Raw genomic sequence first — 57671 nt, 5'->3', positions numbered from 1 at the left:
AGGGCGACAATGTGGAAGCCGGCCAGGTGGTGGCAATCCTGGAATCCATGAAGATGGAGATCGAAGTCACCGCCCCGGAAGCCGGCCAGGTGCTGCATATAGCGCGCCAGGAAGGCCAGCAGATCAACGCCGGCCAGGCGATCATGGTGCTGGGCTAAAGCAGCCGGACCACGCAGCCGCTGTAAAAGCTTGCCTGCAAGCAAATACCCAACACCGGAAGGCCGGGATTCGCCAGCAGGCTGGCTCCCACAGTTTGGACTACGAAGCCGCTGTGGGAGCTTGCCTGCAAGCGAATCTCCCAACACCGGAGACCACATTCGCGTTGCTGGGCACCATAGAATCTCCGCCTACAGCGGCCTTGTAGCAATCTCTGGATTCAAAGCTTTCTCTGTCTGAACTAAAGCGTACACCCTCCGTCCACGGCGATAGCCTGGCCGGTGACGTGTTCGGCACAGGCCAGGTACACCGCCAGTTGCCCCATGTCTTCCGGGGTTTGCGCCACGCCCTGGGGCAGCAGGGTTTTCTGGTGACGGGCCCAGGATGCTTCCTCGCTCTCCCCTTCTTCCCGCCAGCGCCCGGCCAGGCCATCCTCGCCACGCCACATACCGGTGCCAACGATGCCCGGGCACAACGCGTTGACGGTGATGCCGTCCAGGGCCACTTCCTTGGCCACCGCGTTGGTGAAGCCGATCACCGCGAATTTGGACGCGGTGTAATGGGACAGATCCGGGAAGCCGATCTTGCCGGCGATGGAGGCCACGTTGATGATGCGCCCCCAGCGTCGCGGCCGCATCACCCGCACCGCGGCCTGGGTGCAGAGGAAAACCCCCTTGGCGTTCACCGCCATGATACGGTCGAAGTCCTCGGCAGTGAGTTCCTCGATGGACTGAATACTGATGATGCCGGCGTTATTGACGGCGATGTCCAGGCCGCCCAACTCCGCCTCCACCTTTTCCACCATGGCACGGACTGAATCCGGCTGCGCTACGTTGACGGAAATCGCCACGCTACGTCGCCCCGCGGCCTCCACCTTGGCGGCGGTTTCCTCGGCAATGGCCTGATCCAGATCCGCCACCGCCACGTCCGCGCCGGCACCGGCCAACGCCAGGGCAATCCCCTGTCCGATACCCCGGCCACCACCGGTGACCAGAGCGACTTTTCCTTTCAACTCCATGATCGCTGCTCCTGTTCAATGAATCCCGGGATTCAGCATAGGCGGGGCGGGCCCGCCCGCTGCTGACCCAGATCAATCAAGCCAGATGATGCACTTCCTGCTGGCCATACACCGGCGTGTCCAGGCCTTCCATCCGTGCTTTCAATTGCAGCGCCAGGAACTGCGAGTAGAACCGGGACTGGTGCAGATTGCCGCCATGGAACCAGAGCGCCTGCTGCCGGGTGGGCTTCCACATATTGCGCAATTCGCCTTCCCAGGGGCCCGGGTCCTTGGTGGTGTCCGAGCCCATGCCCCAACATTTACCCACCTTATCCGCCACTTCCTGGGAAATGATGCGCGCCGCCCAGCCGTTCATGGAGCCATACCCGGTGGCGTAGACGATCAGATCCGCCTGCAACTCGGAACCGTCGGTCAGCGTCACCGAATGCGCGTTGATACGCTCGATGCCGACACCACTTTTCAGCTTGATATCGCCGTTGGCCACCAGCTCGCAGGCGCCCACATCGATGTAATAGCCGGAGCCGCGGCGCAGGTATTTCATGAACAGACCGGAACCGTCATCGCCGAAGTCCAGCATGAAACCGGCATCGCGCAGACGGCGGTAGAAATCCACGTCCTTCTCCGCTACCTGTTCATAAACCGGAACGTGAAACTGCGGCATCACTTTGTAGGGAATGGAAGCGAAGGTCATGTCCGCCATTTCCGTGGTGATACCGTTATTCACCGCTTCTTCGGAGTACAGCGGCCCCAACACCAGATCCATCAGCGTTTCCGATTTGATCACGTGAGTGGAAGAGCGCTGCACCATGGTGACGTCGGCGCCGTGTTCCCACAGGGCCGCGCAAATGTCGTGGGCCGAATTATTGGCGCCCAGCACCACGCATTTTTTGCCGGCATAGGCTTCACCTCCGGGGTGCTTGCTGGAGTGATGCTGCTCGCCCTGGAAGTCTTCCATGCCCGGGATTTCCGGAATATTCGGCATGCCGGACATGCCAGTGGCCAGCACCAGCTGCTGCGGACGCAGCGTGACGCGCTCACCATCGCGATCCACGTCCACCACCCATTCACCGGCCTGCTCGTCATAGCGAGCACCGGTGCATTCAGTGGAACCCCAGTAATTGATCTCCATGATCCGGGTGTACATCTCCAGCCAGTCGCCGACCTTGTCCTTGGGCGAAAACACCGGCCAGTGATCGGGAAACGGCAGGTACGGCATGTGGTCGTACCAGACCGGATCGTGCAGACACAGGGATTTGTAGCGGTTGCGCCAGGAGTCGCCGGGGCGCGGGTTCTTTTCCACCACGATGGTGGGGACATTCAACTGCCGCAGACGCGCCGCCAGACCGATACCGCCCTGGCCGCCGCCAATGATCACGCAATAGGGCTGGCGGCTGTAACCCAGCTCCGCTTCCTCCTCGCGGCGTTCCTCCAGCCAGCTTTTACGGTTCTTGAACACGCCATGGCGGGCCCCCTTGGGCCGCAGGGCATTACGTTGCTCCGGATAATCCCGCAGTTCCTTTAGCGTGGTCAGCAGAGTCCAGGCCTTTCCCTCACGCAGACGCAGGTGGCCATGGCCTCGTCCCACCGCGGTCTGGAAAGTAATCCAGGCTTCCACCACGCCGTTTTCCTCCCGGGCGTCACCGGCCAGGTTCCAGCCGAAGGGTTTGGTGTTGGCGACGGTGGCGCCAATCATGTCGCGCAGAGCAGCGTGTCCCTCCACGGTTTTGATGTTCCAGGTGAAAGAGACCAGATCGCGCCAGTAACCGTTTTGCTCGAACAGTTCGGCGGCGGCGGTGGGGTCGTCACCGCTCAGGGTACGCTCCCATTCACGGAGCCAGTGTTCCACTTGATGGTTCGGCGTTTTTGCGTTGCTCATGATTTGCTCCTCGCATGCGTTGTTGTTGTTCGTGTTCCGCCACCGGCGTCGCGGTCGATGCGGACGCGGGGCAGATGCAGGGACAAGAGCAGGAGCCGTGCCAATCCCCCGACATGGCCGCCAATTCGCTTTTAGAGCTTTGATTCGGAAAAGAATTTTGATTGGAACCAGGTACAGGGCAACATCTTTTGGAGGGGCTTCATGGTCTTCTCAGGCGTAACGGCGTGCAACGCTTTACGTTACAGGTGTAACGTCCACGGGGTGTATTTAGTACTCAAGTCGGATGGAGCCGCCAGGGCCATGGGGCTAGTCTGAATTCCAGGCAAAAAACAGAACAACAATCCACCGCGGAGGCCCGGGCATGAGCAGCCTGCACGCGCAACAACGTCGCCATATCGACGACATTCTGCGATACGCGGACGGCGGCTATCGCCCCACCGTGTCCCCCGGCGACGCCATGATCGCCCGATCCTGGAAACGCTGTATCGAAGAGTACGGCCTGGATCCGGCGCGGCCTCGCCCGGCCCGTATCGTTACCCATCAGACCCTGCGGGAACATCAGGAAAGCGCCGACGAGTTTCTCAATGTGGCGCGGGCCGGCGTCGAGCAGCTGTATGGTCAGATCGCACGGCTCGGCTATGTGCTGCTGCTCACCGATCAGCGCGGCATTACCGTGCAATTCCTGGGTGACCGCCGGCACGACCAGCGGCTGCGCCAGGCGGGACTCTATCTCGGCGCCGACTGGAACGAACACCATGCCGGCACCTGCGCCGTGGGCACCTGCATCCGCGAAGTCGAGGCACTCACCTGCCATCGCCAGGATCACTTCGACGCCACCCACATCGGCCTGACCTGCACCTCGGCACCGATCACCGATCCCCAGGGACGCTTACTGGCGGTGCTGGACATTTCCGCCCTGGATTCCGCGCCGACCCGGGACAGCCAGAACTTCGCCCTGCATTTGATCCGCCTATACGCTCGCATGATCGAGGACGCTTACTTCCTGCGCCTTTACCGCCACCACACCGTGTTCCGTTGCGATACCTCGCGGGAGCTGGTGCAGGTCAACGGCCAGTATCTGTTCGCGCTCGACGGCGATGGCCGGGTCCTTGCCGCCAACGGCGTCGGCCGGCACCTGCTGGCCCGGGCTCGCACGGACGACGGCGATGTCGCCCTGCCGGAGCTGTTTGATTGTGATGCCCGGGATATCTGGTCCATCCCCTATGCCTGCGAGGACCAGGTGCGTGCCTTTCGGGTACAGGCCCTTGGCAGCACTCTGTTCGGCAGCCTGATCGAACCGCGCCGGCCGGCCCGGCCCGCCGCGCCGCAAGCGTTGATCCCGGAGGAGCCGGTACCGGAGCTGGACCGGCTGGCGGCCGACGATCCGGCCATGCGCCGCACCCTGAAGCTGGCCAAGCGTCTGCGGCAACGGGACGTGAGCCTGTTGATCCTGGGGGAAACCGGCACCGGCAAGGAGGTGCTGGCACGGGCCATTCACGACGCCGGGCCGCGCCGGCACAAACCGTTCGTAGCGGTGAACTGCGCCGCCATCCCCGAATCCCTGATCGAAAGCGAATTGTTCGGCTACAGCCCGGGCACCTTCACCGGCGCCCGCGCCAAGGGCATGCGCGGCCTGATCCAGCAAGCCCACGGCGGCACCTTGTTCCTGGACGAAATCGGCGACATGCCGTTGACGTTGCAGACCCGGCTGCTAAGGGTATTGGCGGAAGGGGAAGTGCTGCCGCTGGGCTCGGAACGGCCGGTGTCGGTGGACTGCCGGGTGATCGCCGCCACGCATCGGGATCCGGCCAGATTGATCGCCGACGGCGATTTTCGTGAGGATCTTTACTACCGGCTCAACGGCGCCACGCTGCGACTGCCGGCACTCAGAGAACGGGCGGACAAGCAACATGTGATCGTCTCGGTGATGAGCCAACTGGCCCGCGCCGTCGGGCAACCGAGGCTGCAGTTACGCGCGGACGCCATGAGCGCGTTGCTGGCCTGCCCCTGGCCCGGCAACATCCGCCAATTGGTGAACGCCCTGAATTTTGCCGAAGCCACCTGCGATGGCGAGCAAATCACGGTGAACGATCTGCCGGAAGAATGTCTGGCCCAGGTGATCGGCCCCGGCACCACATCAGTTATTGTGGATGATGCCGATGATGGTGACCCGCAACGCGCCGGCCTGCTGTCGATCCTGAAACGCCACCAATGGATGATCAGCGCGGTGGCCCGGGAATTGGGCGTATCCCGTCCCACCGTCTACCGTCGCATGCGCAAGCACGGGCTGACACCGCCGAATCAGCGAGACGGTTAGCCTGATGGTCCCCAAAATCAGGTTAATCAGGGTTCAGCGGGAAGTTTTTCCAGCAGGGGAGTGTCGCCGGTCAGAGTCTTTCAGGACACGCTACAAGTACATCCCTGTAAGCTCGGGTTTGGCCATCCCTGGCCAAACACGGTCCTGGAAGACTCTGACCGGCGACACTCTTCGAGCTCTGAAATACCCAGCTTCAGGGACGTATTCACGGCGGGTCATGGACACCTCGGGGGACAAGCAAGACCCGGCTACGAAGCACTAAAGCCTCTCAATCAAACTGCCGTTCGTCGGCGATCACCTTGCCGTCGTTGGGCAGGGAACCCGGCGCCACCAGCTCCACACCACCGCGCAGTTTGGTGACCACCTGCAGGGTTTCGGTGACTTTCTCGGCGAAGGCGCCATCGCTGCTCTCGCATTCCGCCGACAGCACCATGCGATCCTGCTCGTTTTCCCGCGTCACCACCAGACGGGCCCGCTGGATTTCCGGGTGCCGCTGCATCAGCTGGTTAATTTGCTCCGGCGCCACGAACATGCCCTTGATCTTGGTACGCTGATCAGCCCGGCCCATCCAGCCTTTGATACGTGGCGCGGTACGCCCGCACGGGCTGGCACCGGGCATAATCGCGGTCATATCACCGGTGGCGATGCGGATCATCGGGAAGCTGGCATTGCGCAGCACGGTCACCACCATCTCACCGACCTCGCCGTCCGGTAACGGGTCGCCACTACCCGGGCGCACCACTTCGATCAATACGTCCTCATCGGCGATAAGGCCTTCACGCGCCTCCGTTTCATAGGCCACCAGGCCCAACTCGGCGGTTCCGAAACTCTGCGACACCTTGACGCCCTGCGCTTCCACTTCCTGACGCAGGCTGCTGCTGAGCGGTTCGCCGCCCACCGAAGCCGCCACCAGAGAACTGGTGTCCTTGCCCAGTTCACGCCCCTTGTCCAGCAGCATTTTCAGAAACGACGGCGTGCCGCCGTAGTAGCTCGGACGCAGTTGCTGGATGGCATCGAGCTGAATCTCGGTGTTGCCGACGCCGGCGGGAAATACCGAACAGCCAATCGCCCGGGCACCGCTGTCCACCATCATGCCGGCGGGGGTGAGGTGATAAGAAAAGGTATTGTGCACCAAAGCGCCAGGGCGCATGCCCGACGCCCACATGGCGCGGCCAAAGCGCCAGAAATCCGTAATCGCCTCGCTGGCTTCGTAAATCGGTCCGGGCGACAGAAAAATCCGCGACAGCTCGCCCATCGGCGCCGCTTCCATGCCGCCCAATACCCCCTGTGCCTGGATCGTCGGGATATCGGACTTGCGTGTCAGCGGAATCCGGGCCAGGTCCGCCGGGCCTTGAATCGCCTCCGGGTCGATGTCGGCCAACACACCGGCCCAATAACGGGATTGCGCCTTGGCATGGGCCAGCGCCGCGCACAGCGCTTCCCATTGCCGTGCCGCCCGCTCGTCGGGTGAGCGGGTTTCACGGTCATCCAGATACGCGGAATGACTTGCCATTGTTGTTCCTCCTGAGGGCGGCCGGCGCGGGCCGCCAACAACGTCATTGAGTACCAGCCGGCGCGGGCGTCAGGACAGCCAGCGCTTGCGGCGGCGGTAATGCTTGGTATCGCGGAAGCTCTTGCGCCCTTCCCCGGATCCCACGCCAAGGTAGAATTCCTTGACGTCCGGGTTTTCGCGCAACTGGTCGGCATCGCCGTACATGACGATGCGGCCGTTTTCCAGAATGTAGCCGTAATCCGCGTGGCGCAGGGCCACGTTGGTATTCTGCTCAGCCACCAGGAAGGTCACGCCCTCCTCCTTACGCAGCGTGGAGACGATGTTGAAGATCTCCTCCACCAATTGCGGCGCCAGGCCCATGGACGGTTCGTCCAGCAGGATCATGCGCGGTTTCGCCATCATCGCCCGGCCCATGGCCAGCATTTGCTGCTCACCGCCGGAGGTATACCCAGCCACTGACCGACGGCGCTCTTTCAGACGGGGGAAATAGGTGTAAACCATCTCCATGTCGCGCTGCACCGCGGCGGCGCCGTCACGCCGGCCGTAGGCGCCGACCAGCAGGTTTTCTTCCACGCTCAGGTGTTCGAATACCCGGCGTCCTTCCATCACGTGCAGCACACCGCGACGCACGCGATCGGCGGCGCTCAGGGTGTCGATACGCTCGCCGTTGTAATGAATCGATCCACGGGTGATGTCACCGCGTTCCCCGGTCAGCAAACCGGAAATGGCTTTCAGGGTGGTGCTCTTACCGGCGCCGTTACCGCCCAGCAGGGCAACGATGGACCCCGGCCCCACATCCAGGGATACCCCTTTGAGCACCAGCACCACGTGGTTGTACACGACTTCGATGTTGTTAATGGAAAGCAGGGTCTGTTCGGCCTGTCGAGCCGTGGCTTGTTCCGCCATGTCGTTATTCCTCTGTTCGGTCAGCGGTGCCGGAGTGTCTACCACTCCGACACCGCGCCGTTAGTCACAGGACCATCAGTCGCAGGATTTGGGCGTGATGCCTTCCTGCTTGGCGTAGGCTTCCGCCGACGCTTTGTACATCGGGAACACCAGGTCCTTGTTCGGCTTGCGGAATTCGGTGACCTGTTCCCAGGCTTCGCCGTTCCACTGCTGGATCAGCGCCATGCCGGGGCCCTCATGGTCCAGACAGGTAATATGCACCGGTGGCATCAGGCCGCCCATGCCCAACTCCTTGGTCCGGGCCTCGGGGATGTCCAGGCTCTGCCACGCCTTCAGCGTTTCCTCGCGGGTGGAGGGCCGGCCTTTCTCTGACATTTCCTGAGCCTGGCGCCAGGCTTCAACGATATAACCGGCGTTGATCAGGCCCCGGTTATAGGCGATGGTGCCTTTGGCATCACCGGAACCGGCCGCCATGTCTTTGTCGTAGACGTGCTCTTTCAGTTCTTCGTAGATCGGATAGTCGGCGCCGGGACCGTGGAAGGTAACCGCCTTGTAGCCCTTGGCGTCTTCTCCCGCGGGTTTCACCGCATCGTCCTGGGCAGCGTAGATACCGCCAATCATGTGGCTGACATCAATGCCCATGGAAGAGGCGGTACGGATGGCGGTGGGGTTCATCACGCCCCAGCCGAACAGGGAAATCCAATCCGGCTTGATGCGGCGTACCTGAGTCCACACCGTGCGCTGCTCCACGCCCGGCGGAGAGATCGGCATTTCGTGCAGAGTGAAGCCGTACTTCTCAGCATAGTGGCGCAGCACGCCCAGCGGCTCCTTACCATAGGCGGAATCGTGATAGGCGTGGACAATATCCTTGCCTTTCAAGTTTTCCCAGCCGCCTTCCTGCTCGGCGATGTAGTCCATCACCACGGTGGTGCTGGACCAGTAGGTAGTGGGCACCATGAAGACGTTATCCAGCACCGGACCATAGGCGGCGTCAGCGCGGCCGTAGCCCATGGTGCTCATGGTGATGCCGTCCGCCCGGGTACGCGGAATCAGCGCGTAGGTGATCCCGGTGGACAACGGCGCCACCACGGTGGCGCCGCCGTGGCGGTCCTTGAGACGTTCATAACATTCCACGCCCCGGTCATTGGCATAACCGGTTTCGCACTCCTCAAGGCGGATTTTCACGCCGTTAATACCGCCGTCGCGCTGATTGATCAGCGTCACGTAATCCGCAAAGCCATCGGCGAAACCGATGCCGCTGGGCGCGAAGGGACCGGTGCGGTACACCAGACTGGGCAGGTACTGCTCTTTGGCCTGCTGAGCCTGCGCGGAGATCGCGCCGGTCAGGCCGATGCAGGCACTCAGCCCCATCAGCGCCGCTTTCTTCAACATTGTTGTTTTCATGATCGTCCTCCAAGGGGGCAAGCCCCCGACCCTTGATTGTTATTTCATTGTGCGCCCGACCGGGCGATTCTTCCTGTTACCCCCCTTTTCATCACCATCGTGATCAATAGGGGAACGGCCACAGCCGCAGTTTTTGTTTGGCGATGCTCCACAAACGGGCCATGCCATGGGGCTCCACGATCAGGAAGAAAATGATCAGAGAGCCGAAGATGAACACTTCAATATAGCTGATCATGGCGGTGCTCAATGGCAACCCCAGGGCGCTGGGAATGATATTGAGGAAAATCGGCACCAGCACCACGAAGGCGGCGCCAAGAAAGCAGCCCAGAATCGACCCCAGGCCGCCGATGATCACCATGAACAGCACATCAAAAGAGGTGTAGATATTGAACGCATCCGCCTCCAGTTGCCCCAGGTACAGGAAGGCCCAGAGCACCCCGGCGATGCCGATGAAGAACGAGCTCACCGCGAACGCCTTCAATTTGGTGGGCATGGGCCGAATACCGATGATCTCCGCCGCCACGTCCATATCGCGGATCGCCATCCATTTACGGCCGGTGGCACTGCGTACCAGATTCTTGGCCAGCAGTGCCATCACCACCAGGATGATCAGCGATAGATAGTAGCGGTCGGTAACGGTCTCGATGCTCCAGCCGAACATGTGGAAATCCGGTGCCGAGATCACCCCGGAGGCACTGTAGTTGTTGAACCAGGGACGTTGCAGCAGCCACACCAGGAAGAACTGCGCCGCCAGCGTCGTCACCGCCAGGTAGAACCCTTTGATGCGCAGTGCCGGCAGGCCGAACAGCACCCCGGCGCCGGAGGTGATCAACCCCGCCAGCACGAAGATCACCGGCATCGGCAATTCGGTACGGATCGCCAGGTTCCAGGCGGCGAACGCCCCCACCGCCATGAAGCCGCCGGTGCCCAGGGATATTTGCCCGCAATAGCCCACCAGGATGTTGAGCCCGATGGCCGCCAGTGAATAAATCAGAAACGGCAGCAGCAACGAGTTCATCACATAGTTGGACGCGGTGAACGGAACCACCAGGAACGCCACCAGCAATACCAGGATCAGAAAAATACGGTCCTGGCGCAGCGGCAGAATCGCCTGGTCGGCCTGATAGGTCTTTTTGAACTGTCCGGATTCGCGATAAATCATGCGGTCAGATCCTTTCGATAATTTTTTCGCCAAACAGGCCTTCCGGCCGCCATACCATGAACGCCATGGCAATGATGTACGCGAACCAGCTGTCGATGCCGCCGCCGATGATCGGTCCCAGATAGACCTCCGCCAGGGCTTCGCCGGCGCCGATGATGAGACCGGCGACGATGGCGCCCGGGATCGAGGTGAGCCCGCCCAGCAACAGCACCGGCAGCGCCTTGAACGCCACGTCCACCATCACGGGTTGCACCCCCAGGGCACCCCCCCAGACAATGCCGGCCACTACCGCCACCAGCCCGGCGATGGACCACACCACCACCCACACCGTGCTCAGCTTGATACCCACCGACTGCGCCGCCTGGTGATCATCCGCCACCGCCCTCAATACCCGCCCCATGCGGGTTTTTTGCGAGAAGAGCACCAGCCCCACCACCAACGTGGCGACGATGGCCGCGGTGATCAGGTCATAGCTCTGCAGCAGCATGTCACCGAGAAAGATCGGATCGGAGGGGATGCCCACGTCCAGCGTGCGTGAGCGGCTGCCCCAGAAAATCTCGGCGAAGCCGATCAGGGCGAAGAAGATACCGATGGTGGACATGAACAGGATGATCGGTTCCTGGTTCACCATCGGGCGCAACACCACCCTCTCGATGACCCAGGCCACGCCGACCATGATCACCAGGGTGAGCGGAATCGCCAACCAGTACGACAGGCCCCAGTCGTTGTGCATGCCGCCCATGAACATGGCCGCGAACAGCACCATCGCCGCCTGGGCGAAGTTAAAGATGCCGGAGGCCTTGAAAATCAGAACGAAGCCCAGCGCCACCAATGCGTACATCACCCCGGCCAGCAAGCCGCCGATGAGAACTTCCAGAAAAAACATCATGGCTATGCGCTCTCCTGTTCCTGAACACCCAGATAAGCCTCGATCACCTTGGGATCGTTGCTCACCTCCCTGGGCGTGCCCTCGCCGATCTTCTCACCGTGATCCAGCACCACGATGCGATCGGACAAGTCCATCACCACGCCGATATCGTGCTCGATCAGACAGATGGTGGTGCCGTATTCATCATTGACGTCGAGAATGAAACGGGCCATGTCCTGTTTTTCTTCCAGGTTCATGCCCGCCATGGGCTCGTCCAGCAGCAGCAGTTCCGGCTCCGCCGCCAGTGCCCGGCCCAGTTCCACCCGCTTTTGCAGGCCGTAGGGTAAGGTGCCCACCGGGGTCTTGCGCACATGCTGCAGATTGAGAAAGTCGATGATCTCCTCGCAGAAGCGCCGGTGTTCCAGCTCCTCGCGGCGGGCGCGGCCAAACCAGAAGGCGTTCTCCAGCAACGAGGCCTTGGTCTTCAGATGCCGGCCGGTCATGATGTTGTCCAGCGTCGACATGCCCTTGAACAACGCAATGTTCTGAAAGGTCCGGGCGATGCCCTGACTGGCGGTCACGTAGGGCCGCATATGCTTACGCGGCTGACCTTTGTAGGTCAGGGTCCCGGAAGTGGGATGATAAAAACCGTTGATGCAGTTGAGCATCGACGACTTGCCCGCTCCGTTGGGACCGATAATGGAAAAAATCTGCCCCTTGCGGATTTCAAAGCCCACGTCATGCAGGGCACGGACCCCGCCGAAACGCAGCTCCACATTTTCCACTTTGAGCAGTACTTCCGACGCCTGCTCGCGTGGCGTCAGATCGGAAACCGTTGCCACCATGGTTCACCCCGCCTTGCTGAGCTGCTGATAGGTACTGGCGTCACTGATCGACAGCGTGGAACGCAGTTGACCGGTGCTGCCATCCTCGTAAGTCACCCGGACATCAACGTCCACCCTCTCATCACCGCCGTAAAGCGCCGAAATCAGCGGCTCATAACGCTCGGCGATGATGCGCCGGCGCACCTTGCGGGTACGGGTGATTTCGCCGTCATCCGGGTCCAGCTCCTTGTGCAGGATGAGAAAACGGTGAATCTGGATCGATGCCATTTCCGGATCCTCGGACAGATCCCGGTTGACCGCTTCCACCTCTTCTCTGATCAGCTGGTACACCTCTTCGCGCCCGGCCAGGTCCATATAGCCGGTGAACGAGATGTTGCGCCGTTCCGCCCAGTTGCTCAGCGCTTCGAAGTCGATGTTGATGAACGCGGTGACATAATCCCGTTGATGACCAAACGCCACCGCTTCCTTGATGTGCGGGTGGAACTTCAGTTTGTTCTCGACGAACTTGGGACTGAACAGGGTGCCGCCATTGAGGCGCCCCACATCCTTGGCCCGGTCGATAATGCGCAGATGGCCATCCTCGGTGAACATACCGGCATCGCCGCTGTGCACCCAGCCATCCTCGGTCTTGGTGTCACGGGTGGCTTCTTCGTTCTTGTAATAGCCCATGAATACGCCGGGGCTGCGGAACAACACTTCACCGTTCTCGTCCAGCCGTATTTCCACGCCTTCCGCCGGCGGCCCGACGGTGTCCGGGCGCACGTCATTGTCCTTCTGCAGGCACAGGTATACGGAACACTCGGTCTGTCCGTACAGCTGTTTGAGATTGATGCCCAGGGCACGGAAGAAGTCGAAAATGTCCGGCCCCAGCGCTTCACCAGCGGTATAGGCCAGACGAATACGGCTGAAGCCGAGCACATTACGCAGCGGTCCGTAGACCAACACATTGCCCAAGGCGTAATGCAATCGCTCGAGCAACGATACCGGTTTGCCTTCCAGCAGACGCACGCCAACCTTGCGAGACACCTTCATGAAATGTTGGAACATGATCTGCTTGAGGCGGCTGGCGTTCTCCATTCTCACCATCACATTGGTGATCAGGTTTTCCCAGATCCGCGGCGGCGCGAAGAAATAAGTGGGGCCTATTTCGCGCAGATCGGTCATCACCGTTTCCGGAGATTCCGGGCAGTTGAAGCAGAAGCCGGAGATCAGGCTCTCGCCGTAGGTGATGAAGTGATCGCCCACCCACGCCATCGGCAGATAGGCCAGGGTTTCGTCTTTCTCCGTGATGTTGTCGAACTTCACCGCCAGCTTGCCGGTCTCGATCAGATTGTCATAGCTGAGCATGACGCCCTTGGGCCGGCCGGTGGTACCGGAAGTGTAGACGATGATGGACAGGTCCGGGCCTTGTCCGAGGGCCACTTCGCGAGCAAAGAAATCGGCGTTCTCACGGGCGTGGGCGCGGCCTTTTTCCTGCACCCCGGTCAGTTCGTGCAGAAACGGTTCCGGGTAGTTGCGCAGGCCCCGAGGGTCGTCATAGACCATCGTCTCCAGGCTCGGCACCTGACTTTTGATGTCCAGTACCTTGTCCACTTGCTCCTGGTTTTCCACCACCGCGAAGCGGACTTCCGCATGGTGCAGTACATACTGCATTTCGTCGCCGACCGAATCCTGATACAGCGGCACCGGGACGGCGCCCATGGCCTGTACCGCGGCCACCGACCAATACAGTTGCGGCCGATTGTCGCCGATCACCGCCACCCGGTCGCCACGCTGCAGCCCGAGTGCCTTCAGCCCACCGGCCAGGGCTTCCACCTCCTTGTACACTTGGCGCCAGGTCCAGGTTTGCCAGATACCCAGATCCTTTTCCCGCATGGCGTCCACATTCGGCCGATGCTCGGCGTTATGCATCAACAGTTTGGGGAATGTGTCCAGTTCATTGACCGACATGGCGGACACCTCCCTTTTTTCTCATACCAATCCGAAGGTTGGTCAAGGTGAAACAGGGGTTTACCACCGTGATTCCGGTGCGGCTCGGACAGGCTCGGGAAGCGGTGACGGAGCAGGGCCGGACAAGGGAATGACAGGAAATCGCGGCGCGCATGGCAGCCATGGTACTTTCACTGGTACTACCGGCAGTGGTACTGCCAGCGGTGGCAATACCGGTGCCAACAGTGCCGCCCGCCAAACGAGGGATACACGTCAAGGCTCTCACCTCCAGCTTTTGCGTGGCCGCTCGGACCACGACGTTATTGTTATTCACATTGGGAACACTGTAAGTACTTGTTCACAGGTTCCTTTTATACTTACTCTTTTCTGTTTCAGGCTACCCGCCTGACGGCCTTTTGCAAGCGGTCCGCACAACAGCGTCCGCGGGATCATCCAGGGCCGGCGCATCAGCGCATGACCATCTATATCATCGACTGGCTGCACCAAGCTGTCGTTTCCGCGACAATCTGGGAAAGAAGCTCTTTTTCAGACCGGAGTACGGGATTACAACACCATGTCCGTCAAAGATCATAGCGATGACATCATCACCTCCCACGGCGACGTGGAGAGCATGCTGCGCGACTCGATCTGGGCCCAGAACCTGGATTCCGTGGCACTGGATCACGTGCGCAGCCAGATCACCGAGCGGGAGGTGGGCCCGGGGGAGTACGTCTGTCATCAGGGCTACCCGGCGGACCATTGGATCGGCGTGATTCAGGGGCTGGTGAAACTCAGTGTGCTGTCCCCGGAGGGCAAGGCGATCACCCTTACCGGGGTCAATGCCGGCGGCTGGTTCGGCGAAGGCTCATTACTCAAGGACGAACCCCGCCGTTATGACGGTATAGCGGTGGGCCAGACCCGGGTGGCTCTGATGCCCCGCGTCACTTTCACCTGGTTACTGGACAACAGCATCGCCTTCAACCGCTTCCTGTTGCGGCAACTGAACGAACGCCTGGGCCTGTTCATCTCCATGGTCAGTTTCGATCGCATGCTGCGCCCCGAGGCCCGGGTGGCCCGCTGCCTGGCCACGCTGTTCAATTCCTACCTCTACCCCAACGGCTCTCTGAGCCTGAAAGTCTCCCAGGAGGACGTGGCGCAGCTGTGCGGCATGTCCCGCCAGCGCGCCAACCAGGCCCTGCGCGAACTGGAAGCCAACGGCCTGCTGAAAGTGGAATACGGCCGCATCAATATCCAGGACCTGGAGGCGCTGCGGGACTATGGGGAATAGGGAAAGCAGGTAATAGTTAATAGTTAATAGTGAACAGTTAACAGCGAAAACCCTGGAACGGCCCCGTAAGGGGTAATGTTTTGACCTTCGCTATTAACTGTTCACTACTCACTTTTCACTGATTTTTCCCGGTGGCTGGAAGCCGAATCCGGAGAAGGCGCGGGCCAGGCCGGGGTTGTCCGGCGCCGTGGCCCAGCTGAGGAAGGCGCCGGAGGACACCGTCGGCAGGGGCACCTCCCCCACCACCTGTACCACCCGCCGGGCAATGGCGTCGCCGGAGTCGATCCAGTGCACGGGGCCTGGCGCCACGGCGGCCAGGGATTCCCGCAGCAGCGGGAAATGCGTGCAGCCGAGCACCACCGTATCCAGCCTGGCAATCGCCGCCAGAGGCGCCAGACACTCGGCGAGCACCCGTGCGTCCAGCGGCTCCCCGGCCAGCCAGCGTTCCGCCTGGGCCACCAGCGGGTCGGCGGCGACGCGCGCCACGGTACAGTGGCCAGCGAATTCCTCGATCAGACGGTCGGTGTAGGGACGCGTCACGGTGGCGGTGGTAGCCAGCAAGGCAATGACTCCGGTGCGGCTCAGTTGCGCCGCCGGTTTGATCGCCGGCACCGTCCCCACCACCGGAATCGCCAGCCGTTCACGTAACGCCTCCAGCGCCAGAGTACTGGCGGTATTGCAGGCCACCACCAGCACCCGGGCGTCACTGGCCGCCACCGCCGCCACGCACACGTCGACGATCCGGCGCAGCAGCCAGGAGTCCGGCTTGGTACCGTAGGGCAAGGCGGCGTTGTCACAGACATAAGCCAGCGGCAGGCCCGGCACCTGTTGGCGCAGGGCGGTCACCACCGACAGACCGCCGACACCGGAATCGAACACCAACACCGGGCGGCTCACAGCACCACCCGCAGCCACAGCCACCACAGCCAGTGCTTTTGCCCGGCCAGGAAGCGCCTGGCGGCGGTGGCCGCCCGTTCCTGGCCGCGCAAGCGCCACCAGTGGCGACGCACCAGACGCAGACGTACCGCCGGATCGATCTCGTCACTGTCCAGCAGCCACTCCAGCGCGAAACCGAACAGCCCGCCGCGCCGCGGATCGCGGCGTAGCCGCTCCAGGTTAGCAAGCAGTTCATCGCCGGATACGCCGGCCAGCGCCTGGGCCCGGGCCCAGACGACCACCACGGCGTCGGGCATGTCGGGGTCGGCCAGCCAGTCCGGAACCGCCCGCCACAGCGCCTGGAGGGCATCGGCGCCGGCGGCCGCCACCCATGCCAGCGGCTCCAGCAGTAACCAGTTGTTATCGCGCCAGTCCCGGACCACGCTTTGATACAGCGGCCAGGCCGCGTCCAGCTCACCGGACTCCAGCGCCAGCCGCAACTGACGGGCGCGCACGAACACATTGCCCTCGTCGACCAGGATGCGGGTCATCAGTTCCCGCGCCCGTTCGGGATGCCCGCTGTCCATATAGTGGTCCAGCAGCGTCAGTTGGATATAGGTGTCGGAATAGTCCCGCGCCAGGGCCCGCTCCAGGTAATCGGACACTTCCTCCTCGATGGCCAACCGGGCGTCGCCCTCGGTCACCTCCAGCATCAGTTCGGCGGCTTCCACCAGGGCACCGGCATGCCCCGGCTGCAGTGCCACCAGCTGGCGGCTGGCGTGCAGACAGGGTTCCACTTCACCGGCGTCCTTGTACCAGGTGGCCAGCAGACGCCAGCCACGGGAGAATGCCGGATCATCCCGCAGTACCTGATCCCGCATCATGCTGATGGCGGTGTCGCGATCGCCCTGCTGATGACGCAGCCAGGCGGTGAAGCCCTGCACCTCGGTGGGCGGTGGCCCGCGCCAGTAGTCCCGTGACAGTAGCGGCTCGATCTCCTTTTCCCGGCCGATCCGGTGCAACACCTCGCATTGGTCGATCACCAGAGAGGGGTCGTGGGGGCGCAGAGCCCGTGCCCGCTCGATGAACGCCAGTTCCTGATCCTGCTCGTCGGTGAGCATATAGCAGTGGCGCCACAGATCAGCGTTGCTCTCCTGCTCGTTGGCGAGACGTTCCGCCAGCGCCAGTGCCTCACCACGGCGATCGGTTTCCCGCGCCCATTCACCCAGCTTGTCCCAGCCCCAGTGGTAATCCGGGGTCTCGGCCAGGGCACGGACCATGGTGTCGAAGGCCTCCTCGCGCTGCCCGCGCCGCCACAGCAGATCGGACTTGTAACCCAGCAGCATCCCTTCCCGGGGCAGGCGCCGCAAAGCGCGGTCGATGTGCCCTTCGGAGGCGTCGAAGTCGCCCCGCACTTCCAACACATCGGACAAGGAAATCACCGCCTGTACCCAGTCCGGCGATTGCCGCAGGCACTCGGTGAGATCCGCCTCCGCGCCCTCGGTATCGTCCGCCAGCAGACGCAGACGGCCGCTTTCCAGCCACAGGCGCGGAATCAGAGGAAAACGCCGGCAACCCTCCTGAATACACTCAAGCGCGCGGTCCAGACGGCGCACGTCGCGGTGGAAATGGGCTGCCGCCAACCAGCTCTGCCACAGGTCCGGGCGTTCGGCGATGACCTGGTCCACGAACGCCGCCACCTCATCATCCGGGAGGAACCGGCGGGCCAGCTCCACGAAGGCCTGCACACCATCTCCAAACGTCACCTGCTCCAGCAACTGCCGGTGAATGAAGCCCAGCGCCTCGCGCTTGGCGGCCACGTCCGGGTAACACTCCAGCAAGCCGTGAAAGGCGTCCGGCCGGTCCACGCTGGCCTGGATCGCGGCACGGAACGCCTGTGCCGCGGCGTCGTTGTCCTGGGCCAGCAGATGGGCTCGCGCGCTGATCACCAGTGCCTGGTGGTCGTCCGGGGCTTCCGCCAGCACCCTGCTGGCGAAACGCAGGGCCTGAGCGTAATCGCCGCGCTCCAGGGCACAATCGGCCATGGCCTGGGCCACCCGGCTGTCGTCCCCGGCCTGCGCCGCCAACGCCTCCAGTTGCGGCCAGCGTTGACTGGGCGGCAGTGCCTCGAGGAAGTCGAGCTTGACGCCGCGAATGCCGTAATCATGGGGATTCAGGCTACCCTGGCGATCGATGAACGCCAGTGCCGCCTCCAGGCTGTCGTCGCGCCGCAGTTGCCCGGCAACGAAGCGCAGCGCGCCGGTGTGGAACGGCCGCAGCGCCAGCAGCGCCCGGAAGTGAACGCTCGCCTGCTCCAGATCCCCGGCCTGGCGGGCGATATCCCCCTCGAACTCCAGCACCATCGCTTCCGGCAGATCGGCGCGGCGTTGGGCCAGTAACGCCCGGGCGCGTTCCAGATCGGAGCGGCTCTGATAGAAAATCAGCGCTTCATTGACCAGCCAGACATTGCGCGGATGCTCGTTCAGCGCCTGCTCGAACACCTCCGCGGCTTCGCGGCTCAAATCCAGTTGCTCCAGCATCAACGCCAGCGTCACCCGGGCGTCGGCGGACAACGGCCCGAGCCGGTCGGCGCGGCGGCGCAGCCAGTCCAGGGCCTGGTCGGTCTGGCGCAAGAAGCGGGCCGCCTTGAAATAGCTCTGGGCGTAGCGCTCCACCTTGTCTTCCAGGCAGGCGCACAGCCGATACAGTTCAAACGCCTGCTCGCGTTTGCCCTCGTCCCAGTTGAGCCCGGCCAGGGAATACAAGGCGGTGGCGCGAGTCGGCTCCAGGCGCAACAAGCGCTCCAGCCATTGATGGGTCTCCTCCGCCACCCGATAGTCGTGGCGCAGGGCATGGACCAGCGTCTGAATCAGCAGCGGATGACTGTGGCCGGCCTCCAGTTGCTCACGCAGATAGGCACGCTGCTCCTGGAACCGGCCCAGTTCGCCGAGCATATCCGCCCGCGAGGCGATCAGATTGAGGTCTTCCGGATAGCGTTCCAGCAGCGCGTCCAGGGTCTTCAACGAGGCCGGCGCGTCGTGGTCATAGGCGGCCAGGCTGCGCTCTCCCCACAACACCAGGCGATGTTGGGCGCCTTGCCGGCGCAACTGTTCCAGCGCCGTCACCGCCGCCGACCGATCGTGCCGCTCCAGCGCCAGTTGCAAATCATGGTAATGGTCGTACAGGCGTGCCGCCGGCAGTTCGATGCCATCCAGCCGCCCGGCCTGATCCGACGGCACCACCACCATGCAGCGCGGGCCGGTGGCGGCGTAGCGTTTGGCGGCGCCGTCCATCAGCATTTCGCTGATCAGCGGTGAAAACGGATCACGGATTTTGTACACGCCCTTGCGCAAGTCGTAACCGACAATGGCTTGCATATGGGCGCTGCCGGGCTCCACCGTGGACAGCGCCACCGGCACGCCCCGATCCAGCAGGGCGCGAATGATGTCGTGATCCATTTCAAATTCACGCACGTGCCAGCCCAGTTCGCTGATCCAGCGCCGCTCGGTGGAGGCGGGCGTGCCGTCGTAGCAAATCTGCTCCGCCACCTCCAGGTGGTCGAACTGGTGGCCCCAGTAGCGGGCCAGGGCCACGAACGTGGCGGGCGCGCAGGTCATGTGATGCTGGCGCACGAACGCCACCGGCAACAACGCCTCCGCCGGCTGGTCACGGCGTTCACGCAGGCTCTCGCGGACACTGATCACGAACGGATCCTTCAGTTCGTCGGCGGCCTGCAGCGCCTGATCCAGCTCACCGCGCTCATAGTGCAGCTCGAACTCCCGGTAGACCAGTTCCCGGTCCACGGTGCCCGGCAGTTCCGGCACCAGAGAGCGGGCTCTCTGTAGGGCTTCGGCAGCGGCGTCGCGCTCGCCATTTTCCAGCAGCAGATCATAGAGACGCAGACACAGTTCCACCGATTCCATCCGGGGTGCATGCTTGGCCAGCAACGCCACGGCGTCATCGCGGTGGTCCAGCAGCAACAGTAATTCGGCCCCGGCGGCCACCACCGGACGCGGCGGCGTGGGTGACGCCAGCCACGGCGCCAATACCGCCATGGCCTCCGGATAGCGGTCTTCCCGCTGCAGAATGACGGCGTGCTCGAGCGCCAGCCAGGAAGAATTCGGATGCAGGGCCAGGGCCCGTTCGAGGAATTCGTGACTGCGTTCCCAATCGCGGTAGATGCTGTAAAGCGTGGCGAAATGACCCAGCCACAGCCCTTGCAGATGGGGGTCGTCCTCGCACAGGATCTCGCCGTGCTGCTGGATGAAACGCAGCGCCGCCCAGGGCCCGCGTCGGCCAAGCAACTGAAAACCGCGATAATAGCGCTGGCGTGGCCGCTCCGGTGCGCCGCGCCAGGCGCGCTGCATCAGTGCCAGGGCGGTACGGGAGCGGCCCAGATGGTTCAGCGTGCGGCCGCCCAGCAATTGCAATTCCGGGTCTCGCCATTGAGCCGGTTCACCATGTTCGCGACGCAAAATATCGAAGGTCTGCCGGTACAGCCCCTGTTGGTACTTTTGGCGCGCTTGCCACAACGCATCCGTGGTTTCGGTGACTCCCTGCTGCACGCTCCCCTCCCCTTGCCTTTAAAAAAGAGGGACATGTTAGCCGTGCGAGACGAGAACCGCACCGTATGCGGCGGTTCGTTGTGGGAACGTGGTCTCAGATTTGGCGCGCGACCACCCCGGCGGGCCCTGCCTGGTCGGCTTCCAGCCACCGCGCCAGACGCGCCACCACCGCCACCGGCCGTCGCGCCCAGCGAAAATGGTCCGCTTTATCGTTCAGTTCCCCGGCGCTCAGCACCTGCTCTTCCGGGCGATGACGCTGAAAGCGCCTTAACACCGAATCCACCGCGATGGCGGAGGCGAAAGGGTCATTCTCCATGCGCAACATCAAGGCCGGGCCGGTGTAGTCCGCCAGCGCCTGATCCACCCGGCGGTCATCGGCACCGACCCGATAACGATTGGTCAGCGCCAGGTGACGCCAGTCGCTCATCACACCACGCGCTTCGCGTCCCCCGAAACCGAGGCGGTCACCGGGGTAATAGCCAAACAACAAGTGGCACAACGGAATCAGGCGAGTGAGCCGTTGCACCCGGCGACGGTCCGCTTCCTGATAAGCGGTGATCCAGGGGCTGCCGCAGGCGCACATGACGATGCCCTCGAAACGCCCCGGGTAGAGGCCGGCGCACATGGCCGCATAGTGGCCGCCGAGACTGTGACCGAACAGGTAAACCGGCCGCTGTGGCGCCTCTTTTGCGATCCAGTCCAGCACCGCCGGCACGTCGTCCTCGACGATGTCGCGGAAGCCCCAATTATGCCGTCGCGAAGGACGCAACCTGCTGCTGCCCAGGCCCCGCTGCTCCATCAGCGCCACCGACCAGCCCTGCGCGGCCAGTTCCGCCACCAGTTTGTCGTAGAAGGGCGCGGCCACACCGAGGGCGCCCATTATCAGAAAGACCGGGCCGCCACCGGACACCCAGGTGACCGGCACCGCATAGCCTTTCCCGTTATCGATGTGTACCGACTGTGCTTCGTTCATCCCCTTTCTCCCCACGCCGGGAGGGGGCCTCCTCAGCGCGCTTCGGTTTTCGTCTTACCGCAACGCTGGCACCGGTAAAGGGTGACCAGACGCCCCTGTTTGGAATCAAAGGTGGTGTCCTTCGCCACCACCCATTTATGAAAGCCGTGGCGGCAAAGGCTTTTGTTGGCGGCTTTCTTTTTCGCCGGTTTCTTGAAGGGCAGAATGTCGGCCATGGCCGGGCCTCGTATAAGAAGAGCCCTTCAGCATAGCCGTCCCGCTCACCACACGACAGCCGCCAGCATCGCCGCCATCACCAGTTCCAGCAGTAGAAACACCGCCACCGGTAACCATTGCTGTCCCACAATTCGCTGGCACGCCTACACGCAACACGCTGGTACGCCGATTCGCGAGCAAGCTCGCTTCCCACAGCGGCTGTGTAGTTCCCATTGCGGGAGCAATGGGATGGCCCTGCGCTCACGAGCCGCGATAGGCGTGTTAGCGTGCTGGCGTGTTGCGTGCAAGCGGGCTGTCCCCTTCCACGAAACAATGGGCGGTGGCGTTCGGCCACCGCCGCTCCCATCATGCGTGCGCCGTCTGCCGCAGGCCACGCCACTGGCACCACACGCAGAAGGCGGTGATCAGCACCAGGTCCGCCAGCAGCAATTGACCGATATTGGAGAGCCAGGGCGCCGCCACCAGCATCACCACCGGCATCGCCACGACAAAAGCGGCGTCCGCCAGGGTCAACAATCGCGCCAGCAGACGCGGAATCGGCCGGCGGGTGGCGACCCAGACCAGATCCACCGCCAGCACCAGCAGCACGGCACCGGCGGCGGTAGCCAGCCACACCGGGATAGCGCCGGCATGGGCGCCGGCCAGACCGGCGAAGAAGGCGCCGGCGGCGATCAGGGGAACGCCGAACACGGCGCAGACAATGGCATTGAACAGCAGTGCGGATTTCAAGGATTGCCAGGGCATGATCATTCTCCTTCGTGGTTTCTGATAGAGTCAGAATCCCCGCCAGGGGTAATCAAAACAATTACCTCGGAGGTAATCACATGCAGGCAGGCACGATACTGGCGGACTGGCGCCGCACCCGACGCATCAGCCAGCTGGAGCTGGCCAATAACGCCGGCGTTTCCAGCCGTCATCTCAGTTTTGTCGAAAATGGCCGCTCCCGCCCAAGCGCGGACATGCTCAAACGGCTGGCCGGGGCGCTGGATCTGAGCCTCAGGGAAACCAATTACCTGCTCACCGCCGCCGGTCACCCGCCGGCGTTTGGCGAAACCCGCCTGGACGAGCCTGCCATGGCCCCGGTGCGGCAGGCGCTGAATCTGATGCTGGAGAACCACCTGCCCTATCCGGCGGTGGTGCTGGACGCGCACTGGAACCTGCTGCTGGCCAATCCGGCTCAGCACCGTATCGTGGCGGCCATGGTGGCGGAGCGCGGCCCGCTGCCGGAAACCACCAATATCATGGAACTGGCGTTTCATCCCGACGGCTTCCGCCCGTTCATCGAGAACTGGCCGGTGGTGGCGTCGTTTCTGCTGCGTCATTTGCGCCGCGATCTGCATGCGCGACCGGATCCGGCGCTGCACCGCTTGCACCGGCGTCTGGCGACGCTGGCCGATCTCAGCCGGATTCCGGTGGACATGCCGGTGAGTACGGACCCAATGTTGACACTGGTGCTCAACATCGGCGGGCAACGTCTGAACGCCTTCTCCACCCTGGCCAGTTTCGGCACCGCGGTGGACGTGGTGATGGAAGAGTTGCGCATAGAACAATATTTCCCCGCCGATGAGGCGACAGCGCAGTGGTTCAGGACACAGGCCGGCGAGAACGGCGGTGGTTGATTCGTTTTTCACCGACACGCATCGAAGCCGGCGCCACAAACCCGTATAATCGCCCGCCCCCGCAACCATCCAGGCGATCGCATATCCATGACCGAATTTGTTCCCGGGCAACGCTGGCTAAGTGAATCCGAAACCGAGCTGGGTCTCGGCGTGATCAAGGAGGTGGACTACCGCCTGGTCACGGTGAACTACCCGGCGGTGGAGGAAGAGCGGACCTACGCCAAAAACAACGCGCCGCTGTCCCGGGTCACCTTCGATGTGGGCGAGACCCTGACCACTGGCGACGGCCTGGAGCTGACAGTTCAGGCGGTCAATGACCTCAACGGTCTGTTGGTCTATCACGCCCATCCGGTGGATCAGCCGGATAATGTGCAGCCGGTACCTGAGTCCCATCTCGGCCATCAGTTGGCCCTCAATGGCGCCCAGGAGCGGCTGTTGGCCAACCAGTTGTCCTCCAATCGCTGGTTCGAACTGCGCATCAAGGCGCTGCAGGCCAAGGCCCAGAGCGAACGCTCTCCCCTGCAGGGCCTGCGTGGCGCCCGTATCGATCTGATCGGCCATCAGTTGTATATCGCCGAGCAGGTGGCGCGCCGCTACGCACCGCGGGTGTTGCTGGCCGATGAAGTGGGGTTGGGTAAAACCATCGAGGCGGGCCTGATTCTGCATCAGCAACTTTATACCGGGCGCGCGCAGCGGGTGCTGGTGGTGGTGCCCGATGCCCTGGTGCATCAGTGGTTCGTGGAAATGGCACGGCGCTTCAATCTGCGCTTCAGCATTTTCGACGAAAGCCGTTTGCAAGCACTCGGCGCCTCCAGTGCCGCCAGTATCAAGAACATGCTGGCGGATATCATCGCCGAGGAAACCGGTCAGGAATCGACCACCCAGGACAATCCTTTTCTGTCCGAACAACTGGTTCTGTGCAGCACCACTTTCCTGGAAGGCTGCGACATCGACCTGCTGGCCGAGGCGGAATGGGACCTGCTGGTGGTGGACGAGGCCCATCATCTGGCCTGGAGCCCGGAACAGCCCTCCACGGCCTATAACCGGGTGGAACAGGTGTCACGCCAGGCTCGTGGTCTGCTGTTGCTCACCGCCACACCGGAACAGCTGGGGCTGGAAAGCCACTTTGCCCGCCTGCGCCTGCTGGACCCGGACCGCTACCCGAGCCTGGACGCGTTCATCGAGGAACAACAGCAGTATCGACAGGTGGCGGAACTGGCCGGTGCTCTGCACGATGAATCCAACTGGTCGGCGTCGCTGCGCGAAAGCGCCGCCCACTGGCTGCCCGGCGAAGACATCGACGAAAGCCGCCGCGATGCCATTCTTGGCGAATTGCTGGACCGCTTCGGCCCTGGCCGGGTGATGTTCCGCAACACCCGGCACAATGTGGCCGGCTTCCCCGCACGGCGGGTTCAGGGTTATCCGCTGCCCTTGCCGGAGGCCTATCGTCTCGACGAGGACGAGGATCTGGAACTGGCGCTGTATCCGGAGACCGCTTATCGGGACGACCGCTGGTGCGCCGAGGACCCGCGCACCGACTGGCTGGAGCAGTTCCTCAAGCAGCATCGTGGCGAAAAAGTGCTGGTGATCTGTGCGCATCGCAATACCGCCATCGATCTGCACGCTCACTGCGGCTATAAGCTGGGACTGAATCTGGCGGTGTTCCATGAGGACATGGATCTGATCGAGCGGGACCGCGCCGCCGCCTTTTTCGCTGACGAAGTGGACGGCGCCCAGGCTCTGATCTGCTCCGAGATCGGCTCCGAAGGCCGTAACTTCCAGTTCGCCCATCATCTGGTGCTGCTCGATCTGCCGCGCAATCCGGACTTGCTGGAACAGCGTATCGGCCGCCTGGACCGCATCGGCCAGACCGACACCATTCAGATCCATGTGCCGCACTTCCAGGCCCACGCCCAGCAAGTCCTGTTCCGCTGGTACCACGAAGGTATGGGCGCGTTCGAGCACACCAATCCCGCCGGTCACGAGATAGGCCAGCGCTGCGGGGAAGCACTGGAACAGGCCTTGCGCACCCCGGACGACGACGCCAAGGTCTCCGCGCTGCTGGCACAGACCCGGGACGTCACCGATGAACTGCGTCAGCGCCTGGAGGAAGGCCGGGACCGCCTGCTGGAGATGGCATCCTGCGATCGTGAACAGGCCGACGGCTTGCGCGATCAACTGGCCCAGGAAGATGAGCAAACGCCCATGGCGTTCCTCGGCGAGGTGTTCGAACACTACGGCGTCGATCAGGAAGACCACTCCGAACACGCCTGGGTACTGAAGCCGGCGCCGCATTTGCGCGAACCGTTCCCCGGTCTGCCGGAAGAAGGCATCACCGTCACCGACCAGCGCGGCACCGCCATCGCCCGGGACGACATGCAGTTCCTGACCTGGGAGCACCCGATGGTCACCGGCGTGCTGGACCGCTTGCTCACCGAACCCCGTGGCAAGGCCTCGGTGGCGCTGCTCAAGAATCCGAAAATCCCCGCCGGCACTCTGCTGGTGGAAACCATCTATACGGTGTCGTGCAGCGCTCCCCGGCATCTGCAGCTGGACCGCTTCCTGCCGACGGTGACGATCCGCCATCTGCTTGATCCCAAGGGGCGCGATCTGTCCCAGGCCATCGACTTCCCGGGCCTGTGCCGGCAATGCCACAAGCTGGAAAAGCCGCTGGCCCGCAAAGTGGTCGGCAGCCAGAAGGCGTTACTGGAAAAACTGCTGCGCGCCAATGAATCACGAGCCAGGGAAGCGGCGGAAGAACATATCGACAGCGCCCGCGAAGCGATGAACCGTCATCAGCAAGCGGAGCTGGCCCGGCTCAAGGCACTGCGCGAGAAGAACCCGGCGGTGCGCGACGAAGAGATCGAGTTCCTGGAAGCGCAGACCCGGGCCCTGGCCGCTTATCTGGACCAGGCGCGGGTGCAATTGGAAGCGGTCCGTGTGATCGTTGCCGGAAACTGAGTTAAGGAGTGCCGAAATGAGCTATCTGCCCTGCGTGGAAATCGAACCGCCGCAACCCGCCGAAACCAGCGTCATCTGGCTTCATGGCCTGGGCGCCAGCGGTAATGATTTCGAACCGGTGGTGCCGGAGCTGGCACGCAAGAGCACCCGTTTCGTGTTTCCGCACGCGCCGCAGATTCCGGTGACCGTCAACGGCGGCATGGTCATGCCGGCCTGGTACGACATCATCAGTCTGGGCGGCGGCGGGCCGATCGACGAGGACGGTATCCGTCGCTCGGCGGCGCAAATCGACGCCCTGATCGCGCGTGAAATCGAGCGCGGCATTCCCGCCGAACGCATTGTTGTCGCCGGCTTTTCCCAGGGCGGCGCGGTGGCCTATGAGGTGGCTCTGCGCCATCCGGCACGGCTGGCCGGCCTGATGACCTTGTCCACCTACTTCGCCACCGCCGACAGCATCCAGTTCAGCGATGCCAATCAGGCTCTGCCGATCTTCATCGCCCACGGTACTTTCGACCCCATGGTGCCCGAGGAAGGGGGCCGCCGGGCGGCGGAAACGCTGAGTGCCAAAGGCTACTCCACGGAATACAAAACCTACCCCATGGAGCACGCGGTGTGTCTGGAGGAAATCCAGGACATCGCCGCGTTCCTGCATAGCGTGCTCGACTGACCCCGCGGATCAGTCGGCGAACACCTCGTCGAACAGATCGTCCATGGCGGCAAACGCCCGCCGCGCCACCTTGGCGTTGTATTCGCTGGTACCCGGGTTGCTGGCGTTGGGATCGGTGAAGGAGTGCACCGCTCCCCCGTAGTTGATAAAGGTCCAGTCGGCGCCGGCGTTGTCCATCTCCACCTTGAAGGCGGCGATCGCTTCGGCGCTGACCATGGGATCGTCGGCGCCGTTCATCACCAGCACCGGCCCCTGAATCGGGCCACTTTGCTCCGGCTCCGGCGTCTCCAGCAGGCCGTGGAACGAAGCCGCCGCCCGAATGCGGGCACCGTCGCGGGCCAACTCCAAAGCACAGGCACCGCCGAAACAAAAGCCGAACACCGCCAACCGATCATCGGCCACGCCCAGTTTGCCCGCCTCCTCGCGCAACACCGTCAGCGCCGCCCGCAACCGGGCGCGCAGAGCGGCATTGTCGTTGCGGATCGCGCCCATGGCCTCCGCCGCTTCTCCGGCGTTGCCGGGACGCACGTCCACACCGTAGGGATCCAGGACCAGAATGACATTACGCTCTCCGACCCGTTCCCGGGCCAGCTTCTCGGCGGCGTCGCTGACACCGTAAAAGTTCGGCGCCATCAGCAGGGCCCGGTCAGGCTTACCCACCGCCGGATACAGCAGCCCCCCCTCGAAGGGAGCTCCGTTCACCTCATAGGACACGGTCCGCACTTCAACTTCCGACATATTCCTCTCCCGTCATATCAAACGGCGCGATAACACCGTGGCAAAGATAAAATCTCGTAATCCCGGGTTCTGGCACACTTTCTCAAACGCCATCCGGCTCTATATTGGAGAAACAAACATTGCACAGAATCCATAAGGAGGACGCAACCATGGGCCGCAAACTGATTACAACACTGGCTGTGGGCGCCCTGCTGGCCACCGGCGCAGCGCAGGCGGATCCGCCCCCCTGGGCCGGAAACGGCAACAAGCACAACGGCAAACCCCATAAAGTGGAAAAACGGATCGAGTACCATAACGACCGTGATTGGCGCGACTACCGCTTCTCCCGGGATGAGCGGGATCGGCTTGGCCGCTTTTATCAGCGCTACCCCACCCGTTCGGATCTGCCACCGGGACTGCGCAAGAAGCTGGCCCGCACTGGCGAGCTGCCGCCGGGATGGCGCAAGAAACTGCAATCCGGCCATCGCCTGTCCGATGACCTCCGCCGGTTCGGCTACCGCCTGCCCAACAGCTACTACGGTGACGGCTATCGTGGCGGCTACGGCTATTCCGACTATGTCATCGACAATGAGGTGGTTCGTATCCTGGATGCCACCCAAACCATCATCGACATCTTCCAGTTGGCCCGCTAACGAAACGACAGAGGGAACCCCTGCTCTTCTCCGGCGTCACATTGAAAGTGCAATTTCGGAACCACCGACACGAAAAATCAGGAGTTCCCATGCCCAGACTGGCAATTCAAGGCTTGCTGGCGATCACCGCCACGCTCTGGCTGTCCCAACCCACCCTGGCCCGGGTGGAGAGCAGCGATATCGACTCACCGACGGTGGAAACCCTGGAACCGGGCGCCACCTCGGCCACCGAAACACCGTCCAGAGAAAGCGAAGAGGAAAAATTCTGAATTTGAACGCTTTACCGGGAACTTGCCGCCAACGGCACTGACTAATCTTGTGCAGTTTCTCCCTTGTAGATAATCAGGCAACCCTCGGGGCGCTTGGCGGTACGAACCGCCGGCGCCTTTTTTTTGTGTCCACCATCCGAGGCGGATCCGCTATTTCTTGCCGCCAGGCCCGAAAGGCATGGGGAAGGAGGTCACATTGGAGCCGGTGGCCTCGGTAATTTTACCTACCCCTTCCTTCTCCACCTCATCCACCCGGATGATGGCATGCATGGGAATGAACGAGCGCTGGACACCGGCGAATTCGCTCTTCAGCCGTTCCTCGGACGGATCCACCACCATTTGCGATCGTTCGCCAAATAAAAATTCCTCTACTTCGATGAAACCGTAGAGTTCGCTTTGATAGATCTGGGCGGCGTAGATCTCATAGATCTGCCCCTGATTGAGGAAAATAACCCTATAAATCTGACGGCTTTTGGACATTCCTGAATCCCTGCGCAGGGGTCGAAACGGGGGGCGCAGTCTAGCATAAATCGGCCCGGGCACACCCTCCCCAAGCCACGTGATATGCGGCATTCCGGCTGGACTTTACCCCCTTGAATGTCTAGAGTTACCCGCCGTATGCCGTGGGGCATTTTGCCGCACCCTGGAAATTCGAACCAAACCACTCATATTCAGGTAATTTGTTGATTTGGTTGGAATTTCCCCCTTCGCGAGACGTTTGGGCAGCCGCTTTTTTGGTCTGCCCCGTCCCGTTTTGGGCCTGGAATCCGGCAACGGCTCCACAGCATCCTCATGTAAAAGCCTGGGCCCGGTTCCAGGTGCCGGTGACGGCTAAGAAGGCGAAGAATGGGCTTGGACTCCTTACTGGGGGGTACCATGCCGGGGAAAACAGGGAGCAAACGCATGCAGTCAACTCTGTTCCACCGCATGGCGGTCGGCTTGACCTCGCTGATGATCAGCGGGTTGGCCACGGCCAGCGACTGGGCTGAACGTTCCGACCACAACCTGCGACCCGGGGTGACCGCCGTCGCCCAGGAAGTCCACGGCTTGCACAATACCGTGTTGTGGATCGTATCCATTATCGGCCTGCTGGTTTTCGGGCTGATCCTGATCTCGATGATTCGACATCGCCGATCCAAACACCCAACTCCAGCCACCTTCCATGAAAATATTTTCCTGGAAGTTCTGTGGACGATCATTCCTTTTATCATCTTGATCGCCATGGCTGTACCCGCCACCCGGGTGCTGATTGAACTGGACGATACCGCCGATTCCGAATTGACCGTCAAAGTGACCGGTTATCGCTGGAGATGGGGTTACGAATACCTCACCTACCAGGACGACAACGACGTCGGCGTTTCCTTTATCTCCTCCCTGGCCACGCCGCCTGAACAGTACGAGAACCCGGTGCTCTCCGGCGGCCTGTTCCCTTACGGCACCGCCAAGGACCGCGTCGGCACGCCGCCCCAAGACAAGGATCACAACTACATGCTCGAAGTGGATAACCCGCTGGTTATTCCCTCCGGCCAGAAGGTTCGTTTCCTGGTCACTTCCGATGACGTGATTCACTCGTTCTGGATCCCCGATTTTGGCGGCAAGAAGGACGCCATCCCGGGCTTCGTCAACGAAACCTGGGCACTGGTTCCCGAGGGCGAGGAAGGCACTTACTATGGTCAGTGCGCCGAGCTGTGCGGCAAGAATCATGCGTTCATGCCAATCATGGTCAACGTGGTGACTCAGGACGAATTCCAGGACTGGCTGGCGCAGAAGAAAGAGGAAGCCGCCGCCGCGCCTGACCTGACGCCGTTCGAAAGCCTGGATGCCGCCATGGAAGTGGGCGAAAAGGTGTACGCTTCCAATTGCGCGCTGTGCCACGGGCAAAACGGCGAAGGCGGCATTGGGCTGCCGTTCGCCGGCGATGATTTCGCTATCAAACCGGAGCACCGCGAAGAGCATATTCATGTCGTGCTTGAAGGCCGCAATGCCATGCCGGCTTTCAAAGGTCAATTGACGCCCAAGGACATCGCGGCGGTGATTACCTATGAGCGGAACGCCTGGGGCAATGACTCCGGCGATCTGATCCAACCCGAAGATGTCCACGAAGAAGAGTAAGGGAGGGGACCGCGATGAGTACTGTTGCCGCAGCACACGATGATCACGACCATCACCACGCCCCGACCGGCCTGAAGCGCTGGCTGTTCAGCACCAACCACAAAGACATCGGTACGCTGTACCTGTGGTTCAGCTTTGCCATGTTCCTGGCCGGCGGTTTCATGGCGATGATCATTCGGGCCGAATTGATCGAGCCCGGGATGCAATTCGTTGATCCGGAGTTTTTTAACCAGATGACCACCGTCCATGGTCTGACCATGGTCTTCGGGGCGGTCATGCCCGGTTTCGTGGGTCTGGCCAACTGGCTGATTCCGTTGATGATCGGCGCGCCGGACATGGCGTTGCCGCGTATGAATAACTGGTCGTTCTGGATTCTGCCGTTCGCGTTCACCATTCTGCTGAGCTCGGTGCTGTTGAGCGCCTTCGGCCATGGCAACCCGAGCGCTCCGAACTTCGGCTGGACCTTCTACGCGCCGCTGTCCACCAAGTACGGCCCGGCCTCCACCGATCTGTTCATCCTCTCGGTCCACATGATGGGGATCTCTTCCATCATGGGCGCCATCAACGTGATCGTGACGGTGTTCAACCTGCGGGCACCGGGCATGACCCTGATGAAAATGCCGCTGTTCGTATGGACCTGGCTGATCACCGCCTTCCTGCTGATCGCGGTGATGCCGGTACTGGCCGGCGCCGTTACCATGATGCTCACCGACCGCCACTTCGGCACCAGCTTCTTTGATGCCGCCGGCGGTGGCGACCCGGTTCTGTTCCAGCACGTGTTCTGGTTCTTCGGGCACCCCGAGGTGTACATCATGATTCTGCCGGCGTTCGGTATCGTGTCGGCGATCATTCCCACTTTCGCGCGCAAGCAGCTGTTCGGCTACGCCTCCATGGTGTACGCCACCGCTTCCATCGCGCTGTTGAGCTTCGTGGTCTGGGCCCACCATATGTTCACGGTGGGCATGCCGCTGGCCGGCACTCTGTTCTTCATGTACATGACCATGCTGATCTCGGTGCCCACCGGGGTGAAGGTATTCAACTGGGTGGCCACCATGTGGCGCGGTTCCATGACCTTCGAGCTGCCGATGAAGTGGGCCATCACCTTCGTCATCCTGTTCACCTGCGGCGGCTTGTCCGGTCTGATGCTGGCGATCACTCCGGTGGACTTCCAGTACCACGACACCTACTTCGTGGTGGCGCACTTCCACTACGTATTGGTCTCCGGCGCCGTGTTCACCATGTTCGCCGCCGCCTACTACTGGCTGCCGAAGTGGTCCGGCATGATGCCGAACAAGGTGCTGGGTGAACTGCATTTCTGGAACTCTCTGATTTCCGTGAATCTGCTGTTCTTCCCGATGCACTTCGTGGGCCTGGCCGGCATGCCGCGCCGCTACGCCGACTACGCTCTGCAATTCGCCGATTACAACTTCTGGATCTCCATCGGCGGGTTCTGGTTCGGTCTTTCCCAGCTGTTCTTCCTGGCTGTGTGTCTGCAGTGTGCCCTGAAGAAAGGCGAGAAGGCGGAAGCCAAGCCCTGGGACGGCGCCGAAGGTCTGGAATGGGAAGTGCCGTCTCCGGCCCCCTTCCACACCTTTGACACCCCCCCGGTGGTGAAGTAACGGATCCGACGGAAAGAGGGAGGCACCATGAGCAACGACGATCTGCAGGCCCGCAACGCCCGCACTTTGAAGAAGCTCCTTATCTGGGCGGTGGCGATGTTCGGCTTCGCCTTCGCCATGGTGCCTTTTTATAACGTCATCTGTGACATCACCGGCCTGAACGGCAAAACATCCAACACCGCGGCGACCCAATCGCCGGAAACCGTGGTGGAGGACCGGGTCGTGACAGTGGAATTCATTACCCAGAACGGGGCCGGCGTGAACGGCAGCTTCTACGCTAAAACCCACCGGGTGCGCGTGCATCCGGGCGAGATCACGCTGGTGAATTTCTACGCGAGCAATCCCAAGGACCACGACATCATCACCCAGAGCATCCCCTCCATTACCCCCGGGCAGGCGGCGCGCTACCTGCACAAAACCCAGTGCTTCTGTTTTGATCAGCAGACACTGACGGCGGGGGAGATGAAGGAAATGCCGATGATTTTTTACCTGGATCCGGAGTTGCCCAAGCACATCACCACCCTGACCCTGTCCTACACCATGTTCGATGTGACCGAACGTGTAACCGGGACTGATAACAAAAGCGACACCGTGGTGCGCTAAAACCCGGTGGTAGAGGAGACCAATTCAATGGCAACCGATAAGTACTATGTACCCGAGAGCAGCCCCTGGCCCCTGGTGGCCTCGGTGGGGCTGTTCATGACCGCCTTCGGCGGTGCGCACTTCATTCAACAGGCCACCGACCCGGACACCTTTTCCGGTTCCTGGGGCCGGCCGCTGTTCTTCTTCGGCCTGGCCTGGCTGTGGCTGACCATCGCGCTGTGGTGGCGTGACACCATCAAGGAATCCCGTGGCGGGCTGCACAGCCATCAACTGGGCATTTCCTATCGCCAGGGCATGCTCTGGTTCATTTTTTCCGAGGTGATGTTCTTCGGTGCTTTCTTCGGCGCTCTGTTCTACACCCGCTGGCTGATCGTGCCGTGGCTGGGTGGCGCTGGCAGTAACGCCATGACTCACGAGTTGCTGTGGCCGGACTTCCAGGCCATGTGGCCTCTGGTGAAAACGCCGGGCGGCACCACCACCCAGGCGATGGGCGCCTGGGGCCTGCCGGCGATCAACACCGCCATCCTGTTGACCAGCTCCATCACTCTGACCATCGCCCACCACGCCTTGCTGGCTGGCAAACGCGGCAAATTGATCGGCTTCCAGGCCATCACCGTGCTGCTGGGCGCAATCTTCCTTGGTCTGCAGGTGGAAGAGTACATCCATGCCTATACTGAAATGGGCCTGACCCTGGACGCCGGCATCTACGGCAGCCTGTTCTTCCTGCTCACCGGTTTCCACGGTGCTCACGTGACCATTGGCACCATTTTCCTCGCGGTGACGCTGATCCGGGTGATCAAGGGCCATTTCGACGCCGAGAACAACTTCGCCTGGGAAGCGGGGGCCTGGTACTGGCACTTCGTGGACGTGGTGTGGCTGTTCCTGTTCGTGGTGGTGTACTGGCTATAACCGCCGCCGCCATCCCGAACACCAAAAGCCCCGGCAATGCCGGGGCTTTTTTTATGGTTCATGGGCTGCTTTGAGAGGAACGGGATTACTCTCCATCAAGGACGCTGATCTGTGTTACGCCTTTGCGGGAACGCCGTGAATACGTCCATGTAGGCTCCCGGTCGAACGTCCCTGTTCGACAGGGTCCCGCAAAGGCGTAACACAGATCAGCTTCGAGGTAATCGCAGGCGTGGGTGTTCTTCCAACCGCTCCCAGGGAACCACGGTGGGATGGACAACGAGATGCCCCCTTTCCCGAAAGGTTCACCGCTATTGGAGCCCGGAACCTTGCAGTTTTCTCGAAGCGGGTCTGTACGAAGGTCTTGCGGACTCCAACAACATTGTGGGCCAGCCTGTTAACACGTCGACCGCTGGCACAGAAGGGGCTACGGAGCTGCTGTGGGAGCTTGCCTGCAAGCGAATCTTGGGGGTCCGAAAGCCCAATTCGCTTGCAGCGGCCCGCCGCCCGGACAAGCTCCCACAGCAGCGTTGTAGCGGCCTCCGAATTTATGTCTCCAAGGCCCGATGGAGGGCAATGCCGCTTCCTACTAGACGCTGGCGATCTCCGCCGCCGTCAGCGCCCGATATTGGCCCGGCGCCAGGTTCGGATCGAGGTGAATCTCCCCCATTTGCTCGCGATGCAGAGCGACGACACGGTTACGGAAGTGGCCGAACATGCGTTTGACCTGATGGTAGCGCCCCTCGAACAGGGTCAGCCGGGCACGATGACTGCCGAGCAGTTCGAGCCGGGCCGGCAAGGTGGTGAGGTCTTCATAGGCGAAATACAGGCCACGGGCGAACACCTCGGCGTAGTCGGCGCTGATCGGTTGCTCGGTGTCGACCAGATAAACCTTGGGTTTGCGCTGCTCCGGCAGGGTGATGCGCCGCGACCAGTGCCCGTCGTTGCTGAGCAGCAGCAGGCCACTGGTGTTCAGATCCAGCCGTCCGGCCAGATGCAGCTCGTGTTTGTCCGCCTCGTCGAGTAAATCCAGCACGGTGCGGTGGCTGTCATGCCGGGTTGCGCTGACCACGCCTACCGGCTTGTGCAACATCCAGTAACGGGCGCTGCGCCCGGCTTGCAACAGGGCATCGTCCAGTTCCACGCGTTGGAAGGTGCTCACCTCGTGGCGAGGGTCACGCACCACTTCACCGTCCACCCGCAGGCGCCCGGCACTGATAAGCAGCCGGCTTCGTCGGCGGCTATAAAGTGGCGAGTGGCTTAGCAAACGATCCAGGCGCATGGCTCGGTCCTGCTCACGATATGGCGTCCCTCACTCTTCTTGTTGCTGCACCGGCTCGCCATACAAGGTGGTCGGATTGACATCGTGGGGCTGGATCCAGCCCATCATCATGCTCAGCAGAATAAAAATGAACACCGCCGCCGAGAAGCCCACCCGCCAGGCCAGCGCGCGCATGGTTTTACCTTCCTTGCCTTCATTACGGACCAGGGCCATCAAGGCCCGCCCCAGGGAGACCACGGCCGCGGCCAGCAGCACGATGACGATCAGTTTCACCCACCACATACAGGCACCTTCCACACTCGCTGTTCATGTACAATGTGCGCCCATTGTAGCCCCCCGGCGGTGAAGTGCACGCTCCGCCGGCCGCCGTTACCCGGAGATCGCCCATGGCCGGAAAACCCCGCCTGTTTTCCCCTCTTGCCACCGCACTCACGCTGGTGGTGGTTGCCGTGTGCCTGGGCTTGTCCTGGTGGCAATGGCAGCGCGCGGACGAGAAGAGAGAATGGCTTGCGGACCAGGCCGACAAAGCCGCCGGCGCGCCGCTGTCGTTGTCCGGGGCGTTGAGCCGTCACGACCGCCAGCATCTGCCCATCACCGTCAGCGGCGAACTCGACAACACCCACCCGGTTCTGCTGGACAACCGTATGAATCAGGGCATCGCCGGCTATTACCTGCTTTCGCCGCTGCGCACCGACGACGGCCGCTGGGTGCTGATCAATCGTGGCTGGCTGCCCCGTGGCAACGACCGCGCTGTGCTGCCCGCGGTACCGCCGGTGATCGGCCCGCTCACCGTGAACGGCACGATATACGAGCCTTCCAGCCGCGCGCTGGTGCTCAAGGACACCCCCCTGCCGGACAATCAATGGCCTTTACGGGTACAAAAGGTGGATTTTGCAGCCATCGGCGCCCGACTTGGGGTAGAATTGGCGCCCTTTGAAATTCGCCTTGCCGCGGATCAAGGCCTGGGCGATCAGGCGCCATTGCCGAAACCCTGGCAAGACGCGGAAACCATCATCAGCCCGCAACGCCACGAGGCTTACGCGCTGCAGTGGCTGGGGCTGGCCGTGGCGGCCCTGGTGGTCTTTCTGGTAGCGAGTCGGCGGCAGGCACGCCGACAGGATCAACTGGACCTATAAACCGATGTCCCCTCGCAGCAAAAACAGACTCACTCTGCTGGCCATTCTCAGCCCCTTCGTGCTGTTTTTTCTGGCCGGTCGTTACCTGATCGACCCCTGGGAACTGCCGCGCCAGAACAAGGGCCAGTTGCTGATTCCGCATATTCCGGTGTCGGATCTGGGCCTGGTGGAAAGCACCGACGATCCCTACCGGGCCGATGACATGAGCGGCCGCTGGACAATGATGTACGTCGCCGGCGACGGCTGTGACAGCCGCTGCAAGAACGGCCTCTACTATCAGATGCGCCAGGTTCGCCTGGCACTCACCGAGGATGCGCAGCGCGTACGCCGGGTCGTGGTGCTTACCCGGCAACCGGATGCGGACTTCCGTGCTTTCCTGGACGACAATGTCGCCGGCATGGAGGAGGTCCAGGGTGACCTGGAGACCCTGAAAACCACGCTCGAAGCCGCTTACGGCGAGAGTCAGTCTTCACCGGTGGGGGATATTTATCTGGTCAGTCCCGACGGCCAGATTTTCATGCGTTACCCCACCCACGAGGACATGGACGCCACTCTGGAAGAGGCGGAGAACATCCGCCTGGATTTGAAACGGACACTCAAGGGCTCCCTGATCGGTTAGCGCCTATCCGGCGCCACTGTTTGGGCGGCCCGTGCTTTTATCCCGCGCGGCCAACCCGCACGTTGATCGGATGAACACCAGCAGGTCCCGAAATCATGCAAACCCTGACGTTTTCCCAAATCTGGCTGCGTCGCATGACGATTGTAGCCATTGTCCTCGCCGCCGGCGTGATCGCACTGGGCGCCTGGACCCGCCTCAGTGACGCCGGTCTGGGCTGCCCGGACTGGCCCGGCTGCTACGGCCACCTGGATGTACGGAAAGCCGTGGCACACGTGTCCGATGTCAATTCGACGGCTCCCGGCGCTTTGCGCGAGGCCCACAAAACCATCCCGGAGATGGTCCATCGCTACTTTGCCTCCGTGCTGGGCCTGACCATCCTGATCATCGCGGCGCTCAGCTGGATCAATCGCAAGCGCGCCAAACAACCGCTGAAGCTGCCGCTGTTCCTGGTAGTGCTGGTGATCTTCCAGGGCCTGCTGGGCATGTGGACGGTGACCATGGGGCTGCAACCCACCATCGTCATGCTGCATTTGCTCGGCGGCTTCACCACCCTCACTTTGCTGTCGCTGCTGGCCGCCCGTCTCTACCGCTGGCCGGAATTTCTCAACGACTGCGATGTCCGCACCCTCAAGCCACTGGCCGGCCTGGCCCTGGCGGCGGTGATTCTGCAGATCGCCCTGGGCGGCTGGACCACCGCCAACTACGCGGCGGTGGTCTGTACCGAACTGCCGGTGTGTGAGTCCGGCTGGACCGACCACCTCAATTTCGCCGATGCCTTTATTTTCTGGGGCCACGAGCATGACCTGCCCGACTACGAATTCGGTGTGCTGGAAAACGACGCCCGGACCACCATCCATGTGATGCATCGTTTCGGTGCCTTGCTGGTCTCGCTGCTGGTGCTGACCCTGGTGGCCCGTATCCTGCGCCGTGCCCACAGTACCTTTTTTCGCAATTTCGCCGGTGTGATCCTGCTGTTACTGCTGGTGCAAGTGGGTCTTGGCATCGGTAATGTGGTATTTTCCGTGCCACTGAAGATAGCGGTGGCGCACAACTTCGGCGCGGTGGTTCTGCTGATCACCCTGGTTCTGTTCATCCGCGCCATCAACGTCAAATGCACCAGCGCCCGACCGGGCCCCAACGGGGAATAGCGTTCATGAGCACCACCACCTGGCGAGACTATCTGGCCCTGACCAAGCCTGGCGTGGTCATGCTGCTGATGGTGACCGCCGTGGCCGGCATGTTCCTGGCCACGGATCCGCCGGGCATGGTTCCGCTGCACATCTTTATCCCGGCGTTCGTCGGACTGTCTCTGGCGATGATGGCCTCCGCCGCCATCAATCAGATCATGGACCAGAAGATCGATGCGATCATGAAACGCACCGAGCAGCGGCCACTGGTGGCGGGCAAGCTGTCACCGCGAGCGGCGGTGGCATTCGCCGTGGCACTGGCGATGCTGTCGATGGCCATGCTGTACTTCCTGGTCAATCCGATGACCGCCTGGCTGACCCTGTTCGGTTTTGTCGGCTACGCTTTTGTCTATACCCTGTATCTGAAGCGCGCCACGCCACAGAACATCGTTATCGGCGGCGTCGCCGGCGCCATCCCGCCGCTGCTGGGCTGGGTGGCGGTGACCAACGAACTCCACCCCCACGCCTGGCTGTTGGTGTTGATCATCTTCGTGTGGACGCCGCCGCACTTCTGGGCGCTGGCGATTCATCGGGCCGATGAGTACGCCAAGGCCGATATCCCGATGCTGCCAGTGACCCACGGCATTCCCTTCACTCGCGAATCGGTGCTCTATTACACCATTCTGCTGTTCGTGTGCTCGCTGTTGCCGTACCTCACCGGTATGAGCGGGCTGATCTATCTGATCGCCGCGGTCATTCTCGGCGCCATCTTCCTGGTGCACGCGGTGCGCCTGCGCTTCTCGGAAGACCCCAAACTGCCGATGAAGACCTTTGGCTACTCCATCACCTACCTGTTCGTGTTGTTCACCGCGCTGCTGGTCGACCACTACATCCCGCTTTATCCCTTCATCGTCTGAGCGCCGCTTACGCGCCAATCGCAGTTCGTGGACCACTGGCGTCCCACAACTCGCAGGCACACTGACACGCAACACGCAAGCACGCCAAACCCTTGGCCCGCTTGCGTGGCCCTGCGGACATGAATTCGTACTGTATTCGCGAGCAAGCTCGCTTCCCACATCGACTTCGTAGCCCCTGTGGGAAGCGAGCTTGCTCGCGAATAAGGCGTGTTGCGTGTAAGCGTGCCGGCCCAAAACCATGGAACACCAGAGGTCCACAGACCGCGATTGTTCTCCGGGGCCACGTGACAAATGTTAATTCGGTCACGCCGGCCCGCCGCCCTACTTGGTTGTACGGCGGCATTACAGTAACTTAACCGGTGGGGATGAAGGCCCGCCGGATGCGAGGTCGGCATTCACCAATAATATGACGTCCCGTGACCGGCCCCGTCTGCTCCTGACCGCCGCCGCTCGCGAGGAACGACAATCCGGGGAACCACGTTACTATCATTCTGGGGGGATAGTATGGGGGAGTGGCTATTCGCCGGCGTTATCGCCGCGCTGCTGTTGTATCTGATCGCCGTCTACAACCGGCTGATCCGTCTGCGTAATCAGTATCGCAATGCTTTCGCTCAGATCGATGTGCAGTTGCAACGCCGCCACGACCTGATTCCCAATCTGGTGAGCGCCACCCGCGCTTATCTGCGCCACGAACAAGACACTCTGACCCGGGTCACCGAAGCCCGCCGGGACGCCGCCAAAGCCCGCACCGATGCCGCCCGCCAACCAGGCGAAAGCGATGCCATGGCACGTCTGTCACAGGCTGAGAATCTGCTTTCCGGCAGCCTTGCCCAGTTTCGGGCCGTGGCCGAGAGCCATCCGGAACTGCGGGCGGACGCCACCGTGTCCGAGCTGATGGAAGCCCTCACCAGCACCGAGAATCGCATCGGTTTCGCCCGCCAGGCCTTCAACGACACCGTGATGGGCTACAACACCTACCGCGAGCAGTTCCCGAATAACCTGATCGGCGGTCTGTTCGGACCATTCCGCGCCGCCGACCTGCTGTCACTGGAAACCGCGACGGCACGTCAAGCGGTCACGGTCAGACTCTGAGGCCACGGCGGCGATGGACTTCTTCCAGCATCAGACCCAGGCCCGGCGCCGCACCCTGCTGCTGGCGCTGTACTTCCTGCTGGCCCTCGCCGGAGTCACCGCGGCGGTCAATCTGGTGACCGTGGTGCTGGTCCGCCTGTTGCTGCCCGGCCTGGCGTCCGCGCCCTGGCTCGGCAGCAGTCCGTTCTGGTGGGTCAGCCTGTCGACGCTGTCGATCATGGCTTACGGCTCGCTACGCAAGGCCTGGCAATTGCGCGGCGGCGCCACCGCGCTCACCGCGCTGCTGTCGGCACGGGAAGTGGACGCCGACGCCGGCGACCAGCCACTGCGCCGGTTGCGCAACGTGACGGAGGAAATGGCGATCGCCAGTGGTCTGCCGGTGCCACGCCTGTTCGTGCTGGACGACGAAGCCGGCATCAATGCCTTCGTCGCCGGCGCCCGCCCGGATCAAGCTCTGCTGGTGGTCACCCGCGGCGCCCTGGAGCAACTGAGCCGGGAGGAACTGCAGGGCGTGGTGGCCCATGAATTCAGCCATATCCTCAACGGCGACATGCGCCTCAATCTGCAACTGATGACCGCGCTCTCCGGCATTCTGGCAGTGGGAAAAGTGGGCGAATTCCTGTTGCAGCCGATCTCCCGGCGGCATCGCTATCAGCCACTTTTTTTCACCGGCGGCGTCCTGATGATGACGGTGGGCTACGCCGGGCTGTTCTTTGGCCGTCTGATCAAGGCCGCCATCTCGCGGCAGCGCGAGCATCTGGCGGACGCCTGCGCGGTACAGTTCACCCGGCAAAGTGAAGGCCTGGCTGGCGCCCTGATCAAGATTCGCAACGGCGGCGGTTCCTTGTTGCATTCCCTGTATGCCGAGGACATCAGTCACATGGGCTTTGCCGAAACCGTGTCCATTCATCTGCGCGCCCTGCTCTCTTCTCACCCGCCACTGGAACAACGCCTGCGGGCGCTCGGCCCGGATTGGAATGCGCGCGCCCGGGTGCGGGCGCGCCGCGACCCGCGCGCTTCCCAACATATCGGTTTTCTTGACGATGCCAATCTGGGTTACGCCCGTTCCCTGGTGGCCAGTATTCCGGAGCCCCTGCGGCAAGCCCTGGCCGGCAACGAAGGCGCCGAAACCATTCTGTACGCGCTGGCGCTGGGGCCCCGCCCAATACCATCGGCGCTGGCCGGCGGCAAACGCGGCGAGTGGATCCAGCAAGTACGACAGCTGGGTACCCGCCTGCGCCTGCCGTTGCTGGATCTGGCACTGCCAACCCTGGCGCGCCAGCCCTTGGCGCGGCGTCAGGCCATCGTCGATCAGCTACTGGGAATCGCCCGTCAGAGAGGCAACCGCGACCTGCTCTGCTGGGCGCTGTGCGCACTGGCCCGGACCCGCTTACTGCCCACCAAACGACTGCCGGAACCGGCCCTGCATCGCTTCGCCGCGGTGGCGGCGGATCTGCAGGTGGTGTTTTCCGCTCTGGCCTGGGCCGCCGACAGCGCCCGTCACACGGCCGTGACGCTGTTTCAACAAGCCACCCGGGGACTGCTGCCGGCGGGCCGCCAGCTGTTACCTCCGGACCGCTGCACACCGGAGCGAATGAATCATTCAGTGGCGCGTCTGAATCGGCTGACACCCCCGCTCAAATCGGCGGTGATCGATACCGCCGCCGACCTGATACTCGCCGACGGCCAGATTCAGGTGGCGGAAACAGAACTGTTAAGGGCGCTCTGCGCCCTCCTCGACAGCCCCATGCCACCTTTGTTTCGTCGGACCCGCTGATTTTCCGTCAATGCGGATGCCATGGAAAAAACAATGCATTTGGAAAAAATAAGCCACCGCGTCACCCGTGACGCGGTTCATCAAGCCACCCGCGAAGTACGCCAGGGCCTGCTCGATCCGGCGTTGAATCAATGGTTCTCGAACCAGGGACTGGACCTGGGCCGCACCCTATTCGCCAGTCTCTGCCCCTTCGATCAGCACACCTACACCGGCACACTGGTGGATCCCCAGGGCCGCGTCCTGGAGTTCCTGGTGGATCTGGATGAGCCGGACAACAGCAGCCTGGAGGACGTCAGCGACGAGCTGGGCCCCAAGCACCCGGAACACCCGGAGGCGGATCCCTGCGATCGCATCACCATGGCATTGCTGATGCAGCAGCAGGGCGACGTGGGGAACTCATGAAAGATCCGACCGGAACGGCAACAGCGTCAGCGCTTCTTCCCGGTAGCCGCTGACATGCCGGGCTTCCCGGGCACAGAAATCCGCCACCGCGTGTTGAAACTCCGGTTCCGCCAGCCAGTGCAGAGAATAGGTAATGACCGGTTCAAATCCGCGCAACAGTTTATGCTCGCCCTGCACGCCGGGATCGAACTCCGCCAGCCCCTGCTCGATGGCGAATTCAATGCCCTGGTAGTAGCAAAGTTCGAAGTGCAGAGCATCGAATTCGCGCAGGCAGCCCCAATAACGGCCGTACAGAGCCTGATCGTCGAACAGGTATAAAGCCGCGGCCACGGTGTCGTCCTGATGGCGGGCCAGCGCCACCATCATCTGATCTCCCTGGGCGGCGGCCAAATCGGTGAAGAAGGATTCGGTAAGATAAGGCCACTGCCCTCGTTTCAGATAGGTGCTGGCGTAACACTGGTAAAAGTGCGCCCACTCCGCCGTGCTCAGCGTCGAACCCAGCCGTCGCTCCACCTGGATGTGCTGTGCCGTGACTTTGTCCCGTTCGCGCCTCAGGTTCTTACGTTTGCGTGACTGGAAGCGCGCCAGGAAATCGCCAAAGTCGGCATAGCCATGATTGAACCAGCGGAAATGACAGGCCTGCCGTTCGATCAACGGCAGCTCCGCCAGCGCCACGCGGCTGGCCCGGTCCGGAAACAACAGATGCCAGCCGGAAGCACCGGTTTCCGCCACCCGCTCGCGCACCGCCGTCCACATTCGGTCGGCGTCGATGTCCCCCCGCCAACGCGGTCCCACCACCGGGGTATAGGGAATGGCGCTGACCAGCTTCGGATAATAGCGGTAGCCGTAACGCTCGTAGGCGTCCGCCCAGGCGTAATCAAACACGTACTCACCACGGGAGTCCCGGCGCTCGAATAACGGCAAAAAACCGCCATCAAGTTGCACATGACGAGGCAGCCAACCGGCATCTTCACCGGTGGCGCCGCTGCGCGCCAAGGCCTGAAAGAAACTGTCGGATAAAAACGGATACCGCAAAGTAACGCCTCTACTGCCCATTTCGGCCCTGGCGGGTGTGAGATTATCCGCCGCCTTGGTTACAATGACCCGGCGGCGATCATAATGATAACGCAGGCCGATCTACTCCGGGGCTCGTCCTTTATCCCCTCTTTGCCCGCGGAGGCGACGCTCCCCCACGAGAGGAGGCGCGCGGAAACGACCATCGGCCCTGGCCGCCCGCCGGTAGCACCGGCGTGACGTTCCTCTCCGCTTTTCGGGGAGGGTCCCGAGCCCAATGAGCATAAGGTAACGTCCATTCCATGAAAGTTTCCAAACCTTTGGCCGCCTTTTATATGCTGGCAGCCTTGTTACTGGCCCTGTGCGGCGCCTGGCTTATTTTCGCGCCGCAATCCCTGATCCTCTCCGTGCATGACATTGAGCTGATGGTCTCCCCGGTATTGTCCCAACAGGCCGGCCTGGGTCTGCTGCTGGCCGCCGCGGTAAATCTGGTGTGTCCGCTTGGCGGGCCCGGCCGTCTGCCCCTGCATCTGGCGGTGTTCTTCTACCTGGTAGGGCTGGTACTGGCCCACGGGCAGGTGGCCTTCGGCGTCGCCGCCTGGCTGTGGATTCCGGTGCTGATTTACCTGCTGCCGTTGCTGCCCTGGCAAAAATTGCGACTCAGCGGCGGCGGCACCATGCGCCACGGCGAGGTGAAATGGTTCAATCCCAATAAAGGCTTCGGTTTCATCCTTACCGACGATGAGGAGGAAATTTTCGTCCACTTCAAGGCGGTCCAGAACGGAGGGCGCCGCAGCCTGCGGACCGGCACCCGGGTACGCTTCACCACACGGCAATCCGATCGGGGCGAACAGGCCGATCAGGTGTACATCGAACAATAACCGGATCTTCACGCCATGAATCTGGCCTTCGCCGATTGGGCCGTGATGGCCCTGTACCTGCTGGTGGTACTGGTCATCGCGCTGTATTGCTCGCGACGCAATACCAGCACCGAAGAGTACTTCGTCGGCGGGCGCCGGTTTCGCGGCTGGGTCATCGGCCTGTCCCTGGTCGGCACCTCGATCAGTTCGGTGACCTTTCTCGCCTACCCGGCCGATGCCTTCAAGACTGGCTGGCTGCGCTATCTACCCAATCTGGCGTTGCCCTTCGCCATCGCCATGGCGGCCTGGTTCTTCCTGCCGTTTTTTCGCCGTGGCAATCTGACCAGCGCCTATGAATATCTGGAACAGCGCTTCGGACCGAGCCTGCGGGTGTACGGTGCGACGGCGTTCATCATCGCCCAGTTGGTACGGGTGTCGATGATCCTGTGGCTGTTGTCGCTGCTGATTCAGCAGTTGGTTTCGATCCCGCCGGCCACCGCCATCGTGCTCAGCGGCCTGTTCGTCGGGCTGTACACCGTGGTCGGCGGCATCGACGCGGTAATCTGGACCGATGTGCTGCAAACCGTGGTGCTGATCCTGGGTGGCGTGCTGTGCCTGTGGATCGTGGTGGACACCCTGCCCGGCGGGCTGGCCCAGTTGTTCAGCGAAGCCGGCCAGGCCGGTAAATTCGCCCTGGCGGAATGGGGTGAGGACGGCCCGCGAACCACGCGCTGGACACTGTCGCTGAGTGAAAAAACCGCCACCATGATGTTGTTCATCGGCCTCACCAACTGGCTCACCGAATACGCCAGCAATCAGAACACAGTGCAACGTTACTGTGCCGCCCGCTCCCTCGGCGAAGCGCGTCGCGCCTTGTGGGTCTATCTGTTCACGGCATTGCCGCTGTGGGCCTTCTATATGCTGCTGGGGACCGGGCTCTGGGTGTTCTTCCAGCACTTCCCCGATCAGCAGTCACAGGAGGTACTGGCCGGCACGGCCCGGGCGGAAACCATCCTGCCCTGGTTCATTACCGAATATCTGCCGGCCGGCATCGCCGGGCTGGTGGTAGCGGCGGCGCTGGCGGCGGCGATGAGTTCGCTGGATTCCAGCATCAACGCCGTGGCCACGGTTTCCGTTGTCGACCTCTACCGTCGCCACTGGCGGCCGGATCGGGAGGATCGCCACTATCTGGCGGTGGCACGCGGTGCCGCGGCGCTGACCATGGTCCTGATGATCGTGGGCGCCCTCTGGCTCAACGGCGCCACCACTCGCACCCTGCAGGACACCTCCACCATTCTGGTATCGCTGTTGGGCGGCGGTATGCTCGGACTGTACCTGCTGGGGTTCTTCACGCGCACCGGCAACACCTTCTCTGCCTGGTGCGGCCTGATCTGCACCCTGCTCTTCACCGGCTGGACACTGCTGTCGGAGCAGGGCTGGTGGCCGGCAGCGCTACGCGCGCCCTTTGATCTGTACTACACCGGCCTGATCGGCAATGTATTGATGTTTTTGGTGGGTTATGGGGTGGCTCATCTCAGTGGCCGGCGGCTGGCCAGCCGTTACGGTTGACGGCAGGCTGGCGCGCCACACGCCGGCACGCCAAACCCTTGGCCCTCTTGCAGGCCTGGGGACAGTGGACTGTAGGAGCTTGCCTGCAAGCGAATGGGGGCCTCTCAGGCCTTCGGGATATTCGCTTGCAGGCAAGCTCCTACAGCGGCTTCGTGGGAGCGTGCCTGTTCGCCTGCTTGTACCCGCTGCTCTACTCAGGATTCGGTACGGACCGGCGCGGCCGATGCCGCCTCCGGCTGACTCACCGCCAGACGCTGACGGGCCCGGCGCGCCAGCAGGCGATCACGGATCAGCCAGCCGCTGGCCCAGAACACCAGCCAGGGGTCGATCAGATAGTCCCAGAGGTTATCGGACGGCAGCAGCCGCCAGGCGTAGGACAGTTGCGCCACCACCAGAATGATGCAACTGGCATAGGCGCGGCTCAGCCAGGCCACCACACCCAATAGCAGCAGCATGCAGCTGAATATGAGATCGCCGAAACCCCAGGCGTACGGGTCCTCGTAGCTGGAACCCAGACTCATTGGATAGAACCACAGAGCCAGAAACACCAGCAGCAGGCAGGCCATGCGGGTCTGTCCCATGGAGAGGAACTGATGGCCGCGCAGACGATGCAGGATGGCCAGCAGCGCCAGCATGCCGGAGGTCAGACTGAAGTCCCCCAGGTAACTGAGTACCCAGGGCGCCAAGCCATACGGAAACGGCAGTAGCGCCAACACCAGTACCGTCATCGCCACCAGCGCACGGCGGCGCACCGGCCAGTGGCTGGACAGGCGCAGCGACACCGCCACCAGAATAAAAGCACAAACCACCACGGACACCAGCATCACCCTCTCCCCCCTTTGTCCGGCTGCCTGGCCGGCAACCAGGCATGGCGAATGGCGGATTTATTCCAGGTATAGAGCACGTGGAGATCTCCGTTACTGGCTTGAATGACGTAGGGGTAGTCGTACTGGAATTCGCAGCCACGCGGGAAACACTTGTTGTGTTCCACCCGTTGCAGGTAGGGCTGATTGCGGATAACGCCGAAAGTGCCTTCCAGTTCCTCGCCGATCATATTGAGGAAACGGTTTTCTTCCAGGTCGCCGCCGCGCCAGGAAGCGCGGTTGTGAAAGTAGATGCGATCGGTCCAAGTACGGCCGCTGTCCCGGGTTTCGCGCATGCACAGATCATCCCGTTCCACCGAATTACAGTTGGCCACCAGCAACCAGTGCCCTTCGCTCAACGCCACCCCGCCAACGGCGGCGCTGGGGTTGGGTAATCCCGAGGAAACCAGTGGCGTCCATTCGACGCCGCCGTCATATGTATCACTGCGGTAGAGCATGCCCGGGTGGTCGTCGCTCTCGTTGCGGAGGAAAGCGGTGGCCCGGTGCGGACTGTCCACCAGCACCAATGGCTGAATCGCCTTGCGGCCATGGCCGATGCGGGACTTGTCCCGAATCCGGTTATCCTCATCCAGACGCAGCATTTCACCGAATTTGCCGATCATCTCATGGTAAACCGGCAGCCCCACCGAACCATCGGCGAACCGCAACGGCGGCGTCTTCACCAGCGTGCTGATGTTGAGGAAGGGTGAAGTGGTCAAGGCCCGGTCAAATTTCCAGGACGCGCCCTGATCCCAGGATTCCAGCACCACCATACGGCTGGCGGCCCAGCCGCCGAAGCTCACCGCCACCACGAACAAGCGCATGCGGCCATTATCGTCGAGGACCGGCACCGCATTGCCCAACTTGCGCACATGGCGGCCCCAGCCCCGGCTGATCTGATCCCGGCTGACCACGGTGGTTTCTTCACTCCAGACACCAGCGCCGGGATCGAAAACGGAGGAGTGGATACCCACATCCTGCGCCCCCTCCCGGCTGCCGGCGAACCAGAAGGCGCGCAGACGGCCATCCGGCAGCTCCACCATGGAAGCAGCGTGGACCAGAGCGGTTTCCGCATCGGAGGCGAAACGCATCTGCCACTGCCCATCGACCACATCATGAGAGGGAACGTGTTCGGCTATAAAAGGAGGATCGGATTGCAGCGCATGCCCCGGCAAACCCACCAGGAAAGCCACCACCAACAAGGCGCCCATCCCCCAATGCATCCATTTGTTCAAGGCCATGTAGATCGGCTTCTTCTATATCGTACGAAAAGCGAAGGTTAACACTGGTTACAATTTATCCTCTAGCGTTCTTCGCTCCAAATGCGACGCGGGATACTCATTTACTTGCACTTGAGCCGCTATTTTTACCATTGAGGTGCATTGTTAGCGGAAATTCCATCGCAAAACGTCGACCGCGGCGACACTTTGACAAAAGCGCAACAATTCCAAAATCCACCTGTCATATTCGGCCACGCGATCAACGCCCGACCCAACTCCCGCTGATCGACATCAGGGCCCACCGCCGCTGGCGGCGGAGCCAGTCCCCCGTTGGCAATTGGCCCGTTATGCATGATCGATGCCGGTACACTCCGCTCCACGTAGTCATGGGAATTTCCAACATGAAAAGTTTCAAGGACAAGGTCGCGGTGATCACCGGCGCCGGCTCCGGCATCGGTCGCGCATTGGCCGGACAACTGGCTGCCCAGGGCGCCAAACTGGCACTCTCCGACGTTAACGAGGCAGGCCTGCGGGAGACCGTCGAAGCACTTGGCCTGGATTCGGAACGAGTCATATCCAAGGTGTTCGACGTCGCTGACCGGAACGCGGTTTATACCTTCGCCGACGAAGTGATGGCCCACTTTGACGCCGCCCATCTGGTCATCAATAATGCGGGCGTCGCTCTGGGCGCGTCCGTGGAAGAGATGAGCTACGAGGATTTCGAGTGGCTCATGGGCATCAATTTCTGGGGCGTGGTGTATGGCACCAAGGCCTTCCTGCCGCACCTGAAAGCCGCGGGCGAAGGGCACATCGTCAACGTCTCCAGTGTCTTCGGGCTGATTGGCGTACCGACCCAGTCCGCCTACAACGCCGCCAAGTTCGCGGTTCGGGGCTTCACCGAATCCCTGCGCCAGGAACTGGAGATCGAGAACGGCGGGGTTTCCTGCACCACCGTGCATCCCGGCGGCATCAAGACCAATATCGCCCGTAATGCCCGTATGGGCAGCGGCATGGAAAAAATCACCGGCACCGATGCCGACAAGGCCCGCCGGGATTTCGAGAAACTGTTCCGCACCACCCCCGAGGAAGCGGCCCGGACCATCCTCAAGGGCGTGCGGGCCAATAAACGTCGAGTACTGATCGGCTCCGACGCCCTGGCCATCGACGGCATGCAGCGGCTGCTGCCGACCAGCTACCAGCGTCTGATGGTGGCCGGCCAGAAACTGATGCGGCGCTAGCGCCGCACCGGTCGTGGCGGCGACAGCCCGAAGACGGGGACGATCCCACCACGACCGGACACCCTATGCAAAGACCGTTTTCCCAAGCCGCCGAGAACAACAAGGGGCCCATCGCCGAGGTGCTGGCCCGCTATCTGGATCACGGCGACCTGCTGGAGATCGGCTCCGGCACCGGTCAGCACGCCATCTGGATGGCGCCCCGGTTCCCGGATGTTCGCTGGTACCCCAGTGAGCAGCCGGAGAACATGACCGGCCTGAACCGCTGGCTGGAGGCTCATCCCTCCCCCTCCCTGCAAGCGGCCACCATGCTGCGGGTACAAGGCCGCTGGCCGGAGCATCGTTTCCGTCATGTCTACACCGCCAACACCTTCCACATCCTGTCCCGACCGCTGGTGGAGCGGTGCGTGCAACACCTCTGCGAGCACCTGACCCCACAAGCCCGTGCCTACATTTATGGCCCGTTCAATTACCAGGGACATTACACCGGCGATGGCAACCGCCGCTTCGATCTGCACCTCAAGAGCCAGTCCCTGAGCATGGGAATTCGCGACCAGGAGTGGGTAGTGGCCTTGTTTGCACGCCACGGACGTGTTTTATTGGCTGACCACGCTATGCCCGCCAACAATCGCCTGCTGGTATTCCACTGACGATTGTTCCCCGGGGGGCCCTTTCACTACTATGAATGACTGCATGGGCACAGGCCGACGTTTCCCTGATCCGGCCATTTATTCCGTGATGGCCCGTGCTTTCCACCCGACGGCGAGAGCAATCCGAGCAACGTGATGCGACAAGACAAAACAAGCGATTGGGATCTGGACCAGTTCCAGGTACCGGAGAAAGAGGGCGAGGTCCGTTTTCATGACTTCGATCTGGAACTGCCTTTGATGCGCGGCATTGCCGAAACAGGCTTCCAGTATTGCACGCCGATCCAGGCGGAGGTCCTGCGCCACACTCTGGCCGGCGCGGATGCCATCGGGCGAGCCCAGACCGGCACCGGCAAAACCGCCGCGTTCCTGATCACGGTCATCAACGACTTGTTGCGTCACCCTCTGACGGTGCCCCGCTACGCCGGTGAACCGCGCGCTCTGATCGTCGCGCCGACGCGGGAACTGGCGATGCAGATCGAAAAAGATGCGCTGCAACTGGCCCGCTATACCGACCTGCAGGTGATGAGTGTGGTTGGCGGCATGAACTTCAACCGTCAGCAGGAGCGCCTGCAAACCCGTCTGATCGACATCCTTGTGGCCACCCCCGGCCGCCTGCTGGATTTCGCCAAACGCCGCGACCTGTGGCTGGACCGGGTGGAATCACTGGTCCTGGACGAAGCCGACCGGATGTTGGACATGGGCTTCATTCCGGACGTCAAACGCATCGTGCGGATGACGCCGTCAAACCGCCACCGGCAAACCCTGCTGTTTTCCGCCACCTTCAATGAGGACGTCATGGCGCTGGCCCAGCGCTGGACCGAGGACCCGGTGACGGTGGAAATCGAGCCGGCCCAGGTGACCACGGAGACCGTGGAGCAAAAGGTCTATATCACCGCTACGGAAGACAAATTCAATCTGCTGTATAACCTGATCATCAGTGAAAACATGGAAAAGGTGATCGTGTTCGCCAACCGCCGGGACATTACCCGTCGGCTCAACGACCGGCTGGTGAAAAAGGGCCTGAAAGTGTCGCTGATTTCCGGTGACGTGCCGCAGAATCAGCGCATGAAGACCCTGGAGCGCTTCCGCGCCGGCGACCTTCGGGTATTGATCGCCACCGACGTGGCCGGGCGGGGCATCCACATCGACGGTGTCTCCCATGTGGTGAACTTCAATCTGCCGGAAGATCCCGAGGACTACGTCCATCGCATCGGCCGTACCGGCCGCGCCGGAGCCAGCGGCGTGTCGATCAGTTTCGCCTGCGAGGACGATGCCTTCCTGCTGCCGCAGCTGGAAGAAGCCATCGGCATGAAACTGCCCTGCGAGCATCCGCCGGCACCGCTACTGGAAGACCGGCGTCAGGCCTGAAACATTCCTGGTAAGCGGAAAGACCAGCAAACGCAGCTCAACTCAACGCAACTCAACGAGGAAGGCGTCATGGCCCAGCGAATCTCACCGGAACAAGGCCGGGAAACTCTGGACAGCGGAGAAGCGTTGTTCATTGATGTGCGGGACCCGGGCAGCCATGCCATGGCGCGTATTCCCGGCGCCATGCCACTGACCCAGGCCAGCTTGGACGATTTTCTGGCCACCACGTCCCGCGACCAGGCCTTGGTGGTCTATTGTTACCACGGCCATTCCAGCCAGTCGGCCTGTGACTTTCTGACGGAAAAAGGCTTCACCCGGGCGGTGAGTCTGGACGGCGGCTTCGAGCACTGGCGCCAGGCTTACCCGGATCGGGTCGAGGAAGAAAGCTGACAACGGCAAAGCCGGGGCTGAGCGCCCCGGCATAGCATACCCCGGCAAGATAGGCGGGATTCAGAATGCCCGGCCGATACCGACCATCCACACCAACGGATCCAGTTCCACATCGATTTTATCCACGGTGGAACCGTTCACTTTGAGGCGCGCCTCGGTATCGATATCCACCCGCCAGGCGGAGAGGTTGACGAACCAGGTGTCACCCATGGCCAGATCCACCCCTACCTGAGCGGCCCAGCCCACCGAGTTGGACAGCGACACATCGGCGTTGGCGCCACCGATCAGCGGACTGACCACACCATCGTGAATGTTCTCGTCAAAGAAGTAGGTATAGTTGACGCCGAGCCCCACATAGGGACGTACCGGCCCCAGTTCCGGCAGGTAATACTGCGCCATCAGGGTCGGCGGCAGATGTTTGGTATCGCCGATATCGGTACGGCCCAGCCCCGCGCCTTCCACATAGAGATCATGTTTGAACGGTGTGGCCGCCAGCAGTTCGACACCAAAACGCGAGTTGATCATGTAGGCGACCGTGAAGCCGAACTGGGTATCGTTGTTCACATCCACCTTGGCGCCGGTCAACGGCGCCACCGAGAAAGCGTCACTGTCCACGCGGGGCGACACCGTGGCCGCGCCGGCACGTACCAAGATATCTCCGGCCTCGTACCCCTGGGCCAGACCCACACTGCCGATTAGCGCCAGCGCCAAGGCGCCACGTCCCCATAGTTGCATGTTTAGCTCCCTTCTTGGCTCATCATGTCCGCACCGACGATTCCACATCGACGATTCCACACCAACGATAGTGCCGTCCCGACCGCGCGGGCCTGGACACGAACCCTCGGCATCGCCAGGGTTCCGTGGTATTACACCGGGCCGGCGGGCACCGTCTCTTGTCGTGGATCAAGATCCAGAAGGATTCGGTAGCCGGCGGAACAAGCAAAACGGACACAGCGGAACCGACAACAATGAAGCGAAAAGAACTGGCCGAAGCTTTGCAGCAAGCTCATGTGGAACACGCCTGCCAACGTCTGTGTGAGCCGGATTACTGGCACGGCTTACTGGACCAGGGCGTGACGATACTGGCGGACCAACCGCTGGGGGCTCTGGTGGATGCCGAAGTGCTCGGTCAGGTGGTGGATGACTGGCTTGCTCATGTGGCCACCGCCGAGGGGCTGCAGCCGGTGATCGAATCGGTGGCCCGCGCCCTGTTGAACAGCGCCCGCCAGGATCCGGTGACCTTCGGCGAGCTGCTCGACGAAGACCAGTTCGAAGCCCTGCTGGAACAACTACTGCGCCTGCGGAGTCTGCGTGAACGGACCATTCATGCGGTGCTGAATCATCCGCTGATCAGTCAGATGGTCAGCGAGATGCTCTATACCGGCATCAAGAACTTCCTGCTGGAAGAAAATGCTTTGGCCAAGCTGCCCGGCGTCAGCAGCATGATGAAGCTGGGCCGCAAAAGCGTGGGCCGGGCCATGGGTGGATTGGAAGAGCCCATTCGTTCCTACCTGAGACAGAATATTCGTGCCACGCTCAAGACCGGTGAACAGTGGTTGAATCGGGAGTTGAGCAACGATCGCATCGCCGAGCTGGCACGCGATGCCTATGGCCGTATCGCCCCGATGAAGCCGGCGGCGTTACTGCGTGATGTGCCGGATGACGCGTTGCCGGGCCTGGTGCGCCAGGGAGTCTTGTTGTCCGATCATGTCGCCGCGCTGGACTACAGCCGACGGCTGGTAATGGAAGGCATTCGCGCGGCGATCGAGGGCTTGATGTCATGGAGTCTGCCCGCACTGCCCCAGGCCATGCACACCGATACGGCGGCGCGCCGCGACACCTTGGCGCCGGCGTTGGCGCGTGGCGCCGAGGTACTGAAGGAACAAGGTGTATTGAGCGCCTGGGCGGAACTGGCGCTGGGGGATTTCTATCAGAGCGAAGCGTGCTTGTCGGTGCTCGGTCAGGCGCTGCAGGAGTGAGGAGGGTCGGACGTCCGACGTCAGACGTCCGACTCTTTCCATTTACAACCAGGTTTCCGCGTACTCCGCCAGCAGCGACCTCGGCACGCCATTGAGCTGCACCGAGCCGCCATGAACGAAGTGCTTGAAGCGCTCGGTCATATAGGTGAGACCGGAACTGGTTGGCGACAGATACGGCGTATCGATCTGCGCCAGGTTCCCCAGGCACACCACCTTCGACCCTTCGCCGGCCCGGGTGATGATCGCTTTCATCTGGTGCGGCGTCAGGTTCTGGCTTTCATCGATCAGGATCAGCGATTTCTGGAAGCTGCGGCCACGAATGTAATTCATCGCCTTGAACTGGATATTGGCCTTCTCCTTGACGTACTGGATACTGCCGGAGGGGTTCTCATCGTTCAGGTGCAACGCTTCGATATTGTCATTGATCGCGCCCAGCCACGGATCCATCTTTTCCTCCTCGGTGCCGGGCAGAAAACCGTGTTCTTCCGCCAGCGGCGGCGTCGAACGAGTGGCGATGATTTTATTGAAGCGTTTTTGCTCCACCGTCATTTCAATGGCGGCGGCCAGAGCCAGAATGGTTTTGCCGGAACCGGCCGCGCCGGTCAGCGTCACCAGATGAACGTCCGGATCCAGCAGCAGGTGCAACGCCACCGCTTGCTGTATGTTCATCGGTCTCAGTCCCCAGGCCTGCTGGTCCATCAACGTCTGCTCGCTATAGTGGCGCAAGGTCGCCACGCCCGCCTCCACCGACATGATCCGGCCGACGAAGCCCTGCTCATCAAGAATGAACTGATTCGGATACACCTCCTCGCCAAGGATGTCGCCAGCCAGCAAACCGTGCGACAAACGGTGCAGGGTTTCCGCACCGTGCTGTTCGGTCTCCACCGCGTCGACCCGGTCCCAGAACGATCCCTCCAGCATGAAATAGCCCTGGTTGAGCTGGCGGATATCGGAAACCAGCTGATCGTTGTGGTAATCCTCGGAGTCGATACCACAGGCCCGCGCCTTCAGGCGCATGTTGATATCCTTGGTGACCAGCACGTAATGGCGATCGGGATCGGCGGCGATCATGGCCACCACGTCATTGATGATCCGGTTGTCGTTCAGATGTTCGGGAAGGCATGGCGGAGTCAGTCCGCTCTGTGGCATCAGAACGGTCAGCGTTCCCTGGTGGTGATTCTCCCCCCGTTGGATAGGAATCCCCGCTTCCACTTCCGACGGCGACGCCTTGCCGATAACCCGATCGATCAAACGAATAGCGGCGCGGCAATCCGCGGCGGTGTGGGATTTCCCGGTTTTCAGACGATCCAGTTCCTCCAGCACGGTCATCGGAATGACCACCCGGTGCTCTTCGAAGTTCATCAGAGAGTTGGGATCGTGGATCAGGACGTTGGTGTCCAGTACGTAGGCTTTCGGGCGCTGTTCCGGTTCGTGGTGGAGGCGGGATTGGGATGCTGCGGTTACGCTGTGCAAGGTGGCCGCGCGCTCTTCCATGCGTTTCCCCTTTCAAGGTTGCAGGACATGGCGACGGACCGTTTCACAAGTAAATTCACAAGTGATATTCACAAGCAATATTCACATGTGCTGTCACAGTGCATTTCACAAGTGACGTTCGCGCCCGCCGCCGATTGCTTTATCGGCAGTGTTGTTCGCCGAGCTTCAACAACAGTTGTTCCAGCGGATCGCGATCACTCCCGCAATGGCGGGATGTGAATTACCATAACCCAGCTTTTCTTCACTGACAACGATAGGCCTCTGAACATGGCATTGGAACATCCCGAGGTTCGCATTCCCCCTCCTTTGCTGCATCTGGGTGGCTTGCTGGTGGGCTATGGCCTGGACCAGGCGCTGCACTGGACCCTGCCGGCATGGCCCGGCCAGTACGCACTGGCCACGGCGCTGGCGTTGTTCGCGGTGCTGTTGCTGGCCGGCGCGATGGTGCAGTTTTATCGACACCGCACCACGGTTTTGCCACATCGCGCGGCACGGGAGTTGATCACCGGCGGCGTCTTCCGCCTGACCCGAAATCCCATTTATCTGGCCTTCGCCTTGCTTCATCTGGGCTGCGCTCTCAGTCTTTCCAGTCCCGGCATGCTGATCATGCTGCCGCCGATTCTGTGGGTGATGCATCACCACGTGATCGCCGCGGAAGAAGCGTTTCACGAGCAACAGTTCGGGGATCAGTGGCGGCGCTATCGGCAGCGGGTGCGGCGCTGGATTTGAGCCGCTTCAGCCACTGCGCCGGCAATAGCCGGCCGGCGGTGAGACTCAGCCGACGGGAGCCGAAATGACCGGGAACGAAACGGTGAGGGCAAACCGTGTCCGGCAGCCAGCCGAGCCGCCGGTAACACTCCGCCACCAGTTCCGAACAGAACCAGCCGGAGCGGCGGCGGCGTCCGGAAAAGCCGCTCAGGGCATCGTAGAGATTACACAACAGATAGTTCTTGTAGGGCCGGTGCAGCAGCCGCCGCACCAACCGCTGCATCAATCGCTGCTGGAGCGGTGTCAGCGGCGGCCCTTCACGGCGCCTTACCGCCACATCACCCGGGTATTCCGCGATCTTGCGTGACAGCGGCACCAGCGCCACGCCCATCACCGGGTGTCCCAGCATCCAGTCCGCCGATTCACTCAGGCCGGTGGATTCCAGCACCATCGGCTCCGCCACTTCCGGCAGGCGCACTACCATGCCCACATGACTCCAGGGACTGCGGGTGAACCAGCGAATCACGGTACTGGTGACCCCTCGTCCGGCGAACAACAGCACATCACCGGTTTCCAGGTTCAAGGCGAAGTTGTCGAGGCTCTGCATCACGGTGATTTCCGCCGCCAGCGTCAAGGGCAGAGTGGCCAGTTCGGATGACACTACACTGACAGTTGCATCGCAGTTCCATGACAAAAACGCGACGCCTCAATCGTCATGAAACCTTAACCAAAACCCGCCATCCTGCCCTGTGCGCCTGCTTTGACAGACGCCGACCGTCACCCACTGACGCGCGCCGATGGAACAACGCCTGTATCAATTTCAACGCCACCTGCCCGAATGGTTACACCTGGAGTCGCTGATCCGACTGGGTGAACGGCACCTGCGTGTGCATGACGTGGACACCGTCCAGATGGGCGATATCACGCTGCCATTGCGGGTGCTGGAGATGGGCAGCCGTTCCCCCGGTGCCCCGGTGGTCGGCTTCTTTGGCGGCGTGCACGGCGTCGAGCGGATCGGCTCCCAGGTGCTGTTGTCGTGGTTGCATAGTCTGATCCATCGACTGCAATGGGATGATCAATTGCACCGGCGGCTGGAACGGGTGCGGCTGGTGTTCATGCCGATGATCAACCCCGGCGGCATCTGGCGGCGTACCCGCAGCAATCCCAATGGCGTCGACCTGATGCGCAATGCGCCGGTGGATGCGGAAGGCAAGGTCCCCTTTCTGGCCGGCGGCCAGCGCCTGAGCCGTCACCTGCCCTGGTATCGGGGGCGTGCCGGTGAGCCCATGGAAACCGAGGCGCAGGCGCTGGTGAACACGGTGCGGCAGCGCCTGATGAACGCTCCGGTATCGATCAGCCTGGACTGCCACAGCGGTTTTGGCCGCCGCGACCGCATCTGGTGCTGTTACGCCCGCAGCCAGAATCCCATTGCGCACCTCGCGGAGGTATACCGTCTCAAACAGATCCTCGAGCACACCTACCCTTATCACCACCCTTATCTGATCGAACCGCAATCGGTGAACTACACCACCCACGGCGATCTGTGGGACTACCTCTACGACGAAGCCCGGGAGCAACACCCGGACCGGTTGTTTCTGCCATTCACCCTGGAAATGGGCTCCTGGCTGTGGGTACGAAAAAACCCCCGCCAGCTGTTGGATTTTTTCGGCCTGTTCAATCCGATCATCGGCCATCGCCACAACCGGGTGCTGCGTCAGCATTTGCCGCTGTTCGAATTCCTGGTGGCCATGGCGGTAAACGCCGGCAACTGGCTGCCGCGCGGAGAAGCAAGGGAAAACCTGACCCGGCAGGCGATGAAGCATTGGTTCGGGTGATCCGGACGGCAAAAGGTCGAAAACCGGGCCTGCCGCTCTGGCAATCATTCAATGAGATTATTTTGGGTTCATCGCCAGTTTGAAAGGATACGGTGT

The 57671-nt window shown here is 62.0% G+C and carries 51 protein-coding genes and 1 pseudogene (1 of these 52 only partly in view); 28 read left to right on the top strand and 24 right to left on the bottom strand.

What is annotated here, in order from left to right:
* Positions 1–158, top strand: the final stretch of a protein-coding gene (uca, locus tag MA04_RS03190; RefSeq protein ID WP_262459412.1) for an urea carboxylase. 3433 nt of this gene lie to the left of the window's left edge; 158 of the gene's 3591 nt are visible here — the last part of the coding sequence; the start codon falls outside the window, past its left edge; its stop codon occupies positions 156–158.
* Between the two features lie 239 nt (positions 159–397).
* Here uca and MA04_RS03185 read toward each other — a convergent pair whose 3' ends face one another.
* Both MA04_RS03185 and MA04_RS03180 read right to left on the bottom strand, forming a co-directional pair.
* Positions 398–1174: an SDR family NAD(P)-dependent oxidoreductase gene (locus MA04_RS03185; RefSeq protein ID WP_163122322.1), complete on the bottom strand. Its 777-nt coding sequence runs from the start codon at positions 1172–1174 to the stop codon at positions 398–400.
* Between the two features lie 76 nt (positions 1175–1250).
* Entirely contained in the window at positions 1251–3050 is a 1800-nt protein-coding gene (locus MA04_RS03180) for a flavin-containing monooxygenase (RefSeq protein ID WP_262459411.1), read from the bottom strand.
* 361 nt (positions 3051–3411) lie between these two features.
* Here MA04_RS03180 and MA04_RS03175 point away from each other — a divergent pair, with 361 nt between their 5' ends.
* Positions 3412–5367: a sigma-54-dependent Fis family transcriptional regulator gene (locus MA04_RS03175; protein WP_262459410.1), complete on the top strand. Its 1956-nt coding sequence runs from the start codon at positions 3412–3414 to the stop codon at positions 5365–5367.
* 268 nt (positions 5368–5635) lie between these two features.
* On the opposite strand, the gene MA04_RS03170 is transcribed toward MA04_RS03175, so the two are convergent.
* From MA04_RS03170 to MA04_RS03140, 7 genes are all read right to left on the bottom strand, one after another.
* Entirely contained in the window at positions 5636–6880 is a 1245-nt protein-coding gene (locus MA04_RS03170; protein WP_262459409.1) for a phenylacetate--CoA ligase family protein, read from the bottom strand.
* A gap of 69 nt (positions 6881–6949) precedes the next feature.
* A complete protein-coding gene (locus tag MA04_RS03165; RefSeq protein ID WP_163122310.1) occupies positions 6950–7786 on the bottom strand; it encodes an ABC transporter ATP-binding protein in 837 nt (278 codons plus the stop codon).
* Positions 7787–7861: 75 nt separating this feature from the next.
* On the bottom strand, positions 7862–9190 hold the full coding sequence (locus MA04_RS03160; protein WP_262459408.1) for an ABC transporter substrate-binding protein: 1329 nt from the start codon (positions 9188–9190) through the stop codon (positions 7862–7864).
* A gap of 103 nt (positions 9191–9293) precedes the next feature.
* Complete coding sequence (locus MA04_RS03155) at positions 9294–10352, bottom strand: branched-chain amino acid ABC transporter permease (protein ID WP_163122304.1); 1059 nt, start codon at positions 10350–10352, stop codon at positions 9294–9296.
* A gap of 4 nt (positions 10353–10356) precedes the next feature.
* Positions 10357–11241 carry a branched-chain amino acid ABC transporter permease gene (locus MA04_RS03150; RefSeq protein WP_163122301.1) on the bottom strand — a complete coding sequence of 295 codons (885 nt, stop codon included), beginning with the start codon at positions 11239–11241 and terminating at the stop codon, positions 10357–10359.
* Positions 11242–11243: 2 nt separating this feature from the next.
* Positions 11244–12065 (bottom strand): ABC transporter ATP-binding protein, encoded by an 822-nt coding sequence (locus MA04_RS03145; RefSeq protein ID WP_262459407.1) that lies wholly within the window; start codon positions 12063–12065, stop codon positions 11244–11246.
* A gap of 3 nt (positions 12066–12068) precedes the next feature.
* A complete protein-coding gene (locus MA04_RS03140; RefSeq protein ID WP_262459406.1) occupies positions 12069–14015 on the bottom strand; it encodes an AMP-binding protein in 1947 nt (648 codons plus the stop codon).
* A 553-nt stretch (positions 14016–14568) separates the two neighbouring features.
* Here MA04_RS03140 and MA04_RS03135 point away from each other — a divergent pair.
* Entirely contained in the window at positions 14569–15282 is a 714-nt protein-coding gene (locus MA04_RS03135) for a Crp/Fnr family transcriptional regulator (RefSeq protein ID WP_262459405.1), read from the top strand.
* A 108-nt stretch (positions 15283–15390) separates the two neighbouring features.
* Here MA04_RS03135 and murI read toward each other — a convergent pair whose 3' ends face one another.
* The 5 genes from murI to MA04_RS03110 form a co-directional block, all read right to left on the bottom strand.
* Positions 15391–16179: a glutamate racemase gene (murI, locus tag MA04_RS03130; protein WP_022995304.1), complete on the bottom strand. Its 789-nt coding sequence runs from the start codon at positions 16177–16179 to the stop codon at positions 15391–15393.
* Positions 16176–20723: a tetratricopeptide repeat protein gene (locus MA04_RS03125; protein ID WP_262459404.1), complete on the bottom strand. Its 4548-nt coding sequence runs from the start codon at positions 20721–20723 to the stop codon at positions 16176–16178. The genes murI and MA04_RS03125 overlap by 4 nt, the downstream gene beginning before the upstream one ends.
* 94 nt (positions 20724–20817) lie before the next feature.
* Positions 20818–21696: an alpha/beta hydrolase family protein gene (locus tag MA04_RS03120; protein WP_262459403.1), complete on the bottom strand. Its 879-nt coding sequence runs from the start codon at positions 21694–21696 to the stop codon at positions 20818–20820.
* A 32-nt stretch (positions 21697–21728) separates the two neighbouring features.
* Positions 21729–21911, bottom strand: coding sequence for a hypothetical protein (locus MA04_RS03115; protein WP_014993512.1), 183 nt, complete (start codon positions 21909–21911; stop codon positions 21729–21731).
* 346 nt (positions 21912–22257) lie between these two features.
* Complete coding sequence (locus MA04_RS03110) at positions 22258–22656, bottom strand: hypothetical protein (RefSeq protein WP_262459402.1); 399 nt, start codon at positions 22654–22656, stop codon at positions 22258–22260.
* Between the two features lie 80 nt (positions 22657–22736).
* On the opposite strand from MA04_RS03110, the gene MA04_RS03105 reads away from it, so the two are divergent.
* From MA04_RS03105 to MA04_RS03095, 3 genes are all read left to right on the top strand, one after another.
* Entirely contained in the window at positions 22737–23531 is a 795-nt protein-coding gene (locus MA04_RS03105) for a helix-turn-helix domain-containing protein (RefSeq protein WP_163127853.1), read from the top strand.
* An 87-nt stretch (positions 23532–23618) separates the two neighbouring features.
* Positions 23619–26492, top strand: a complete 2874-nt coding sequence (gene rapA / locus MA04_RS03100; protein ID WP_262459401.1) for an RNA polymerase-associated protein RapA — start codon at positions 23619–23621, stop codon at positions 26490–26492.
* Positions 26493–26508: 16 nt separating this feature from the next.
* A complete protein-coding gene (locus MA04_RS03095; protein ID WP_163127849.1) occupies positions 26509–27159 on the top strand; it encodes an alpha/beta hydrolase in 651 nt (216 codons plus the stop codon).
* Between the two features lie 9 nt (positions 27160–27168).
* Here the strand turns inward: MA04_RS03095 and MA04_RS03090 are convergent, their stop codons facing one another.
* Positions 27169–27897, bottom strand: a complete 729-nt coding sequence (locus tag MA04_RS03090; protein ID WP_262459400.1) for a dienelactone hydrolase family protein — start codon at positions 27895–27897, stop codon at positions 27169–27171.
* Between the two features lie 149 nt (positions 27898–28046).
* Between MA04_RS03090 and MA04_RS03085 the strand changes: the two genes are divergently transcribed.
* Positions 28047–28529 (top strand): hypothetical protein, encoded by a 483-nt coding sequence (locus MA04_RS03085; RefSeq protein ID WP_240342845.1) that lies wholly within the window; start codon positions 28047–28049, stop codon positions 28527–28529.
* Positions 28530–28618: 89 nt separating this feature from the next.
* Positions 28619–28798 carry a hypothetical protein gene (locus MA04_RS03080; RefSeq protein ID WP_163127845.1) on the top strand — a complete coding sequence of 60 codons (180 nt, stop codon included), beginning with the start codon at positions 28619–28621 and terminating at the stop codon, positions 28796–28798.
* A 150-nt stretch (positions 28799–28948) separates the two neighbouring features.
* On the opposite strand, the gene MA04_RS03075 is transcribed toward MA04_RS03080, so the two are convergent.
* Positions 28949–29278 carry a DUF1820 family protein gene (locus tag MA04_RS03075; protein WP_014993503.1) on the bottom strand — a complete coding sequence of 110 codons (330 nt, stop codon included), beginning with the start codon at positions 29276–29278 and terminating at the stop codon, positions 28949–28951.
* Between the two features lie 423 nt (positions 29279–29701).
* Here MA04_RS03075 and coxB point away from each other — a divergent pair, with 423 nt between their 5' ends.
* From coxB to MA04_RS03055, 4 genes are read left to right on the top strand one after another with little or no spacing between them, the layout of a single operon-like run.
* Positions 29702–30910 (top strand): cytochrome c oxidase subunit II, encoded by a 1209-nt coding sequence (gene coxB, locus MA04_RS03070; RefSeq protein ID WP_014993502.1) that lies wholly within the window; start codon positions 29702–29704, stop codon positions 30908–30910.
* Between the two features lie 14 nt (positions 30911–30924).
* Positions 30925–32529, top strand: a complete 1605-nt coding sequence (gene ctaD, locus MA04_RS03065; RefSeq protein WP_163127843.1) for a cytochrome c oxidase subunit I — start codon at positions 30925–30927, stop codon at positions 32527–32529.
* 27 nt (positions 32530–32556) lie between these two features.
* Positions 32557–33132, top strand: a complete 576-nt coding sequence (locus MA04_RS03060; RefSeq protein ID WP_014993500.1) for a cytochrome c oxidase assembly protein — start codon at positions 32557–32559, stop codon at positions 33130–33132.
* 27 nt (positions 33133–33159) lie between these two features.
* The gene (locus tag MA04_RS03055; protein ID WP_133490328.1) at positions 33160–34041 is read left to right on the top strand and encodes a cytochrome c oxidase subunit 3; all 882 of its coding nucleotides are present in this window, start codon (positions 33160–33162) and stop codon (positions 34039–34041) included.
* A gap of 586 nt (positions 34042–34627) precedes the next feature.
* On the opposite strand, the gene MA04_RS03050 is transcribed toward MA04_RS03055, so the two are convergent.
* Together MA04_RS03050 and MA04_RS03045 are read right to left on the bottom strand one after the other, a co-directional pair.
* Positions 34628–35320, bottom strand: a complete 693-nt coding sequence (locus MA04_RS03050) for a pseudouridine synthase (RefSeq protein WP_163127841.1) — start codon at positions 35318–35320, stop codon at positions 34628–34630.
* 30 nt (positions 35321–35350) lie between these two features.
* Positions 35351–35602 carry a twin transmembrane helix small protein gene (locus MA04_RS03045; protein ID WP_163127839.1) on the bottom strand — a complete coding sequence of 84 codons (252 nt, stop codon included), beginning with the start codon at positions 35600–35602 and terminating at the stop codon, positions 35351–35353.
* Between the two features lie 104 nt (positions 35603–35706).
* Between MA04_RS03045 and MA04_RS03040 the strand changes: the two genes are divergently transcribed.
* From MA04_RS03040 to MA04_RS03010, 7 genes are all read left to right on the top strand, one after another.
* Positions 35707–36456: an SURF1 family protein gene (locus tag MA04_RS03040; RefSeq protein WP_163127838.1), complete on the top strand. Its 750-nt coding sequence runs from the start codon at positions 35707–35709 to the stop codon at positions 36454–36456.
* A 4-nt stretch (positions 36457–36460) separates the two neighbouring features.
* A complete protein-coding gene (locus MA04_RS03035; protein ID WP_262459399.1) occupies positions 36461–37075 on the top strand; it encodes a hypothetical protein in 615 nt (204 codons plus the stop codon).
* Between the two features lie 95 nt (positions 37076–37170).
* The gene (locus MA04_RS03030) at positions 37171–38223 is read left to right on the top strand and encodes a COX15/CtaA family protein (RefSeq protein WP_262459398.1); all 1053 of its coding nucleotides are present in this window, start codon (positions 37171–37173) and stop codon (positions 38221–38223) included.
* Between the two features lie 5 nt (positions 38224–38228).
* Complete coding sequence (gene cyoE / locus MA04_RS03025) at positions 38229–39119, top strand: heme o synthase (RefSeq protein WP_022996094.1); 891 nt, start codon at positions 38229–38231, stop codon at positions 39117–39119.
* 504 nt (positions 39120–39623) lie between these two features.
* A complete protein-coding gene (locus MA04_RS03020; protein ID WP_026949586.1) occupies positions 39624–40211 on the top strand; it encodes a LemA family protein in 588 nt (195 codons plus the stop codon).
* 13 nt (positions 40212–40224) lie between these two features.
* Entirely contained in the window at positions 40225–41988 is a 1764-nt protein-coding gene (locus MA04_RS03015; RefSeq protein ID WP_262459397.1) for a M48 family metalloprotease, read from the top strand.
* Positions 41989–42021: 33 nt separating this feature from the next.
* Complete coding sequence (locus MA04_RS03010) at positions 42022–42390, top strand: hypothetical protein (protein WP_262459396.1); 369 nt, start codon at positions 42022–42024, stop codon at positions 42388–42390.
* On the opposite strand, the gene MA04_RS03005 is transcribed toward MA04_RS03010, so the two are convergent.
* Positions 42385–43425 (bottom strand): GNAT family N-acetyltransferase, encoded by a 1041-nt coding sequence (locus MA04_RS03005; protein ID WP_262459395.1) that lies wholly within the window; start codon positions 43423–43425, stop codon positions 42385–42387. The genes MA04_RS03010 and MA04_RS03005 overlap by 6 nt on opposite strands.
* 281 nt (positions 43426–43706) lie before the next feature.
* On the opposite strand from MA04_RS03005, the gene MA04_RS21770 reads away from it, so the two are divergent.
* The gene (locus MA04_RS21770) at positions 43707–44285 is read left to right on the top strand and encodes a cold-shock protein (protein WP_316252567.1); all 579 of its coding nucleotides are present in this window, start codon (positions 43707–43709) and stop codon (positions 44283–44285) included.
* Between the two features lie 15 nt (positions 44286–44300).
* Positions 44301–45833, top strand: coding sequence for a sodium:solute symporter (locus tag MA04_RS02995; protein WP_262459394.1), 1533 nt, complete (start codon positions 44301–44303; stop codon positions 45831–45833).
* Between the two features lie 194 nt (positions 45834–46027).
* On the opposite strand, the gene MA04_RS02990 is transcribed toward MA04_RS02995, so the two are convergent.
* Both MA04_RS02990 and MA04_RS02985 read right to left on the bottom strand, forming a co-directional pair.
* A complete protein-coding gene (locus tag MA04_RS02990) occupies positions 46028–46657 on the bottom strand; it encodes a hypothetical protein (RefSeq protein WP_163127822.1) in 630 nt (209 codons plus the stop codon).
* The gene (locus tag MA04_RS02985) at positions 46657–47937 is read right to left on the bottom strand and encodes a sialidase family protein (protein WP_262459393.1); all 1281 of its coding nucleotides are present in this window, start codon (positions 47935–47937) and stop codon (positions 46657–46659) included. The genes MA04_RS02990 and MA04_RS02985 overlap by 1 nt, the downstream gene beginning before the upstream one ends.
* 380 nt (positions 47938–48317) lie before the next feature.
* On the opposite strand from MA04_RS02985, the gene MA04_RS02980 reads away from it, so the two are divergent.
* The 4 genes from MA04_RS02980 to glpE all read left to right on the top strand — a co-directional run bounded on the left by MA04_RS02980 (position 48318) and on the right by glpE (position 51559).
* Positions 48318–49154: an SDR family NAD(P)-dependent oxidoreductase gene (locus tag MA04_RS02980; protein ID WP_041716892.1), complete on the top strand. Its 837-nt coding sequence runs from the start codon at positions 48318–48320 to the stop codon at positions 49152–49154.
* 65 nt (positions 49155–49219) lie between these two features.
* Positions 49220–49801 (top strand): DUF938 domain-containing protein, encoded by a 582-nt coding sequence (locus MA04_RS02975; protein WP_163127818.1) that lies wholly within the window; start codon positions 49220–49222, stop codon positions 49799–49801.
* Between the two features lie 135 nt (positions 49802–49936).
* On the top strand, positions 49937–51169 hold the full coding sequence (gene rhlB / locus MA04_RS02970) for an ATP-dependent RNA helicase RhlB (RefSeq protein ID WP_022996081.1): 1233 nt from the start codon (positions 49937–49939) through the stop codon (positions 51167–51169).
* A 69-nt stretch (positions 51170–51238) separates the two neighbouring features.
* Positions 51239–51559 carry a thiosulfate sulfurtransferase GlpE gene (gene glpE, locus MA04_RS02965; RefSeq protein WP_163127816.1) on the top strand — a complete coding sequence of 107 codons (321 nt, stop codon included), beginning with the start codon at positions 51239–51241 and terminating at the stop codon, positions 51557–51559.
* A 60-nt stretch (positions 51560–51619) separates the two neighbouring features.
* Here glpE and MA04_RS02960 read toward each other — a convergent pair whose 3' ends face one another.
* A complete protein-coding gene (locus MA04_RS02960) occupies positions 51620–52294 on the bottom strand; it encodes an OmpW/AlkL family protein (RefSeq protein ID WP_014993480.1) in 675 nt (224 codons plus the stop codon).
* Positions 52295–52527: 233 nt separating this feature from the next.
* Here MA04_RS02960 and MA04_RS02955 point away from each other — a divergent pair, with 233 nt between their 5' ends.
* The gene (locus tag MA04_RS02955; protein WP_262459392.1) at positions 52528–53538 is read left to right on the top strand and encodes a hypothetical protein; all 1011 of its coding nucleotides are present in this window, start codon (positions 52528–52530) and stop codon (positions 53536–53538) included.
* Between the two features lie 42 nt (positions 53539–53580).
* Here the strand turns inward: MA04_RS02955 and MA04_RS02950 are convergent, their stop codons facing one another.
* Complete coding sequence (locus tag MA04_RS02950; protein ID WP_163127812.1) at positions 53581–55032, bottom strand: PhoH family protein; 1452 nt, start codon at positions 55030–55032, stop codon at positions 53581–53583.
* Positions 55033–55299: 267 nt separating this feature from the next.
* Between MA04_RS02950 and MA04_RS21765 the strand changes: the two are divergent.
* Positions 55300–55659, top strand: a pseudogene (locus tag MA04_RS21765) (methyltransferase family protein); the annotation flags it as partial.
* Here the strand turns inward: MA04_RS21765 and MA04_RS02940 are convergent.
* The gene (locus tag MA04_RS02940; protein ID WP_262459391.1) at positions 55637–56401 is read right to left on the bottom strand and encodes a YiiX/YebB-like N1pC/P60 family cysteine hydrolase; all 765 of its coding nucleotides are present in this window, start codon (positions 56399–56401) and stop codon (positions 55637–55639) included. The pseudogene MA04_RS21765 and the gene MA04_RS02940 sit on opposite strands and share 23 nt — an antisense overlap.
* 136 nt (positions 56402–56537) lie before the next feature.
* Here MA04_RS02940 and MA04_RS02935 point away from each other — a divergent pair, with 136 nt between their 5' ends.
* The gene (locus MA04_RS02935) at positions 56538–57575 is read left to right on the top strand and encodes a M14 family zinc carboxypeptidase (RefSeq protein WP_262459390.1); all 1038 of its coding nucleotides are present in this window, start codon (positions 56538–56540) and stop codon (positions 57573–57575) included.
* Positions 57576–57671 lie beyond the last annotated feature (96 nt).

The organism is Alloalcanivorax balearicus MACL04, assembly GCF_025532145.1.
GTDB lineage: Bacteria > Pseudomonadota > Gammaproteobacteria > Pseudomonadales > Alcanivoracaceae > Alloalcanivorax > Alloalcanivorax balearicus.
This window is presented reverse-complemented; position numbering and strand designations above follow the sequence as displayed.

Coding starts and splice junctions, on each gene's coding strand:
- MA04_RS02950 (WP_163127812.1), bottom strand. CDS start 55,032: ATGGAAGAGCGCGCGGCCACCTTGCACAGCGTAACCGCAGCATCCCAA.
- MA04_RS03055 (WP_133490328.1), top strand. CDS start 33,160: ATGGCAACCGATAAGTACTATGTACCCGAGAGCAGCCCCTGGCCCCTG.
- MA04_RS03020 (WP_026949586.1), top strand. CDS start 39,624: ATGGGGGAGTGGCTATTCGCCGGCGTTATCGCCGCGCTGCTGTTGTAT.
- MA04_RS03150 (WP_163122301.1), bottom strand. CDS start 11,241: ATGATGTTTTTTCTGGAAGTTCTCATCGGCGGCTTGCTGGCCGGGGTG.
- rhlB (WP_022996081.1), top strand. CDS start 49,937: ATGCGACAAGACAAAACAAGCGATTGGGATCTGGACCAGTTCCAGGTA.
- MA04_RS03095 (WP_163127849.1), top strand. CDS start 26,509: ATGAGCTATCTGCCCTGCGTGGAAATCGAACCGCCGCAACCCGCCGAA.
- MA04_RS03040 (WP_163127838.1), top strand. CDS start 35,707: ATGGCCGGAAAACCCCGCCTGTTTTCCCCTCTTGCCACCGCACTCACG.
- MA04_RS03145 (WP_262459407.1), bottom strand. CDS start 12,065: ATGGTGGCAACGGTTTCCGATCTGACGCCACGCGAGCAGGCGTCGGAA.
- MA04_RS02985 (WP_262459393.1), bottom strand. CDS start 47,937: ATGGCCTTGAACAAATGGATGCATTGGGGGATGGGCGCCTTGTTGGTG.
- MA04_RS03120 (WP_262459403.1), bottom strand. CDS start 21,696: ATGAACGAAGCACAGTCGGTACACATCGATAACGGGAAAGGCTATGCG.
- MA04_RS03060 (WP_014993500.1), top strand. CDS start 32,557: ATGAGCAACGACGATCTGCAGGCCCGCAACGCCCGCACTTTGAAGAAG.
- MA04_RS03105 (WP_163127853.1), top strand. CDS start 22,737: ATGCAGGCAGGCACGATACTGGCGGACTGGCGCCGCACCCGACGCATC.
- MA04_RS03030 (WP_262459398.1), top strand. CDS start 37,171: ATGCAAACCCTGACGTTTTCCCAAATCTGGCTGCGTCGCATGACGATT.
- glpE (WP_163127816.1), top strand. CDS start 51,239: ATGGCCCAGCGAATCTCACCGGAACAAGGCCGGGAAACTCTGGACAGC.
- MA04_RS02990 (WP_163127822.1), bottom strand. CDS start 46,657: ATGCTGGTGTCCGTGGTGGTTTGTGCTTTTATTCTGGTGGCGGTGTCG.
- MA04_RS03180 (WP_262459411.1), bottom strand. CDS start 3,050: ATGAGCAACGCAAAAACGCCGAACCATCAAGTGGAACACTGGCTCCGT.
- MA04_RS02960 (WP_014993480.1), bottom strand. CDS start 52,294: ATGCAACTATGGGGACGTGGCGCCTTGGCGCTGGCGCTAATCGGCAGT.
- MA04_RS02955 (WP_262459392.1), top strand. CDS start 52,528: ATGAAGCGAAAAGAACTGGCCGAAGCTTTGCAGCAAGCTCATGTGGAA.
- MA04_RS03015 (WP_262459397.1), top strand. CDS start 40,225: ATGGACTTCTTCCAGCATCAGACCCAGGCCCGGCGCCGCACCCTGCTG.
- MA04_RS03170 (WP_262459409.1), bottom strand. CDS start 6,880: ATGGCAAGTCATTCCGCGTATCTGGATGACCGTGAAACCCGCTCACCC.
- MA04_RS03175 (WP_262459410.1), top strand. CDS start 3,412: ATGAGCAGCCTGCACGCGCAACAACGTCGCCATATCGACGACATTCTG.
- MA04_RS03185 (WP_163122322.1), bottom strand. CDS start 1,174: ATGGAGTTGAAAGGAAAAGTCGCTCTGGTCACCGGTGGTGGCCGGGGT.
- MA04_RS02980 (WP_041716892.1), top strand. CDS start 48,318: ATGAAAAGTTTCAAGGACAAGGTCGCGGTGATCACCGGCGCCGGCTCC.
- MA04_RS03035 (WP_262459399.1), top strand. CDS start 36,461: ATGTCCCCTCGCAGCAAAAACAGACTCACTCTGCTGGCCATTCTCAGC.
- MA04_RS03110 (WP_262459402.1), bottom strand. CDS start 22,656: ATGCCCTGGCAATCCTTGAAATCCGCACTGCTGTTCAATGCCATTGTC.
- MA04_RS03135 (WP_262459405.1), top strand. CDS start 14,569: ATGTCCGTCAAAGATCATAGCGATGACATCATCACCTCCCACGGCGAC.
- MA04_RS03080 (WP_163127845.1), top strand. CDS start 28,619: ATGCCCAGACTGGCAATTCAAGGCTTGCTGGCGATCACCGCCACGCTC.
- coxB (WP_014993502.1), top strand. CDS start 29,702: ATGCAGTCAACTCTGTTCCACCGCATGGCGGTCGGCTTGACCTCGCTG.
- MA04_RS03010 (WP_262459396.1), top strand. CDS start 42,022: ATGCATTTGGAAAAAATAAGCCACCGCGTCACCCGTGACGCGGTTCAT.
- MA04_RS02935 (WP_262459390.1), top strand. CDS start 56,538: ATGGAACAACGCCTGTATCAATTTCAACGCCACCTGCCCGAATGGTTA.
- MA04_RS02995 (WP_262459394.1), top strand. CDS start 44,301: ATGAATCTGGCCTTCGCCGATTGGGCCGTGATGGCCCTGTACCTGCTG.
- MA04_RS03160 (WP_262459408.1), bottom strand. CDS start 9,190: ATGAAAACAACAATGTTGAAGAAAGCGGCGCTGATGGGGCTGAGTGCC.
- MA04_RS03050 (WP_163127841.1), bottom strand. CDS start 35,320: ATGCGCCTGGATCGTTTGCTAAGCCACTCGCCACTTTATAGCCGCCGA.
- MA04_RS03075 (WP_014993503.1), bottom strand. CDS start 29,278: ATGTCCAAAAGCCGTCAGATTTATAGGGTTATTTTCCTCAATCAGGGG.
- MA04_RS03085 (WP_240342845.1), top strand. CDS start 28,047: ATGGGCCGCAAACTGATTACAACACTGGCTGTGGGCGCCCTGCTGGCC.
- MA04_RS03140 (WP_262459406.1), bottom strand. CDS start 14,015: ATGTCGGTCAATGAACTGGACACATTCCCCAAACTGTTGATGCATAAC.
- ctaD (WP_163127843.1), top strand. CDS start 30,925: ATGAGTACTGTTGCCGCAGCACACGATGATCACGACCATCACCACGCC.
- MA04_RS03165 (WP_163122310.1), bottom strand. CDS start 7,786: ATGGCGGAACAAGCCACGGCTCGACAGGCCGAACAGACCCTGCTTTCC.
- MA04_RS21770 (WP_316252567.1), top strand. CDS start 43,707: ATGAAAGTTTCCAAACCTTTGGCCGCCTTTTATATGCTGGCAGCCTTG.
- rapA (WP_262459401.1), top strand. CDS start 23,619: ATGACCGAATTTGTTCCCGGGCAACGCTGGCTAAGTGAATCCGAAACC.
- MA04_RS03045 (WP_163127839.1), bottom strand. CDS start 35,602: ATGTGGTGGGTGAAACTGATCGTCATCGTGCTGCTGGCCGCGGCCGTG.
- cyoE (WP_022996094.1), top strand. CDS start 38,229: ATGAGCACCACCACCTGGCGAGACTATCTGGCCCTGACCAAGCCTGGC.
- MA04_RS03090 (WP_262459400.1), bottom strand. CDS start 27,897: ATGTCGGAAGTTGAAGTGCGGACCGTGTCCTATGAGGTGAACGGAGCT.
- MA04_RS03155 (WP_163122304.1), bottom strand. CDS start 10,352: ATGATTTATCGCGAATCCGGACAGTTCAAAAAGACCTATCAGGCCGAC.
- MA04_RS02975 (WP_163127818.1), top strand. CDS start 49,220: ATGCAAAGACCGTTTTCCCAAGCCGCCGAGAACAACAAGGGGCCCATC.
- MA04_RS03115 (WP_014993512.1), bottom strand. CDS start 21,911: ATGGCCGACATTCTGCCCTTCAAGAAACCGGCGAAAAAGAAAGCCGCC.